Source organism: Streptomyces sp. NPDC000941, assembly GCF_053599555.1.
In genome coordinates this window covers 1-51,989 of record NZ_JBSFMM010000062.1, presented here as the reverse complement: position 1 = coordinate 51,989, position 51,989 = coordinate 1, and the positions used below count along the sequence as shown (strand labels likewise).

The window sequence follows — 51,989 nt, the reverse complement described above, 5'->3', positions numbered from 1 at the left end:
CGGGTGGCGTTGACCTCGTATTTCGCGCGGCGGGGCCTCCCGGTGGGTTTATTACGGTACTGCGACACGCCGTCGTCACGGCGTGTCGCTGTCCCACATCGACCGCAGAATTACTTGGCCTTGCGCATCAGCAGACGCCCGTGGCCGAACCGCTCCCCCTCGCACGGCTCACGCTGCATCCGGGCGGCCTCGACGAACCCGGCCTCGCCGGCCAGCCCCGCCAGCTCGTCGATCGGCCACCGGTAGGCCGTCGTCACTCTGTGGTCGAACTCCGTAAGCGGGTCACCCTCCGACTCGAAGAACGCGAGCAGGAGGTGGCCGTCAGGCGCGAGCACCCGCTGGAACTCCGCGAAGAACGAGGGCACGTTCTCCGGCGGGGTGTGAATGGTCGAGTACCAGGACACGATGCCGTTCAGCTCGCCGTCGGCCAGGTCCAGGGCGTCCATGGAGCCGACCTCGAACCGCAGGTCCGGGTATGCCCCGCGGGCGAGATCGATCATCACGGGCGACAGGTCGACACCGAACACATCCAGCCCCAGGTCCCGCAGATGCGTGGTGATATGTCCGGGGCCGCATCCCAGCTCCGCGACGGGCCCGGCAGCGGCGGTGGTCCGCGCGAGCTCGGCGAACGCGGCGAGCATCGCGCGATCCAGCGGACGAGTGTCCAGCTGGTTGCGGGCGAGTTCGTCGTAGAGGACGGCCACGGCGTCGTAGGCATCCGCTGTCGTACTGAGGTGGGAGGAAAGGTCGGTCACAAGCGAGGACCCTAGGGCCTCCCCTGGCGCACTGGCGAGCGGCAGAAATCAGCCTTGATCACGTTCCAGGCGGGTTCGTCGTCGTTCCAGTTGTCGTTCGTGTTCAGCGACAGCACATGGCTGCCGTCCTCCGTCGAAACGGCGTAGGTGACCGATCCAAAGATGTCTCCGTCATGCCCCCACACCGTCCCGCCGCAGGGCAGGGGGTAGGTCCGCACGCCGAGCCCGTACTCGTATCCGCGCCCGGTGTCGACGCCGGTCAGCAACTCGTCCTGCTGACGCGCGGGAAGGACGCGCCCGCCGAGGAGCGCCCCGAAGAAGCGGTTCAGATCGTGGGTGGTGGAGATGATCTCCCCGGCCGCACCGGCCATGGAGGGGTTGAACTCGGTGACGTCGTAGACCTTCGCCTCCGGCGAGTCGACGAACAGACGGGAGTACGCCCGCGCATGGGGCTCCGGCAGGGTCGGGGAGAACCCCGGTACGACGGTCTCGTCGAGGTGCAGCGGGCGGAGCAGCCGGCTCTCCACCGCGTCGGCGTAGCTCTGCCCGGTGGCCGCCTCGATGACCATCCCCGCGAGGAGATAGTCGGTGTTGGAGTAACGCCACTCGTCCCCCGGCTCGAACACGGGCGGGTGGGAGGTGGCGATCTTGACGAGTTGGTCCGGTGTCCAGCTGTCGTAGCGGTGCTCCAGGAACGCCGCGCCGGTGTAGCGGGAGACGAAGTCCTGGTCCTTGAGTATGTCGAAGACACCGCTGGTGTGGTTGAGGAGTTGGCGAAGGGTGATGCTTCGACCGTCGTAGTCGCTGTGGACGAACACTCCGGGAAGCCACTTCTCGACGCTGTCGTCCAGACTCAGGGTGCCCGCCGCCTCGAGCTTCAATAACGTGACCGCCGTGAAGGTCTTGGTGATGCTGCCGATACGGAAGTGATCCGCCCGCGTCCGTGGCCGGGGCCGCTCCAGATCCGCGACCCCGGCCGTGCCGTACCAGGACCGCCCCCGGCCTGAGTCGACTCCGGCGATGGCGCCGGGGGTGCCGCTTGCGACCAGGTCCTCCAGCGCGGCCCGAGTGGCGGGGCGATCCGGGCCGGCGGGCTGCGGCGGCCGGTGCTGCTCGGCGCTTGCGGTGGACATCGGCGCGAGGGCCAACGCGACGACAACTGCTGCGACAAGGCCGGTGAGCGTGCGGGGTGGGCGTAGATGATGGCGCTTCATGTTCGCGAAATTACGGGCGATTTACGACGCCGCCATCAGGGATCACCCTGGCTCTGCCCTTGGCCTACCCCGAGACCGGCGGGGCTCAGCGGTTGACCTTGACACTGATGTGAGACTTTAGCCTTCCTTCGCCGGGATCTCAGACGACGAGATCTCCGACGACGAAGGAGCAATGATGTCGGGAGCAGTGATCATCGGAGCGGGACCGGGGATCGGCCAGTCGGTCGCCCGCCGCTTCGCACGCGAGGGTCTGCCGATCACCCTCGTGGCACGGTCCGAGAAAACACTGACGGCGGCGGCGGAAGCCCTGTCCGCCACCGGGGTACCGATACGCCCCCTGGTCGCCGACAGCACCGACGAACGCGCCCTGCGCACCGCCCTGGACACCGCGATCGAGGAATTCGGCCTGCCCGACGTCGTGGTGTACAACGCGGCGATCATCCAGGCGGACTCGCTCGGCGAGCTGTCCGTATCCGCGCACCTGGACGCCTGGGCCGTCAACGTGGTCGGGGCGATCAACGCCGCCGCGCGCGTCGTCCCGGCGATGGCGGACCGTGGCAGCGGCACGTTTCTCATCACCGGCGGGATGCCCGAACCGAAGCCGCAGTACCTCAGCCTCTCCCTCGGCAAGGCCGGTGTGCGGTCGTTGGTGGCGCTTCTCGACCAGCAGTACGGCGCCTCCGGTGTGCATGTGGCCACGGTGACCGTTGGCGGCCCGGTCGCCCCCCGGTACGGACTTCGACCCGGATGTCATCGCCGAACACTACTGGCGGCTGCACACCCAACCCCGGCACGAGTGGGAGCGGGAAGTCCTGCACAGCGGGCGCAGCGGCACTGAGCTCTGAGCTCGCGGTGACCGCTTCGCCCCGGCCGCCGCTAGCGTTCCGGCGTGGCCGACTTGCGGAACGCGAACAACTTCTCGGGCTCGATCCGGGCCCATGGCAGCTCCCGCATCCAGCTCTCCCACGCCTGATGCCCGTACACCGAGACCAAGAACGCCTCCAACCCCGGATCTTCCGCTGGACTGACTTCCTGCGCGGTGCCATGCGCCGTGATCTGGAGCCGTTCGCCATCGATGACCGACGCCGACACGGTCGGCCGGGCACGCAGGTGCCGAAAGCGCAGGGAGTCGGCGCCGGAACCGAAATGCAGTCGCCCCTGGTAGAATAACCCGTCGACCGGCCCCACCCGCGGCTCACCTCTGGCGGTCACGGTGGCCAGGGCCATCACACGCATGGCCCCCATCTCCGCCACCACACCCGCCGCATCGAGCCGACGTTCAGGAGTGATGATCGAGCGGAGGTGCGCGCCAGCCAAGACGTACGAATCATCAAGCAGGCGCTGAAGCCGCTCCAGGTCCTCAGGCATCTCGTGCATCTCACGACTCTCTCAGACGGACGCAGTGGCGCTGGCCGCCTCGCCTCCGCAGGCCGCGAATATCAGCCTTGACCGAGGCCGTCGAACCGCCCGGCCTTGACCGCGGCGAGGAAGGGTCCGAGCCGGGCGGGGACAGCGATGAGGACCGCGTGGGGGGCGTCACTCTCGCGGATGAGTATGCGGCCGTCATGCCGGGCGAGCTCGACGCAATTAGCCCCCTCCCCTTCCGAGAACGAGGACTTCTTCCATATAGGTATGGCCGACATGCCGGAAGCCTCACATTTCTTGTGCGATGCCACGGATGGTCTCTCGCGATGCGCGGATGCCCAGTGAAACACCTGCGAGGACATCGTAGATCGCGCGGTATTTGTCGAGTTGAGCCTTGGCGTCGAGGAACGCGCTCCCGTGGGCGGTATCGACCGTCGCGGTGTCCAGGTTCGGGATGACCCCACCCGCGTACAGGAGATTCTGCGCCGATCCGATGAACTTCTCCGAGGCGAACGGAATCACTCGCAACGTCACGGTAGGCCACTCAGACACCTCGAGCAGGTATTCCAACTGGGCCTTCACCACCTTCCGGCCGCCACTGCACATGCGCAATGCTGCCTCGTGGACGATACCGTCGAACGGCGGCGGGGACTCGCGTTCAAAGATCACACGGCGTCTGATCCGGTGCTCCACCCGAGCTTCGGTCTCACCCTCGGGGAGCGGCGGGATGACCGATTCAAAGAGGGAGCGCGCGTAGTCCTCTGTCTGGAAGATACCGGGGATCGTGAGCGCCTGGATCGAGTAGAAGTACGTGGCGTGGTGCTCAAGTTCCGCGAGATCGAGGAATGACAGCGGCAGAACACCTCGGTACTCCTCCCACCAGCCCTTGCCACGCTCTTCGGCCATCGCGCACAGCGCGTCCACCAGCCTCTCGTCCGCAGCGGAGTAAAACGCCGCGAGGCGCCGCACTCGTTCTACGCTGACGCCCCAGCGCCCCGACTCCAGATGACTGATCTTGGCCTGGTTACCTCCGATCATCTCCGCCGCCGCACGGGCGGGCAGCCCGGCCGCCTCGCGGAGTTTCCGCAACTCGGCGCCCAATCGCATCTGTCGGACGGTGGGGCTGCTCCTGGGTGGCATCGATCCCTCTCATTCGGCCCTTCGGTAGGTGCAGTGTGCCGTCTCGCCGTCACGCGCCTCCACTCCGCGTCACCCACAGGTGTGAAGCCTTCCCATCAGGCTTGCGGCGTATCAAGAATCCACCCTACGGTCACGTCACAAACGAACGCGCATCCCCTCCGCACGCACCGGGAGACGCCATGAGCACCGCCGCGTTGGACAGATCCCCACGCCTCGGCCCTCACCCCGCCCAGACCTACTACTTCATCGCGCCGAACTGCTCGACCAGCCCGAAGGTGGTACGCGATCTCCTCGCGTCGCTGCTGCTCGTCACCGGACACCCAGACCTGGTCGACGTCGCGCAGGTGTGCGCCTCCGACGTGGTGACCAACGTGCTGTGGCATACCAAGGTGCCGCACATGTCCGTCGACGTCATCATCGGGGACGACCGGGTGCTGGTCGGCGTACGGGACGACGATCCCCGTGGGCGGCCCGAGGTCCGCCAAGCCTGTATCAAGGATGAGGATGGACGCGGCCTGCAACTCGTGGACCACCTCTCCCATGCCTGGGGCGTGACATGGACGGGCGGACGGCAACCAGACGGAAAGCGGGTGTGGTTCGAGCTCCGCGAGATTGAACGCCCTTGACCGTTGAACGCGAGACGAACACTTCATGAGAGATCAGCCACGTCGGCCCCGTATCCGCCTCCGAGTCATACATTCACCCTCTCAGAGCTCATGACGTAACGGGTTCCCAGCCCTGAAGGGCTGGGCTTTCAGCCGCAATGGTTGAGGGCCGCCGTTACCAGCACTAGCCAACAAAGCACGTTGGAGGTGAGCGAAGTTGGCTACGTTCCGCGTAGGCGAGAAGACCCACCAAGCTGTGCTTCACCAGCAGCTTGCTCTGGAACTCGACCCAGCAGACAACCCCGGGAACAGGGACGAAACGGGGGCCGAGCGCCGTGAGGCAACCGGCGCGGAACATGTGCGAGGTGAGATCCCCACCGCTTCACCTGGCGGCGGGGGCGTCACCCCCAACCAGCCGGTTGGGGAGAAGCCGCGTGAGCGGCACCCCTTCGTATTCGTACTCGACAAACACGGCCAACCATTACAGCCCTGCACACCCGCCAGAGCCCGCAAGCTCCTGAAGAAGGGACGCGCCGTCGTCCACCGGCACACCCCGTTCGCCATCCGTCTCAAGGACCGCACCCTCGCCGAATCCGAAGTCGACGGGGTAGAGCTGGGTATCGACCCCGGCAGCAGACACACCGGTATCGCCGCGTTCACCGCCCAAGGGGGAGAACGCAGAGGGCGGTACGCGGTCCAGCTCGACCACCGGGGCGCGGTCATCCGGAAGAAGATGGCACAGCGCGCCGCCTACCGGCGCCGTCGCCGCACCTCGAACCTGCGCTACCGCGCCCCGCGCTTCAACAACCGCGCCAGACCCAGAGGCTGGCTCGCCCCGTCCCTCCAGCACCGCGTCACCACCACTGTCTCGTGGGTGAGGCGCCTCTCGTGCTGGGCACCGGTCCGCGCCGTGCATGTGGAACGCGTCGTGTTCGACACCCACGCCATCAGCGCAGGCAGGCCACTGGAGGGAGCCGAGTACCAGCACGGCACCCTCCACGGCACCGAGATCCGCGAATACCTCCTGGCCAAGTTCGGCCGAGCCTGCGTCTACTGCGGCATCAGCGGAGTGCCGCTCAACATCGACCACGTCCACCCCCGCAGCCGGGGCGGCAGCGACCGCATCTCCAACCTGGTCACCGCCTGCATCCCCTGCAACGAAACCAAATCCAACCGCCCCGTCGAAGAATTCGTGCGCGACACCACCAAGCTCGCCAAGATGTTGAGCCGGGTCAAAGCCCCGCTGCGGGATGCGGCAGCCGTGCAGTCCACCCGCTGGGCACTGTGGCGCGCACTCGACCAGATGCTGCCCACCCACGTCGCCTCCGGCGGCCGCACGAAGTGGAACCGCACTCGCTGCGGACTCCCGAAGTCCCACACCCTCGACGCCCTCAACGTGGGCAAACTCGACGCAGTCACCGAAACCGTCACCACCATGCTGGTCGCCGGGTGCTCGGGGCGCGGCCAGCATCAGCGCACCAGCCCCGACCGCCACGGCTTCCCCCGCCGCACCAGCCCACGAATCAAGACCGTGCACGGCTACGCCACCGGCGACCTCGTGACCGCTTCCGTACCCAAGGGCAAGTACACCGGTACCCACACCGGTCGCGTCATGGTCCGCACCACCGGCAGGTTCGACATCCGCACTCCTCACGGCCTCGCCGCAGGAATCCGACACACCAACATCCGCCTCCTCCAGCGAGGCGACGGCTACACCTACACCCGCCAACCAGAACCCACCCACGCGTAAACGCACGCCAGAGTAATCCAAAGCCTCGCAAGATCACGCTGACGGGGAAAAGATCATGGGATGGCTGATGGAGCTGTTGGCTCCGGAAAATCTTCTGGCTCTGCTCGGTGTCGTCGTCACGGTCGGGGGGCTGTCGTACGAGCGGCTGATCCCGGGCCGGAAGCGCGTCGGATACCGCGTCCAGATGGACACGCTCATAGACGACAACCCGAACGACGGCCACATCCACCATCGGCTGCGCATGTTGGAGAACACGCCCGATCTCGCCGGGGCCTCGCTGGTGCTGCTGCGCATCGAGAACGACGGCTTCCGCAGCATCGACATCGACGACTACATCACCGCACCCTCGACGGAACACCGCGGGCTCACCGCCATCTTCCCCAATCGCACCGTCATGGACGTGGCCGTCACCGAGCCCAGCCACCCGGATCTGCTCCGCTACCTGCCGCAGCGCGGTACGGAGACGAATCCTGGGCTCATCTGCCGTGACAATGAGATCTCCCTGCCGAGAGTGCCGCTGAACAAAGGCGACCACTTCAAACTGCTGGTATTGCTGACCGGCGCCGGGACCGACAAGGAGCCGCATGTCGTCGGTCGCATCCGGGAGGGCAGGATCCGCAACAACGAGAATTTCCGGCGCCCGAGCAATCGCGTCCTGGGGCTCATCGGCAGCCTGGTGGTCCTCATGCTCCTCCAGCCCATCGGCTTTCAGCTCCTGGAACCGGACCCGCTGCGCCAAGGCTGCGCCGAGGGGACGCTCACCGTCGTGGGCTCCACCGCCTTCGAGCCGGTGATGAACGACCTGGACACGGCGTACGAGGACGACTGCGAAGGCGCCGCCCACATCACCGTCAACGCCCAGGGCAGCGTCCGGGGAACGGACACACTCCGGAACGCCGGGGAGGGAGCGAAGGGCTTCCCCGCGTATCTCTCCTTCTCCGACGGTCTGGAAGTGACCGGGGACCCCAAGCTCAAGGGACATCTGACCGCGCTGTCCGTGTACACCGTGGCGGTGAACAAAGATGTCGGGATCTCGGATCTCTCCCTCGCAGATGTGCGGAAGATCTACTCGGGCGAGATCACCAACTGGAAGCAGCTCCCCGACGGACCCGATCTGCCCATCAGGCTGGTGAGCCGGGACGGGAAGTCAGGAACCCGCGGCGTGTTCGAGAACCGTGTGCTGGGCGGCAAGACCGAGCCCGGGCGCACCTCGGACAACTGCAGGACACCGAAGTTCGACAACACCCACATCATCCGTTGCGAACTCGACAGCACACGAGAGGTGTTGAAGACCGTGGCCCGGACCCCGGGCGCGATCGGTTACGCCGAGCTGAAGGCGGCCAAGGACCGTGCCGAGGGGCAGAAGGACCTTCATCTGCTGCGCCTGAACGGACAGCAGCCGTCCATCGCCACGGTCAGGCACGAGACGTACCCCTTCTGGGAGCCCGAGTACGCCTACACCTACGGGACCCCGCCGCCCAACTCCCTCACATCAAAGTTTCTGGACTTCCTGGCCGGTGACACCGGACGGAACCTCATCGAACACCATGGCCATCTGCCCTGCTCCGCGCCGGAGAACCAGCAGGCGTGCCAGCGGGCGCAACGCCCGTGAAGCGGCCCCGCCGGGTCAGCCGCCGGACAGGTCAGCCTCCGGACGGGGCAGCGGACATCAGCGGATAGTCGGTGTAGCCCTCGGCACCGTACGTGTAAAGGTGCCGCTCGTCGATGGTGTTCAGCGGTGCCCCGGTCGCGAACCGCAGGGGCAGGTCGGGGTTGGCGATGAAGGCACGGCCGTAGGAGACGAGGTCCGCGCGGCCGTCCGCCAGCACCTTCTCTCCGGCCTCCCGGGTCGTCGCCTCACCGTTCTCCCCGACGTTGGCGATGAGCGGGCCCGACCAGCGGGGGCGGAGGTCATCCAGCGCCGGATAGCGGGCGTTGTCCGTGAGGTGGAGGTACACCAATCCCGCACTGTCGATCGCGTCGACCAGAGCCCGGTAGACCGGGGCGGGATCGGACTCGGCCATCCCGAACTGCGGATTGCCCGGCGAGATGCGCAGTGCCGTCCGCTCCGCCCCGATGGCCCCGGCGACCGCCTCGACCGCCTCGACCGCGAACCTGATCCGGCCTGCCACCGAGTCTCCGTAGGCGTCCCGGCGCAGGTTGGTGTTGTCCGCGAGAAACTGGTGAATGAGGTAGCTGTTGGCACCGTGCAGTTCCACACCGTCGAAGCCCGCCTCGATCGCGTGACGAGCGGCCTCGGCGTAGTCGTCGAGGACGGTGCGGATATCGGCGAGGCTCATGGCGCGGGGCACGACCGCATCGGCCTTGCGCCCACCCGGTATGTGTACGGGCCCCGGCTCGGGAACGGCCGAGGGTCCGGCGGGGACCGAGCCGTCGATACGGGCCAGCGGATGTCCCTTGCGGCCGCCGTGCATCAGCTGCGCGAAGATCCTGCCACCCGCGGTGTGCACCGTTTCGGTGACCTTCCGCCAGCCGGCCACATGCGCTTGCGTCTCCAGACCGGGGAGGCGCCAGTCGCTCTGGCCGCCCCGGCTCGGCCAGATTCCCTCGGTGATGAGAAGACCGGCACTCGCGCGCTGCGCGTAGTAGTCGGCGACGAGCGGGAGGGGAGTGCCGTCCTCGTGGGCACGGAACCGGGTCATCGGTGCCATGACGATGCGGTTGGGCAGCTGGAGCGGCCCCAGGGAATGAGAGGTGAGAAGGTCTGCGTTGCTCATGCCGAGACGGTAGAAGCTCACACTGATGTCAGATTCAAGTGGAGGTGGCGACGTGCGCATCGGTGAACTGGCCCGCCGTACGGCAGTCAGCGAGCGCTCGCTGCGCTACTACGAGCAGCAGGGGCTGCTCACCTCATACCGCACATCCGGCGGCCACCGCGCCTACGACGAGGGCGCGGTGGACCGGGTCATCCGCATCCAGGAGCTCTACGCCGCCGGACTGTGCAGCTCGAAGATCGCCGCGTTGCTGCCCTGTCTACGGGACACGGACGGCGGTCCTTCGCCGGAGGCCACCCCGCGGCTGGTCTCCGACTTGTGGGAGCAGCGGGAGCGGCTGGACCGGATGATCGCGGAACTGGCCCGCGCCCGCGAAGTCCTCGACGGAGTGATCGAGGCGGCTTCCGGTGAACCGGTGCCCGGCCCGCTCGCCCAGGTACGCGAGGACCTGACCACATGAGCGCCCGCCCCGCCGCCGGAAGCGACGAGGACCCGGGCGCCGCCGCGGCCCGCCTCACCGGCCGCCCGGTGACCGGCCGTCGCCCCCTGTCGGGAGCGCTCGCCGAAGTCGTACTGGACGGCGGGCAGGTGGTGATGGTCAAGCGCGGCTCCGGCCCCGGCGCCGCCCTGGCCGAGGCCGCGGGGCTGCGCTGGCTGGCCGAGGCCGGTACGGTCCGCGTCCCGGCGGTGCTCGGCCACGACCCGCACTGGCTGGTGACCGAACACATCCCGACCGGCCCACCCAGCGCCCGCGCCGCAACCCGATTCGGCCACGACCTGGCCGCCCTCCACACCGCCGGCGCCCCCACGTTCGGCGCCCCGCCACCCGGCGGACCCGAGGAGGCGTACATCGGGCTCGCCCCGATGCGCAACGTCCCCGGCCCCGACTGGCCCCTTTGGTACGCCGAACACCGCGTACTGCCCTATCTGCGCCGCGCAATCGACGACGGCACGATGCGCTCCGCCGAAGCAGCCACGATCGAGCGCGTCTGCGAACGGCTACCCGAACTGGCGGGCCCCGCCGAGCCCCCCGCCCGGCTCCACGGCGACCTCTGGAACGGCAATGTCCTGTGGGGCGCCGACGGACAGACCTGGCTGATCGACCCGGCCGCGCACGGCGGCCACCGCGAGACCGACCTGGCGATGCTCCACCTCTTCGGCTGCCCGCACCTGGACCACGTACTCGACGGCTACCAGCAGGCCGCCCCACTCGCCGAAGGCTGGCGAGACCGCATCGCCCTGCACCAGCTCTTCCCGCTCCTGGTCCACGCGGTCCTCTTCGGCCGCGGCTACGCCGACCAGGCCCTCGTCACCGCCCGCGCGACTCTGTCGGCCTGACCCGCGCTCAGCTCCCTAGAAGCAACTGCCGTGCCGCCGCCTCCACCGTCTGCGCGAGGAGCACGGCGATGGTCATGGGACCGACCCCGCCCGGGACGGGCGTGATCAGGCTCGCCCGCTCCCGCGCGGACTCGAAGTCGACGTCCCCGACATTGCCCGGGTTGTATCCCGCGTCGATCACCACGGCTCCCGGCTTCACATCGGCCCCGGCGATGAACCGCGGACGGCCGACGGCGGCCACCAGCACATCGGCCTCGCGCACGATCGCCGACAGGTCGGCGGTACGCGAGTGGCAGTACGTCACCGTGGCGTCCCGGCCGAGCAGCAGCATCCCTGCGGGCTTCCCCAGAATGGCGCTGCGCCCCACCACGACAGCGTGCTTGCCCGCGAGGTCGACGTCGTACTCGTCCAGCAGCCGCATGATGCCGCCGGGGGTGCAGGAGGCGAAGCCGGGCAGGCCGAAGGCCATGGCCGCGAAGGAGTGCATGGTGACGCCGTCGACGTCCTTCTCCGGGGCGATCGCCTCGAAGGCGGCGCGCTCGTCGATATGAGGTCCCACGGGATGCTGCAGGAGGATCCCGTGCACCCCGGGGTCCTGGGACAGCGCGGTGATGGTGTCGACCAGGACGCCGGTGCTGACCGACGCCGGCAGGGTCACCTGGCGTGACTCGATCCCCGCCTTCCGACACCTGACACGCTTCATCCGGACATAGGTCACCGAGGCCGGGTCTTCCCCGACCAGGACGGTGGCCAGACAGGGCGCCGTTCCGGTGCGCCGTGCGATGTCCGCGGCGGCCTTCGCGGTGTCCTCGGTGATACGACCGGCCAGGCCGGTGCCGTCCATCAGGCGAGCTGTTCGGGTCCCGTCCATACGCCACTCCTGAGGCACTCATACGAGTCGCCCAGGCGCGCGGCATCGACAACCGGTGTCAGACCGCTCCCCGGTGGTGCTCCACCTCAGCGCCAGTCACGGCCCGCGTCCACCTTAAGGGAGGGACGCCGCTCGGCGGCGGACGATGGCCGCTCCCCGGGGCGGCTAGCATCACCGGCAACCGATCCGAGGAACGGAGTTCACCCGTGCGTAACCCGCGTGTTGGTGTCGCCATCCTGACCATGGGCACTCGGCCCGCCGAACTGACCGCTCTGCTCGCTTCGGTCGCCGAGCAGGACACCCCCGCGGCGCGGGTGGTGGTCGTCGGCAACGGCTCGCCGCTGCCGCTCCTCCCCGACGGGGTGACCGGTGTCGAACTGCCGGAGAACCTGGGCATCGCCGGCGGCCGGAACGCCGCCCTGGCCCGGCTGAAGGAGTTCGGGGATGTCGATGTCGTGGTGGACTTGGACGACGACGGGCTGCTGATCAGCACGGACGTCTTCACGCGGCTGGTGGAGCTGTACGAGTCGGACCCGCGGCTGGGCATCGTCAGCTTCCGCGTCGCCGACGAGCGGGGCCGCACCCAGCGCCGCCACGTCCCCCGACTGCGTGCCTCGGATCCGATGCGCGGCGGGCTGGTGACCACGTTTCTCGGCGGCGGCCACGGCCTGTCCATGCGGATGCTGGAGGAAATCGGCGGCTGGCCCGAGCCGTTCTTCTACGCCCATGAGGAGACCGACCTGTCCTGGCGGGCCCTGGACGCGGATTGGAAGGTTCTCTACGAGCCGGACTTGGTGCTCCAGCATCCGTGGACATCGCCGACCCGCCACGCGGTCTTCTACCGTATGGTCGCCCGCAACCGGGTCTGGCTCGCCAAACGGCACCTTCCCGCCCTCCTCGTCCCCGTCTACCTGGGCACCTGGACCGCGCTGACCATGGCCCGCACCAGGTCGGCGGCCGGATTGCGGGCATGGTTCGGCGGCTTCGTCGAGGGCCTGCGCACCCCGTGCCCACCGCGTCGGCCGATGCGGTGGGCCACCGTATGGCGGATGACCCGGCTGGGCCGACCGCCGGTCATCTGATCAAGCAGCCGCTACAGCACCAGCGTCCGGTAGCGGTCGGCCACCTCCGCCAGCACCTCCGCGCCGTCCCGCGCCCATAGGGCCGGGTTGAAGATCTCCACCTCGATCGGTCCGTCGAAGCCCGTCGCGTCGACGCGCTCGCGGAACCAGCGGAAGTCGACGGCGCCGTCGCCGAGTTGGCCGCGGCCCAGGAGGACGCCCTCCGGGAGGGGGGTGATCCAGTCGGCGAGCTGGAAGGAGGCGATGCGGCCGCCGGCTCCCGCGCGGGCGATCTGGTCGGCCACCGTGTCGTCCCACCACAGGTGGTACGTGTCGACGACGACGCCCACCTGGTCCGCCGGGAAGCGCTCGGCCAGGTCGAGGGCCTGGGCGAGGGTGGAGACGACGCAGCGGTCGGAGGCGTACATGGGGTGCAGGGGCTCGATGGCCAGGCGGACGCCGCGCTCAGCGGCGTAGGGGGCGAGTTCGGCGAGGGCGTCGGCGATGCGCTCGCGGGCCGCGAAGAGGTCGCGGCTGCCGGATGGGAGGCCGCCGGAGACCAGGATGAGGGTGTCGGTGCCGAGGGTGGCTGCCTCGTCGATGGCGGCGCGGTTGTCGGCGAGGGCGGCGGCGCGCTCGGCCGGGTCGATGGCGGTGAAGAAGCCGCCCCGGCACAGGGAGGTGACGGCCAGGCCCGCGTCGCGGATCAGTCTCGCGGCCGCCTCCACGCCGTACTCCTGCACCGGCGCGCGCCACAGGCCGACGCCCGGGACGCCCGCCTTGACGCAGCCCTCCGCCAGTTCGGGCAGCGACCACTGCTTGATCGTTTCCTGGTTGAGGCTCAGGCGGGTCAGATCGCCGCTCACACCGGTCATTGCGTCACTCCGTACACCGTCAGCAGGGCCTTCATCCTCGACTCCGCGAGGCCCGGGTCCGGGAACAGGCCCAACCCGTCCGCCAGTTCGTACGCCCGCGCCAGGTGCGGCAGCGAACGGGACGACTGCTGGCCGCCGACCATCGTGAAGTGCGACTGGTGGCCGGCCAGCCAGGCCAGGAAGACCACGCCCGTCTTGTAGAAGCGGGTCGGGGCCTGGAAGAGGTGGCGGGACAGCTCGACCGTGGGGTCGAGCAGACCGCGGAAGGCCGCCGTATCGCCGGTGTCCAGTCGGCGCACCGCCTCGGCGGCCAGCGGGCCCAGCGGGTCGAAGATGCCGAGCAGCGCGTGGCTGAAGCCGTGATCGTCGCCCGCGATCAGTTCGGGGTAGTTGAAGTCGTCGCCCGTGTAGCAGCGCACGCCGTCCGGGAGGAGGCGGCGCAGCTCGATTTCGCGCTGGGCGTCGAGGAGGGAGACCTTGATGCCGTCGACCTTGTCGGGGTGGGCGGCGATGACGTCGAGGAAGGTGCGGGTGGCGGGGTCCAGGTCGGTGGCGCCCCAGTAGCCTTCGAGCGCCGGGTCGAACATGGGGCCGAGCCAGTGCAGGACGACCGGCTCGGCGGCCTGGCGCAGCAGGTGGCCGTAGACCTCGAGGTAGTCGTCGGGGCCCTTGGCCACGGCGGTCAGGGCGCGGGAGGCCATGAGGATGGCCTGGGCGCCCGCCGTCTCGACGACCTCCAGCTGCTCCTCGTACGCGGCCCTGACCTCGTCGAGGCTGTAGGGGTAGCCGAGCTCGGTGACGGGCAGCTGGTCGGTGCCGACGCCGCAGGCGATGCGGCCGCCGACCGCCTTGGCCTCGGCCGCCGAGCGGCGGATCAGCTCGGCGGCGCCGGCCCAGTCGAGGCCCATGCCGCGCTGGGCGGTGTCCATGGCCTCGGCGACGCCGAGACCGTGGGACCACAGGTGGCGGCGGAAGGCGAGGGTGGCGTCCCAGTCGACGGCGGCGGGGCTGTCGGGGGTGATATCGGCGTACGGGTCGGCGACGACGTGGGCGGCGGAGAAGACCGTACGGGAGGCGAGCGGCGCACCGCCTGGGTCGAAGCCGGTCGTAAGGGCCGCGGGTTCGGTGCGGGGTTCGTACGCGCGGGTGGCGCCGCCCTCGGCGGGGAGGTGAATGGTCACAGGCTCAGCTCCGGTACGTCCAGGCGGCGGCCCTCCGCCGACGACTTGAGGCCCAGCTCGGCGAGTTGTACGCCGCGCGCGCCGGCCAGCAGGTCCCAGTGCCAGGGGTCGTCGAGGGCGACATGGCGCAGGAACAGCTCCCACTGTGCCTTGAAGCCATTGTCGAACTCCTCGTTGTCCGGGACCTCCTGCCACTGGTCGCGGAAGCTCTCGGTGAGCGGGATGTCGGGGTTCCAGACCGGCTTGGGGGTGGCGGAGCGGTGCTGGGCGCGGCAGCGGCGCAGCCCCGCGACGGCCGAGCCCTCGGTGCCGTCGACCTGGAACTCGACCAGCTCGTCGCGGTTGACGCGGACCGCCCAGGAGGAGTTGATCTGCGCGACGGCGCCGCCTTCGAGCTGGAAGATGCCGTAGGCCGCGTCGTCGGCGGTGGCGTCGTACGGCTTGCCCTGCTCGTCCCAGCGGGTGGGGATGTGGGTGGTGACATGTGCCTGGACGGTCCGTACGGCGCCGAAGAGCTCGTGCAGCACGTACTCCCAGTGCGGGAACATGTCGACGACGATGCCGCCGCCGTCCTCGGCGCGGTAGTTCCAGGAGGGCCGCTGGGCGCTCTGCCAGTCGCCCTCGAAGACCCAGTAGCCGAACTCGCCGCGCACCGACAGGATCTTGCCGAAGAAACCGCCGTCGATGAGGCGCTTCAGCTTGAGCAGGCCGGGGAGGAAGATCTTGTCCTGGACCACGCCGTGCTTGACGCCCGCCGCGTCGGCGAGCCTGGCCAGCTCCAGGGCGCCCGCCAGGCCGGTGGCGGTCGGCTTCTCGGTGTAGATGTGCTTGCCGGCCGCGATGGCCTTCTTGATGGCCTCTTCGCGGGCGGCGGTGACCTGGGCGTCGAAGTAGATGTCGATCGAGTCGTCGGCGAGGACGGCGTCGACATCGGTGGACCAGTCGTCCAGGCCGTGGCGCTCGGCCATTGCCTTGAGGGCGTGGTCCCGGCGGCCGACGAGGACCGGCTCGGGCCACAGCACGGTGCCGTCGCCGAGGTCGAGGCCGCCTTGTTCGCGGATGGCGAGGAGCGAGCGGACGAGGTGCTGACGGTAGCCCATACGCCCCGTCACACCGTTCATGGCGATCCGCACTGTCTTGCGTGTCACGGTTTTCTTCTCCTCACCGAGGTCCTCATCAGACGTCGCCAGGGTCATAGCAAGCGCTTTCTATACGCTAACCGCCCCGGCCCGCCCATGTCCACAGAGAGAGCGGGGCCAGAGAGCGGACACGGGGCGGTCGGCGGATCAGCGCAGTGTCAGGCGGTAGCTGAGCGGCGCGCGCCCCGTGATCAGCACGCGGATACCGGAGACATTGAGGCTGCCGGCCATCCAGCTGTAGCGCTCCCCCGCGTCCACGGTGGCCGGCTGACGCGGGCCGCTGCCGTTGCCCGGCCCGAACGTGATCGCGTCATCGCCCACCGTGTACGTCCCGTGCCCCTTCACCAGCTGGTACGTATCCGCCTGGCCGGCGACCGGCTCCACGCCGCCGAGCGTGCCGCCGGGACGGAAGCACAGCTCCAGGGCGAGCGGGACCTCGGAGGGGCCGACCGAGAAGTCCAGGTCCCAGCCGCCGCCGGACTCCCTCAGCCGCACCTCCGTACGCAGGGTGCGCCACTGCTTGGGCCGGTGCGGGAAGTCCATCGCGGACCAGAACCGGCCGTCGTCGGTCAGCGGGTACAGCCCGTCGGCGCGCCGGTGCTGCGGCGGCAGCGGCAGGTGGAACGCGGCCCGGACCTCCGCCGACAGCCGCCAGCCGTCGCCGTCGGCCGTGCGCACCAGGTCCTCGGCCCGGAAGTGGCCGGTGGAGAAGAACTGCGGGGACAGCCGCAGCGAGTCCAGGATCGCCCCGCCCTTGCGCCACTTGAGGAAGGTCGGGTTGGTGGACAGACCGGAGGAGATGGCGTGTACGTCGGGGAAGTCGGTCCCGCCGAAGATCGAGGTGCGGGCGGTGCCCCGGCCGATCCTGACCAGGCCGCACTCCTTGTCGTGGAAGGTGAACTTGCCCGGCGCCTCCGTGGCCTTGGGCAGTGGTGCGGCCAGCTCCGGGTGGTCCAGCACCTCGGCGAGGAAGTCCCCGAGCGGGGTCTCGTCGAAGGTCTGGCCCGCCCCGCGCCGCTGGATGGTCTCGGCGACGGCCGCGAACCGCCCGTCCTTGTCCCGGAGCGCCAGCGCCCGGTACTGGAGCCAGTACTCGGACACATGCTTCGTCGTCTTCTGGTCCTGGCGGCGCGAATGCACCGTCTCCACCTCGCCGTTCGGCTCGATGAGGTGGAGCGTCGCCTCCAGGTTGCGGCGCACGCATGCGTACAGCTCGGGCCGGTCGGTCAGCCGCGCGAGCGTCAGCAGGGAGGGGTTGGTGACGATCGGCGCGTAGGTGGCGCTGCGCTCGCTGTACTGGCCGGCCGGGTACTGGTCGATGCCCTCGGCCAGCCAGGCGTCGATGCGCCGGGTGTAGCTCTCGTCCGGCCAGAAGGAGTTGACGCGGGCGAGGGCGGCGCAGATCTTCCAGCGGTGGTTGGGGGTGTGCACCCCGCCGTCGGCCAGGCCCTTGCCCGCCTTGAGCAGGATCTTCTTGAGGGTGGCCCGGATGGACCGCGTGGAGGTGTCGTCGTCCTCCTCCAGCAGCCCGTACGTCAGCCCCAGGTCGACGATCGAGAAGCCGGTGTCCGGCGGGGAGTGCACCGCGCCCTGGTCGTAGAGGCCGTCGTCGAACTGCGCGGCGGCCAGCGCGTCGGCCAGTTCGGTCAGCGGCGCGATGAGCGCGGCGTCGTGGTGGTGGCCGGCGTCGGCCCATACGTGCACCGAGGCCAGCAGGCGCAGGCTGCGGGCGGCCCAGCGGGCCTTGCCCTGGTCTCTCAGCTCGGCGATGGCGGCGGCGCGGCCGTCCAGGACCTCGGCCACCCGGCCGTCGGCCGCCTCGGTGAGGACGGCCAGGAACTCCTTGTCGACATCTTCGGCCGAGACCGTGGCCCGGCCCGGTGCCGCCGCGGCGGACTCGGGCGCGGCGGCGAGCAGTCCGCCGACTGCGGCGGTCCCGGCGAGGAAGTGGCGGCGGTGCAGGGTCATCTGTGGTGCTCCGTGGTGGTTCGGGGATGCTCAGGGGTGGCCGTGCCGGCTGCGGAGTGCTCGACGGCCCGGGCGGCGAGCGCGAGAGGGCCGGGCACGAGGACGACCAGCGGCGGGTAGGCCCAGGCGCAGACGGCGGCGGTGGCCACGGCCAGCAGCAGGACGGCGCTGCCGCGCGGCGCGCGCACCGTCTCGTACGCCGCCGTACGCACCGCCTCCCGCCAGCTGGTGGCCGACTCCGGGCGGGCGCAGGCGCGCAGCAGGACCACGGCCAGCAGGGCGCCCGCGGCCAGCAGGGCGGGGCGGAAGACCGCCGCGCCCGGCAGCCCGGCCCCGGCCAGCAGCGCGTTGAACAGCAGCAGCGCGCCGCCGGCCACGACGGCCACCCCGGCCAGCAGATCGCCGGTGCGCAGCCGGGCCCGCAGGGCCCGGACGTAGCCCGGGACGGTGATCGTCTCGTCGTGGCGGACCCGCCGGTCGAGGGCGGCGCAGGCGGTGGACATGGCGGCGGGCGCGGTGAGCACCGGCAGAGCGGCGACGGTGGTCAGAAGGCCCAGCAGCAGTACGTCGGAGAAGAGGGCGAAGCGGGGGCCGACCAGCTCCCCCGGTTCCCGGGTGGTGGCATACCGCACGGCGCGTCAGCCCTTCAGTCCGGAGTTGGCCATGCCCTCCACCAGGAAGCGCTGGAAGGCGAGGAAGAACAGCACGATCGGCAGCAGCGCGAAGACCGACATGGCGAACATCGGGCCGAAGGCCGACTGGCTGGAGGCGTCCACGAAGGACCGCAGGGCCAGGGTGAGGGTGAACTTCTCCGGCTCGAAGAGGTAGATGAGCTGGGTGAAGAAGTCGTTCCAGGTCCAGATGAAGGTGAAGATCGCGGTGGTGATCAGGGCGGGCCTGGTCAGCGGCAGGATGACGCTGAAGAACGAGCGGAACGGCCCGCAGCCGTCGATCCGCGCCGCCTCGTCCAGCTCACGCGGCAGCGAGCGCATGAACTGCACGATGAGGAAGACGAAGAAGGCGTCGGTGGCCAGGAACTTCGGCAGGATCATCGGCCAGTAGGTGTTCACCATGCCGAGCTGGTTGAAGACGATGTACTGCGGGATCAGCACCGCGTGGTGCGGCAGCATGATCGTCGCGATCATGAAGGCGAACAGCGGGCCGCGCATCTTGAACCGCAGCCGCGCGAAGGCGTACGCGGCGAGCGAGCAGCTGATGACGTTGCCGAGCACCGCGCCGCCCGCGATGAGCAGCGAGTTCCACAGCAGCCGGCCGACGCTGACCTCGTTCACACCGTCCAGCGCGGTGGAGTAGTTGCTCCACTCCAGATGGCTGGGGAGCAGCTTGAGGCTGGCGATCACCTCGTTGGCCGGTTTGAAGGAGGTCGCGACCAGCCAGGCCAGTGGGTAGAGCATCACCAGCAGCACGGCGATCAGGACGGCGTGCTGGGCGATCCGGGCGGGGCGCGGGCGGCGGCGGGCCGTGGCGCCCGTCGCCACCGGGTGGGTGGTGTCCACGGTGGTCATCGGGCCCCCTCGTTGTCGTCGTTGGCGTAGAAGACCCAGGAGCGGGAGGTGCGGAAGAGCACCGCGGTGATAATGCCGATGGCCACCAGCAGCACCCAGGCCATGGCCGAGGCGTAGCCCATGTGGGAGGCGGTGAAGCCGCGGTCGTAGAGGTAGAGCGTGTAGAAGAGCGTGGAGTCCGCGGGTCCGCCCTTGCCGCCGCTGACCGCGAAGGCCGGGGTGAAGACCTGGAACGCCTGGATGGTCTGCAGCACCAGGTTGAAGAAGAGCACCGGGGAAAGCATCGGGAGCGTGATGGAGCGGAACTGCCGCCACCATCCGGCCCCGTCCATGGCCGCCGCCTCGTACAGCTCGCCGGGTATCTGCTGCAGCCCGGCCAGGAAGATCACCATGGGGGCGCCGAATTGCCAGACGGTCAGCAGCGCGACCGCCAGCAACGCCCAGCCCGGCTTGTTGATCCAGCCGCCGATGTCCAGGCCGAACCAGGACAGCAGGTTGTCCACGGTGCCGCCGTCGTTGAAGATCGCCCGCCAGACCAGGGCGATGCTCATGGACGCGCCGAGCAGCGAGGGGGCGTAGAAGGCGGAGCGGTAGAAGCCCTTGCCGCGCTTGACGGACTTCAGCGCCAGCGCGACCGCGAGGGCCAGCGCGAGCTGCAGCGGCACCGCGATCACGACATAGGTGAGGGTCGAGGTGACCGACCGCCAGTAGCGGGGGTCCTCGGTGAACATCTGGACGTAGTTGCGGAAGCCGACCCAGCTGGGATCGTTGAACATGTCGTAGTTGGTGAACGACAGATACAGCGACACCGCCATGGGCAGCAGCGTCAGCACACTGGCGCCGAGCACCCACGGGGACAGGAACACCCAGGCGGCGCCCTGGCGTTCGCGCTTCGGGGGGCGCTTGCCGGCCCGGCCGGCGCCTGCCGCGGCCGGCTGGGGGCGCGTTGCGGTCGCGGTCATTGCCTCAGCTCCGCCTTCGCCTCGGTGATGTAGTTCTCGGCCGCCTCACGCGGCGACATCCGCTCGAACGACACCTGGTCGTAGTCGCGTGTGAAGGTGGTCTGCAGGGACGCGTCGCCCTTGGGCGGCGCGGGCGGCGGATCCTTGAGCTTGCCCTCGAACTGCTTCTGGTAGGCGGAGACCACCAGGTCGAAGCCCTCCAGCTTGGGCGCCACGACCTTGCGGATGGTGTCGTTGGCCGGAATGCCGCGGGAGTTGCCGAGGATGGCGCCCGCCTCGGCGTCGTTCAGCAGGAAGTCGACGAACTGGGCCGCCTCCTTGGGGTGGCCGGTCTTCGACGACGCCCCGAAGAACATCGACGGCTTGAAGTACTGGCCGGGCGTGCCGTCCTCGCCCACCGGCATCGGCGCGAGCTTCACGCCCTCCCCGGCGATCGGCACGTAGCCGCTGGAGGGGGCGTCCCAGTTGAAGTCCGAGACGGCCTTGAGCCGGCCGAACGGGGTGTTCTCCACCGAGCCGTCGATCTGGGTGGTCTGCTCGGCGGGGCTCACCGCGCCCTGCTTGCGGAGCTTGGTGCACCACTCCCAGAAGCGCGCCAGGTCGTCCGCCGTGAAGCCGAGCTTGTAGTCGTCGGTGTAGAGGACCTTGCCCTGGCCGCGCAGCCAGATCTCGAAGACGTCCTCACTCTGGCCCGGGTCGATGCTGCCCACCCGGCCTCCGGTCGCCTTGGATCGGGACAGCTTGAGCATGGCGTCCGCCCAGTCGTCCCAGGTCCAGCCGACCTTGGGCTCGGGCACCCCCGCCTTGCGCCACAGGACCGAGTCGTACACCACGGTCTCCGAGCCGCGCGCCACCGGGATCGCATACTGCTTGTCGTTGACGACGCCGGTGGCCAGCAGCCCCTTGTCCATCTCGGAGGTGCGCAGCTCGTTGTGGGGGCCCAGGTCGAGCAGCACCCCGCCGTCCGCGTACTGGTTGATCATCCGGTAGTCGAGCTGCATCACATCGGGGGCGTCGCCGCCCGCCGCCTGCGTGGCGAGCTTCTGCTTGTACGCGTCGAAGCCCGCGAACGAGGTGACGATGTCGATCCTGGGGTTCTTCTTCTCGAAGAGTTTGACGGCCTCTTCCGTGCGGGCCGCCCGGTCCGGGTTGCCCCACCAGGTGAAACGCAGGGTGACCTTGCCGCCCGAGCCGCCGCCTTCACCTCCGCCGCAACCGGTGAGGGTCGCGCAGAGGGTGAAGGTGAGGGCCAGGGCGCAGGACACCTTTGTCCTGATTCGAAGCATGCTGTGGCCAGCCTCCCTTCTGATCTTTCCGAAATGTGGTGGCCAGCGATTATGGGGCTGTTCGCCGTGGTGGGGGCAGGGGTCGGATCACTCGCCGTAGTACGGCAGCGTGACGCCGGGGAGTTCGTACTCGTCTCGGCGGCCGCACATGCCGTAGCCGCCCTGCCGGGTGGGCCCGGACGCGCGGACGCGAGCGCGGGCCAGATGCGCCGGGTCGCCCGCCGCGAGAGCGGCCAGCTGGTCGCCGGTGCGCTGCGCGGCGGCGAGCGCGCCGTCGCGCCAACGGGGCTCCCAGGCCGCCACCTTGGGCCCGACCAGCCGCACCGCGGCCTGGTGGAAGGCGCGCAGCGGACCGTCGTCGCCCTTCTCCAGGGCCTCGCGCAGCTCCAGATAGCCGGTGACCGCCAGATCGCGGCGGCGCCGGGCCGCGGCGTCGGCCTCGGGCCCCTCCTTGGCGGGCAGCGTGGCGGCCGCGGTGTACGCCTCGGCGTCGGCCAGGACCTCGGAAGGGAAGGTGAACACGGCGTCGCCCGCCTCGGGCAGCCCGCTGTTCTGCATCAGCACGGTCACCTTCAGCCCGCCGCCCTGCACCATGCGGTGCACCGTGCCGGGCGAGAACCACACCACCGCGCCCGGCTCCAGCGGCGTCTCGACGTAACCGTCCTCGACGGTCAGGGTCTGGACGGCGCCGCGCCCGCCGGTGACCACATACGCCTCGGTGCACGCCAGATGGAGGTGCGGGCTGCCGCCGCACACCCCGTCGGCGGCCTCCCATTCGTACGCGCTGATGTGGGAAAGACCCACCCCGCCCGGCAGCGGATCGGTGATCCCGCTCATCTTCCGCTCACCACCCGTGGGACTTGAGGTAGGTCTCGGCACGGTCCCGGTCCCAGGCACCGTCCGCGATCACCACGCGGTAGCGGTACGCGAAGCTCTCGCCCGGGGGCAGCGCGAACTCCTCGAAGAACGCCCAGGAGAAGGCGACCGAGGGGATGGGCTCGGAGCGTACGAACCAGTGGGAGGCGTGCACGGCTTCGGTGTTCTCCGGCGCGTGGGAGAAGAGCAGTGTGGAGTGGCCGTCCACATCGTCGTGCTCGGCGGTGATGGCGATCCAGGGCGCCTCGGCGGCCGGGGTGCCCATCAGATCGGACGCGCCCTGCTCGCCCTCGCCGCCGCGCCCGCCGGGGCCGAACACATCGCCGCCGGTGAAGTCGCGGGGGCCGCGCCAGTTCAGCCCGGTGTAGCCGGCCATCTCACGGCCCGCGGTGGTCGGGGAGCCGAAGCGCAGCTCCTCACCGCGGACGTTGGTGAGCCGGATCGACCAGTCGATGGCCCAGGTGCCCTCGGCGGGCTCCACGGAGTGGACCTCGACGGTGCGCAGCTCCTTCGCCCACTCCTGGCCACCGCTGTGTTGTTCAGAAGGATGGGCGACCCAGGTGAGCTTCTCGGCGAAGCGCAGCCGGTCGTCGGTGACGGTGAACTCCTCGAAGCCGTCATGGCGCATCGAGCCGACGCGTTCATCGACCCGCTGGTAGCCCTGCTCGGGGCCGAGGTAGCTGTTGCCGCCCCAGAAGTTCTGCTCGGACAGATGGCTCGCGGTCATCTGCAGGCCCTTGTGCCAGCGGTGGTCGTTGGGCCGGTAGCCGGAGACCACATTGCCGGCCAGGGTGCGCAGCGGGTGGGTGTAGGGCTTCAGCGATTCGAACGGGTCGGCGTCCGGCTTGTAGACGTAGGCCAGCAGCTCGACGCCCCCGGAGGCGACCGTGACGCTCTCGCCGTGGGTATGCGTGACGGTGATCGGCTCGGTCATGCTCAGTTCTCCTTGGCGGGTGCCCAGTCGGGGTGGTTGCCGTGCATGGCGTCGTAGTACGGGTCGCCGGGGGCGATCTCGCCGGCGTGAACGGGCCGCCCGGTGAAGGCCGACTTGTAGAGCGCGGCCAGGAACTCCATGGTGCGGCGGGCGTCCGGGCCGCTGCCCGGGGGCCGTACCCCGTCCCGCATCGCGTCGAGCACCACGGCCAGCTGGGCGGTGTGCGAGCTGGGCAGATCGGCGGCCGGGGTGCGCCAGTGGGCGATGCGGTCGGCGGCGTCGCGGGTGTGCGGGGCGGGGGTGTAGACCCAGTCGTCGTTGCTGTGCCCGTACAGGTGGGTGAGTTCGACGGTGGCGTCGGCGCAGTCGATACGGATCCGGCTGACCTCGTCCGGCGACACCACGCTGTTGACGACGGTGGCCACGGCGCCGTTCGCGAAGCGGACCAGCGCGGTGGAGACGTCCTCGCTCTCCACGTCGTGGACCAGCCGCCCGGCCATGGCCCGTATCTCGGTCCAGTCGCCGAGGAGGTAGAGCAGCAGGTCCATCTGGTGGATGCCGTGGCCCATCGAGGGGCCGCCGCCCTCGCTGTCCCAGCGGCCGCGCCAGGGCACCGCGTAGTACTCGGTGTTGCGGTACCAGGTGGTCTGACAGTGGGCGACCAGCGGTTTGCCAAGCTCGCCGCTGGTCAGCAGCTCGCGGGCGTGGACGGCGCCCGAGCCGTAACGGTGCTGGAAGACCACGGACGCGTACGGGCCGCCGTCGGCCTTATCTGCCGCCTCGGCCGCCGCGATCTCGTCGTACTCGGCGAGGGTGAGGCACAGCGGCTTCTCGCACAGCACCCAGGCCCCGGCGCGCAGGGCCGCCACGGTCTGCTCGCGGTGGAGGGAGGGCGGGGTGCCGATGAGAACCAGGTCGGGGCGCTCGGCCTCCAGCATGGCGGCCAGGTCGGTGTAGCCGGTCACGGTGAATCCGGGGCCCGTCTCACCGGGCTCGGCGGCCTGGGCGCGGAATGCCTCCAGGCGGCTCTCGTCCACGTCCACCCCCGCGACGAGGTCGACGCGGTCGGCCTGCGCGCGGAGCGCGGGCAGATGGCTGCCGGAGACAATGCCTCCGGTGCCGACGACTGCGGCACGGATACGGGTGGTGGCTGCGGCCATGAACAGGGCTCCTCGCCGAGGGAAAGCGCTTGCTGGGGAGGACCCTAGACATGGTCCGGATGACCGGACAAGACCTTGGCGAGCACAATCGGGCCCCTGTTGAAACTTTCGAAGGGGAGGGGAACGGGAGGGGAACGGGAAGGGCGGAGCGGGTGCGCGGGTGGTGCCTCTCCATGGGCGATGCGCCCGGACATCCCTCTCCGGCACCCACCCTGACCAGTGAGAGCATGGGCGTGCGCGAAGCCGCCGCGTCCCGGGGCGCACGCGGCGCACCACCAGGTGACCATCCAACGGAGGAATCATGGCAGTGACCCTGGCCGATGTGGCCGCACGGGCGCGGGTCTCGGCGGCCACCGTGTCCCGCGTCCTGAGCGGCAACTACCCGGTCGCCGAGTCGACCCGGGCCCGGGTGCTGCGCGCGGTGGACGAGCTCGAGTACGTGGTCAACGGCCCGGCGAGTGCGCTTGCCGCCGCCACCTCGGATCTGGTGGGCGTGCTCGTCAACGACATCGCGGACCCCTTCTTCGGGATCATCGCCGGTGCCGTGCAGTCCGAGATGGGGTCGGCCATGGGCGCGGAGTCCGGCCGCCACGGTGAAAAGCTCGCCGTGATCTGCAATACCGGCGGCTCCCCGGAGCGCGAACTCAACTACCTGACCCTCCTCCAGCGGCAGCGCGCCGCCGCCGTCGTGCTCACCGGTGGCGCCGTCGAGCACCCCGACCACATGGCCGCGGTCGCCGCCAAGGCGTCCCGCCTTGCCTCCTCCGGCACCCGCGTGGTGCTGTGCGGCCGCCCCCCGATCGAGGACGCGGTCACCCTCACCTTCGACAACCGCGGCGGCGCCCGGCGGCTCACCGAGCATCTGCTGACCCTCGGCCACCGCCGGATCGGCTATGTGGCAGGCCCCGCCGAGCGCACCACGACCCGCGACCGGCTCGAGGGGCATCGCGCGGCCATGTCGGCGGCGGGCCTCGGCAGCCTGAGCGAGGGGGTGGACCGGTTGACCGTCCACGGGCTGTACGACCGCTCCTCCGGCTATGACGCCACGCTCGAACTGCTCCGCCGCGACGAGGCGTTGACTGCCATCGTGGCCGCCAACGACACCATCGCGCTCGGCGTCTGCGCGGCGCTGCGCGACCAGGGGCTGCGGATCCCCGACGACGTGTCGGTGGCCGGCTTCGACGACCTGCCCTTCAGCGCGGACGCGGTCCCGGCCCTCACCACGGTCCGGCTGCCCCTCCACGAAGCGGGTGCCCGCGCCGGGCGCCTGGCGCTGGGCCGCGAGCCGCAGCCGCCGGGTGGGGTGGCGATGGTGCGCTCCGAGCTGATGGCTCGGGCGTCCACGGCTCCGCCGCGAGCTGCCAAGTAGGCGCCGGGTAGGCCCGTCCGAAGCCGGCCTGACCTCGGCGCGTTGCCGGGCGGCGGGCGGTGGCTGGGAACAGCCGGTCGAGAGCCCCGGGACACCGGTGGTGTTTTAGAAGTGCTTGATCTGGAGCAAGTATTGGGTCAAGCGACTTTTTTGGGGGACCCATGTCCGACGACCTCGACACCGCCATCGACGAGGTGCGCGCCTTCAACCGGTTGTACACCCGAGTCATCGGCGTCCTCGACTATCCGGGCCGGCTGCACACCCCGTACACCCTCAGCGAGGCCCGCATCCTGTACGAGCTCGCCCAGCGCGAGCGCGCCCATGTGTCGGCGCTCCGTGGTGACCTGGGGCTGACCGCCGCCCATATGAGCCGGACGCTCGGCCGCTTCGAGGAGCAGGGCCTGATCACCCGCGAGCGCAACGTCCGCGACGCCCGCCACCAGCAGGTCTCGCTCACCGCCGAGGGCCGGGCCGCCGCGGCCGAACTGGACCGCAAGTCACGGGAGTCGGTCGCGCGGCTGCTGGCCCGGCTGGATCAGCCGCAGCTGCGTCGGCTGCGCGAGGCACTGGCGACCGCGCGCGGTGTGTTCTCCGGCGAGCCGGAGCGGGTGCGGCTGCGCGGTCCGGGCCCCGGCGATCTCGGCTGGATCGTGCAGCGGCACGGCGCGCTGTACGCCAAGGAGTTCGGCTGGAATGCCGAGTTCGAGGCTCACGTGGCGCGGATCGTGGGTGAGTTCGGCACGGATCCGGCGCACGAGCGCGCTTGGATCGCCGAGCTCGGCGGGCGTCCGGTCGGATCGGTGCTGTGCGTACGGGACGAGGCGCCCGAAACGGCGCGATTGCGGCTGCTGCTCGTCGAGCCGGACGCCCGGGGGTTCGGGATCGGTGACCGGCTGGTGGGGGCGTGCGTGAAATTCGCCCGCAAGGCGGGCTACCGCGAACTGGTGCTGTGGACCAACGACGTCCTGACCGCCGCCCGCCGGATCTACCAGCGGGCGGGGTTCGAGCTGATCGCCGAGCGGCGGCACCAGAGTTACGGGGCCGATCTCGTCGGCCAGGACTGGCGGCTCACCCTCCGGGGAAGATGACGTCGCTGCACGAGTAGAACGACTGGTCCAGGTGGCTGGCCTGCCAGATCATGAAGACGACATGGCGGCCGGTGCGCCCTGGGGCGTTGACCGGGATCGAGACGGTGACCCCGTTGAGCGAGGGGTCGGTGGAGGGCTCGCCGACTCCGGGAGCGATCTTGCCCGTCTGGGCGACCAGTTCGAGATCGCTCCAGCGCAGCGGCTGGGTGGTGGCGTCGTACCCCTGCTTGGTGACGTAGATGCGGTAGTAGTCGGCGCCGTGCTTGGCCTGGTCGTGGTTCTTGAAGGTGAAGCTGTTGCTGACGGCCGTGGCCTCCCACTTGCCGGGCACGTCCATCGCGTTGTAGCGGCCCGAGGAGGTGTGCCCGCCGCTGCAGAGCTGGCCGTCGGGGAGGGCGGCCTGGTGGTTGCCCGCGACGCCTTCCCGGTAGAGGCCGTTCCAGTTCCACATGGCGTTGACATCGGCCTGCCAGGCCTGCCAGCACATGGGGTCCTTGGTCTTCATCTCCGGGTTCTGGAAGTCGCCGCCCCAGCGCTTCCAGCAGCCGTAGTTGCGCGAGGCCGGGCCGATGGCCGAGCCGTGGGCGGCGGCGGTGTCCGCCAGCGGGATCGCGATCATCAGGACGGCGGCGGACGCGGCGGCCGACGCCCGCGCCACCCACCGTCTCCGGTTGTGCTCATGACAAATCATGGTGGCTCCAGATGTCCCTTGTTCTCCTCTGATACGGGGTGTGCACGATGTACGGGAGCGCTCCCATCGTAGGACCGGGCCCCGTGAGCGGCCAGGGAGCTGAGGGGCGTCATCCGGCCGAAAATCGCTCGCGTCGAGGAGACTTCGCGGGATAAGGAGTGAGTAGTTGGAACTGGATCAGAGCATGAGGTACACCCGCTGAGTACGCATCAGGTCATCGAATGGACCGAAGCCGGGCGGGCCCGCGACGCCCGATGGCGCTCCGAGAACGGGGCGCCCCCGCCCCGCCGGGTGGCGACCGCCGACGACCGTATGACGGCCGACACCGCCTACCGCCTGGCCTGCGAGGGCACCGCGCTGCTGTGGTGCGGCGACTACCAGGGCGCCCGCCAACTGCTGAGCGCCATGGCCCGCCGCGCCGACCGCGGCCCGCGCCGCCCGCGCCGGCGGCGCGCCCCCGCGGCCTCCCCCGCCGAGGCCTTCCACCAGCACCGGCAGGCCCAGTCCCGGCGAGCCCGGGTGCTGGGCATGCTGCTCGTCCCGCTGGACGGCGACTACGGCGTGCCGCTGCGCCGCGCGCCCGACGTACGGCAGGCGTGCGCGGAGGCGTACGGACCGGCCGGAGGGCCCTCGGTGACCTCCCTGAGGGAGCTGCTGGGCCTGATCGGCGCGCATGAGTGGCGTACGAAGGGCGTCGCGGTGCCGGCCCTGGGCGGCGACCGGATCCATCCGCACTACGGTGTCTTCTCGCCGGTGCGCGGGGAGTACGTGGACCTGGTGGCCGAGGCGCCGCTGCCCGCCGACGCATCCCTGGCGTACGACATCGGCACGGGGACCGGCGTCCTGGCCGCCGTGCTCGCCCGCCGGGGTGTGGGACGCGTCGTGGCCACGGACCAGGACCCGCGCGCGCTGGCGTGCGCGGGCGAGAACATCGCACGGCTTGGTCTGGCCGGGCGGGTGGACGTTGTGAGAGAAGATCTCTTCCCGGGCGGCCGGGCACCGCTTGTCGTCTGCAATCCGCCCTGGGTGCCCGCCCGCCCCACCTCGCCGGTCGAGTACGCGGTGTACGACCCGGACGGCCGGATGCTGCACGGCTTCCTCGACGGCCTGGCCGGCCATCTCGCCCCGGGCGGCGAGGGCTGGCTGATCCTCTCCGACCTCGCCGAACACCTGGGGCTGCGCCCGCGCGACGAGCTACAGGCCGCGTTCGAAGCGGCGGGCCTGAAGGTCGTGGGCCGACTGGACACCCGTCCCGGCCACCGCCGCGCCACCGATCCGGACGATCCGCTGCACGAGGCCCGCGCGGCGGAGGTGACCTCGCTGTGGCGCCTCGCCGCCGGGTAGGTGGCACAGTGGAGACCTGATCCATTCGAAGAACCGGAGCCCGTATGCAGCTCGCCTTCTCGACCCTCGGCGTCCCCGGCCTGCCGATCAAGGACGTGGTGCGGCTCGCCGCCGACACCGGCTACCACGGCGTCGAGCTGCGGGCACACCCCGAGGAGCCGGTGCACCCGGGGATCGGGGCCGCCGAGCGGGCGCGGGCGGTGGCGGAGTTCAAGGCCGCCGGGGTGGCGGTGCTGACGGTCGCGGGGTATGTACGGTCCGCCGCGGCGGGGCCGGACGAACCGGCGCTGGAGGAGCTGCGGGAGCTGCTGCGGCTCGCCCATGACCTGGGCGCGGCCCATGTCCGGGTCTTCCCCGGCGGCGGTGACCTCGACGCCGCCGAGGCCGACGCGAACGCCGCCCGGCGGCTGACGGCCGCCGCGCCGTACGCCGCCGACCTGGGCGTACAACTGCTGCTCGAGACACATGACTCGCACCGAACCGGGGCCGATGTGGCCCGCGTCCTCGGCCGGGTCGGGCGGCCGGACGTGGGCGCTATCTGGGATGTGATGCACCCCTGGCTGGGCGGCGAGGATCCGTCCGCGACCCATGCGGCGCTCGCCCCGTACCTGGGCTATGTGCAGGTCAAGGACATCGCCTCGGCCGACGACACCACTCCGCTGCCGCTGGGCGCGGGTGTGCTGCCGCTGGCCGAGTGCGTGGAGCTGCTCAGCCGCGCGGGCTGGGACGGCTGGCTGTGCTGGGAGTACGAGAAGCGCTGGTACCCGCAAGCGGCGGAGCTTCCGGGGCTGCTTCCCGCGGCCCGGGACCATCTGCTGCGGCTGCTCGCCGAGGCGGCCTGAGCGACAGCGAGGTCAGGGCCACGCCGCCGACCAGCAGCGCGGCCGCCAGCCAGCGCAGCGGGCTGATGCCCTCGCCCAGTACGAGCGCGGCCGAGGACATGCCGAAGACCGGCACCAGCAGGGTGAAGGGCGCGACCACCGAGGCGTCATAGGTCCGCAGCAGGAAGTTCCAGGCGCCGAAGCCGGCGAGGGTCACGATCCAGGCGACGTAGACGATCACGCCCACCCCGGTCCAGTCGAGCGAGCGCAGCGCCTTCAGGTCGGGGTCCGCGCCCTCGAACATCAGCGAAAGCCCGAGCAGCGGCAGCACGGGCACCATGCTCACCCAGACCATGAAGCTGAGCGGTTCCGGCGGCGCGGCCTTGCGGGTCAGGACGTTCGACACCCCCCAGAACACGGCGGCGGCGATCACCAGCACAAAGGCGAGCAGCGGCCCGGACGTGCCCTCGTCGACGGCGGCCACCGCGATTCCGGCGAGCGCCACGGCCATGCCCGCCAGCCGGGTCCGGTTCGGCCGCTCGCCGAGCACCACGGCCGCGAACAGCGCCGTGAACACCGCCTGGACCTGCAGCACCAGCGAGGAGAGACCGGCGGGCATCCCCTCGTGCATCCCGATGAACAGCAGCCCGAACTTCGCCACGCCCAGCGCGAGACCGACGCCGAGGACCCACTTCCACGCGACCTTCGGCCGGCCCACCAGGAAGACGGCGGGCACCGCCGCGACGAGGAAGCGCAGCGCGCAGAACAGCAGCGGCGGGAAGTGGTCGAACCCGATGTCGATGACGACGAAGTTGACGCCCCATACGGCGGTGACGAGGACGGCCAAGAGAATGTGTGCTGGTCGCATGGGTCGAGGATCACCGCTGCCGACCTTGTAGCACCAGCGCGGATTCCTTCATGGTTGGATTCAGCATTGCTGAAAGCCCGCTGGAGAGAAGGGCTGCGGAGAGGGAGTGCGTCATGTTGGATCTGGCCCGGCTGCGGGCGCTGCACGCGGTCTCCGTACACGGCTCGGTCAGCGCGGCGGCCACCGCGCTCGGCTACACCCCGTCCGCCGTCTCCCAGCAGATCGCCAAGCTGGAGCGGGAGACCCGTACCACGTTGCTGGAGCGCCAGGGCCGCGGTATCGCGCTGACCGACGAGGCCCGGCACCTGGCCGCCACCGCCCAGCAGTTGCTGGCGATCGTGGAGCGGGCCGAGACCACCCTGGAGGAGCGGCGCGGGCTGCCCAGCGGGCGGCTGATGATCGGCGCCTTCGCCACGGCGGCGCGCGGGCTGCTGCCCTCGGTGCTGGCCGAACTCGCCGCGCGGCACGAGTCCCTGGACACCCGGCTCGTCGAGGTCGACCCGCATCTTTCCGTCGACCTGGCGGCGCAAGGGGTCGTCGACCTCGCGGTCGCGCACGACTGGGACATCGCGCCGCTGCCCGCCCCCGAGGGCCTGGAGCGGGCGGTCATCGGCGACGACCTGTGCGACGTCCTCGTACCGGCCGGGCATCCGCTGGCCGGGCGCGGTCCGCTGCGCCGTGAGGACCTGCCGGGGCAGCGGTGGATCTGCCAGCCGCCGGGGACGGTGTGCCACGACTGGCTGATCCGGACCCTGCGCGCCTCGGGCCACGAGCCGGACCTGGCGTATCAGGCGGCGGAGAACCACACCCAGATCGCCCTGGTCGCGGCGGGCCTCGGCATCGCCCTGATGCCCCGTCTGGGCCGCGGCCCGCTGCCCGACGGCGTGCTGGCCCTCCCCCTCGAACCGGTGCCGGTACGCCGTCTGTACGCCCTGTGGCGCACGGGCGCGGCCCGCCGCCCGGCGATCACGGAGACCGTACGGCTGCTGCGCGCCCACTGGCCGCAGCGCGCGGTCGCTCGACCAGGCGGCGTCGGCCCGGCCGGGCGTGGCGGCGCAGGGCGGTCCCGGCCCCGTGGGGCGGCGATTCCTGGCTGATCTGCGCACCACCCATCCGGTGCACCGGCGACGCACCCACTCGGCGCACCCCACGGCGTGCCCGCCCCGGAGCCGCGGCGACCGCTGCCACCATGGCCGTATGCGTCCCGCCCCGCACCCTCTGTGTCCGGCCACGGCTGCAGCCTCGCTCGGTTCGCCCGCGGAACCGGTCCGCGGCGCGGGCCGTCCAAGCCGTGTGCTGCTGGTGAGTCTCCGCAGAGCGGTATCGGCCGCGCTGCTGGCTGCGTCGCTGACCACCCTCTCCGCCGCCTGCGGCCAGCAGCACGCCGCCGTCAGTGCGCCCCCCAACCACCGCGCTGACGGCGGCACCCCGAGCTCCCCGCCCGGTACGCCGTACCGCCAGGGCCGCGTCGACTCCGGGCTCGCCTACTTCACGAGCGCGCCCGGCTCGGTCCGGCAGGTGCGGGCGGTGCTGCGCGGGCCGGACGAGCTGAAGGCCTTCGCCCGGCTGTTCCGGGGGCGGGAGCAGGAGATCATCGATCGGGCCGGGGCCACCGACTTCAGCCGCACCACCCTGGTCGGCTGGTCCGCGACCACGGGCTGCGCCCAGTGGCCGTCGGCGACCCTCCACCGCGCCGGTGACACCCTGAAGCCCATCCCGGGCCCGCATCCCGAGCCGCCGCCGGAGTGTTACGCGCCCTTCCATGTGATCGCCGTCTTCGAGGTGCCGAGGAACCGGCTGCCGGTGCAGCCGCGCTTCGCCGACTGACCGTCGCGCGTCACCCAGTCACTCCCGGACATCGTTCGGGCATCGCGCGATCGGTGTCATATGCCGATTGAACGAGACAGTACCGAGGCTGTTCCCCTTGGCGACTTCGTTCTACTCAGATTGACGCAGCCTCACTTCCCCCATATTTTCCGGATGTTCGTGCCATGCGGACCACAGCCACCCCCTCCTCGAACCGACGGAAGGAGTGCGGGTGCACGACCCGGCATTCCCCAAGGCGGCCTCCCGCCGCACCCTGCTGACCGCCGCCCTCGCGGCCGCGGCCGCCGCCTGTTCCCCACAGCGGACCTCCGCCACCCGGGAGTCCTCGCCGACCCACCGCGCCGCCGGCCAAGCCGGCGGTGGCGCCGAACGCCGGGACCGGGACCGGGACCGCAAGCGGGCCGAGGCGCTGCTGGGCCGGATGACGCTCGACGAGAAGATAGGCCAGCTCTTCGTGGTGCGGGTCTACGGCCATTCGGCCACCTCCCCCACCCCCGCCGACGCCGCGCAGAACCGCAGGGAGACCGGTGTCGCCACCGCCGCCGAGCTGATCGCGAAGTATCACGCCGGCGGCGTCATGTACGCGGGGTGGGCGCACAACATCCGCGACCCCCACCAGCTCGCCGCCCTCTCCAACGGCATCCAGAAGGCCGCGCTCGCGGGCCGCACCCCCGTCCCCGCGCTGCTGTCCATCGACCAGGAGCACGGCATCGTCGCCCGCATCGGCGCGCCCGCCACCCTCCTCCCGGGCGCGATGGCGCTCGGCGCCGGGGGCAGCGCCGCGGACGCCCGCTCCGCCGCCCGGATAGCCGGGGCCGAGCTCGCCGCGCTCGGCATCCGGCAGGACTACGCGCCCGTCGCGGACGTCAACGTCGACCCGGCCAACCCCGTCATCGGCGTACGCTCCTTCGGCGCCGATCCGAAGGCCGTGGCCCGGCTGGTCACGGCCCAGATCGAGGGCTATCAGAGCGCCGGGGTCGCGGCCACCGCCAAGCACTTCCCCGGGCACGGCGACACGTCCGTGGACAGCCATCTCGACCTCCCGCTCATCACCCACTCCCGCGCGCAGTGGGAGCGGCTGGACGCGCCGCCGTTCCGGGCCGCCATCGCGGCGGGCGTGGACGTGATCATGACGGCGCATCTGCGGTTCCCCGCCCTCGACCCCGACGACGGCCCCGCCACGCTCTCCAAGCCCATCCTCACCGGTCTGCTGCGCGGCGAACTCGGCTTCGGCGGCGTGGTGGTGACGGACTCGCTCGGCATGGCCGGGGTGCGGAAGAAGTACGGCGACGACCGGGTGCCCGTGCTGGCCCTGAAGGCGGGCGCGGACCAGCTGCTGAACCCGCCGGATCTGCCGGCCGCCTGGGCGGGCGTCCACCGGGCCGTACGGGGCGGCGAGCTCAGCGAGGCCCGTATCGAGGAATCCGTGCTGCGCATCCTGGAACTCAAGGCGCGCCGTGGCCTGTTGGACCATCCGTACACCGGCGACGGCCAGGTCGCCCGTACGGTCGGCAGCCGTGGGCACCGCGCCGCCGCCGACCGGATCGCCGAGCGCACCACCACGCTGCTCGTCAACGACGGCCACCTGCTGCCGCTGTCCCCCCGCCGCCACCGCAGGCTGCTGGTCGTGGGCCCGGACCCGGCCGCGCCCTCCGGCACGGGCGGCCCGCCGACGGCGGTCCTCGCCCGCGCCCTGACCGCCCTCGGCTTCACCGCCGAGGCCCTGTCCATTTCCATTGGGTCCAATGGCTCCGACGCCGGGCTCGACCCGACGACGGAGCGGATCAAGGCCGCGGTCGCGGCGGCGCGGGGACGGGACGCGGTGATCGTGGCGACGTACAACGTCGGCAAGGACTCCCGGCAGCGCGCCCTCGTCTCGGGGCTCGCCGCCACGGGCGTTCCGCTGGTCCATGTGGCGCTCCGGAACCCCTATGACATCGCGTACATCGCGCGGCCGACCGGCGCCCGGGGCAAGGCCCCCGCGGCCTCCCTGGCCACCTACTCCTGGACGGATGTCGAACTGCGCGCCGCCGCCCGGGTCATCGCGGGCCGGACCGACCCGCGCGGCAGGCTGCCCGTCCCGGTGCGGCGCGCGGACGCCCCGCACCGGGTGCTGTACCCGGTGGGCCACGGGCTGTCGTACTGAGCCCGGTCGGGCGGATGGGTGAAGGTCAGGACAGCAGAGGGTCAGGACAGCAGCAAGGGCATGTCCCAGCCGGACGGGGTGGCTCCCGCCGCGTAGGAGTCGAGGGCCAGGGCGACGCCCGCAGCGCCGTCCAGGTAGCCCGAGATGTCGGAGCCGTAGGGCACCGCTGTCATGGTGAAGCGGAGCCCGAACGGCAGGTCCGGGTCGAAGGACTGGGTCAACTCGGTGGCCAGCTGGTCCCGGAGGACGTCGATCCGCGGGTCGTCGAGGTGTTCGTTGAGCCGGCCGAGTTGGTGCAGGGCGCCTGCCCAGCCGTGGCACAGGGCGTGATCGTGGATGCCCCAGTCGTGCATGGGCACGGTCAGCAGCCGCTCCACCGACGCTTGCGACAGGGCCGCCCAGTCCTGTCGGTCCAGTGCCAGTCCGGCCAGTTGGAGGGCGCGCGAGACACCGGGGGCGCCGTAGCACCACGACGGCCATCCGGCGGGCTCGCCGTACTCCTCCGGGCCGGCCAGCCACTGGGCGAGGCTGAGATGAGGGGGCCAGAAGGGGCCGTGCCCGTCTTTGACCGCCCACCGCGTCAGGAGGTCCGCAGTGGACTCGATGGCCTCCCGCTGACCCGGGCGCCTGACACCCTGCTGCCAGGCGAGCGACATCAGCGCGAGAGGGCCCGCGACGCCGTGTGAGATACCGAGGTTGAGGTGGCCGCCGGGAAACGCGGCCTCGGAACCGATACGTGGCGCGTCCAGAGCCCACCACCGGGGCACCCGGTGCCCACGGTGCCCGACGGTCCCGCGCGACAGGCAGATCAGGTAGTCGAGGACGCTGTCGAGCGCCTGGCCGCAGCTCTCGACGCGGGCGAGAAGGTAGCGGCCGACTCCGGTCAGACCGCGGACCACCTCGTAGTGGCCGATGGTGGGAAGTGGGGCGTCGTCCTCGCCCGCGGGCAGTACGGTGCCCACCAGATCGCGCTGATACGCGTCGAGACGCTGGAGCGCGGAGACATAGCCGCCGGTGCTGCGATGGGCGAGCAGCACCGCGAAGGCCAGTGCTCCCGGCCCCTTGAAGATGCCGCTCGGGGCGACGGTCCCGGAGGCCACGGCCCGGGTCGCCACTCCCAGGTAGGCATGCGCCCGGGGCACCTGTTCGGCCGCGCGGTGGCTCACTCCGCTGAACGCGATGGACAGGCCGGGGCTTCCGCTGCCGAGGGTCAACTCGGCCCAGACGCTCTCGGGGACGCCGTCGTCCGCCGCCTCGGCGGGGATGCGGGTGGCGGCCATGGTGGCGGGCGGGTCGGCCAGCCGGTCGAGGATCTGGGCGGAGACGGCCAGCGCACGGTCACGTACGGCGGCGCGGTCAGGTACGGGTCGCATGAGCCCTCCTGCCGATCTGGGCGCGGGCCACGCCGCGCAGTACGGCGTAGCCACGGGCCTCCGCCGCCCGGCCGATGCCGAACAGGCGGTTGTGCCGCATATGGAGGAGGGAGAGCACCGCCTCGTCACGGTCGGCGGGCGAAGCGGCCAGGATCAGACGGCCGTAGTCGCGCGGCTCCGGTGTCCCGGTCCACAGTCGCGCGAGCTCCGGGGACGACAGTTCCTGGGCGGCCAGCCGGGCGGTCTCGCCGGTCTCGCCGGGGCGGATCAGTCGGTGGGCCGACGACCGATGCCGTTGGTAGGCGTCGTGTTCCGGTCCTTTGGTGAACATACGGTCCACCCAGGCGCACCAGTCCCAGTCCCCCAGGGAGTCCAGCAGGACGGCGTGCCCCAGGGCGGCCAGCACATCGTCGGGCACGGCCGACGCTCCCGCCCCGCGCGCACGCAGCTGCAGCAGCGCGGAGAGGCTGTCGGTCCGGAACAGCCGCTCGGCCGCCTCCTGGGAGGAGTCGCCGCCATAACGGTCGGTCTCGGGCCGGTACACGTCCAGGGCCATGGTGCGCAGCGCGCCGGAACCGATCGCGGCGCGGATGTGGCGGCTGAGAACGGGCAGGACACGACCGTTCAACACGTCCGGATCTCCGTGGAACCGCAGCCGCAGATGCGGCTCGGGGTCCCGGTAGCGCAGGAAGAACCACCGGTCGACGTCCTTCTCGACGTCCGAGAGCCACTGCGGCAGGTGGCCGGTCAACAGCGCGTCGTGGGCGGCCGGTTCGGCGTACAGCTTGACGAACAGCCAGTCCTCGCCGGGCAGGTGGACCCGGGTCGGGGCACGCCGGATCGGCGTCGGGGCGGACGGTGCGGAGGAGCGGCGGGGCTCATGGGCGCGCGCCAAAGGCACCACGATCTCGGTGCTGTGTCCCGCGTTCCAGCCCAGGTGCGCACCGTCGGCGGTGATGTCCTCGTACAGGACGAAGCGGGGCCGCTCCGCGGTCAGTTCGGAGCGCAGCAGGTCCTGGTCCCAGGGGTCGCGCAGGTCGATCGGGTACATCTGGTCGTTCTTGGCGATCTGCACACGGTCGGGCACCACAAGGCGCCGCCGCCACTCGCGCAGCCCCTCCTGCCACGCGGTTCCGCCCTGCACGCGGGCGGCGTCGCGCAGCCGTCGGCCCGGCAGCCAGCGGCGGGGGGCCGCCAGGACCCGGCCGTAGCGCACCCGGGGCAGGTAGGGAAGGACGTCCAGGCCGGCCCAGTCCCAGCCGGACCATACGCGGGGACGGGCCGCGGCCAGATCCGACAGGAAGCGGGCCACCGGGGGCGCCTGGGCGTCGAGCGCCAGCATGTGCGGGAACACCGGTTCGACCGGGCGGCCGGTGGGTTCGTGCAGCACTCTCAGCCCGTCCGCGCCGGCCGCCACCAGCAAGGTGCGCCAGTCCAGGCAGTGGGGGTCACCGCGGTCGTCGGCGACGCCGATGGGGATGCGGTACGGGAGCAGGCGCGGCACCTGGACGATGTTGAGCGAACGAGGGTCGGTGGGCGCCACGTCCACCTGCGCCCGCAGGCTGTCGGAGCCGGCGGAGTACGAGACGAGGTGGGCCAGTTCGTCGGTGAGGCCGGTGGTGGCGGCGAACCGGCCCGCGGTGGCGCCGGCCGTCCAGGAGCCGATGTGCGGGCTGCCGAGGAGCTGGAAGTCTCCCCGGTCCAGGGCGTCCAGGCTGTCCGCGAGAATCTGGAAGCACAGTTCAAGGGTGCGCGGCGGCCTGGTGTCGGGGTCGTGTCCCACGGCAGTGGCCAGACGTGCCACGTCGTCGTCGGTGAGCTCGATGTCGGTTCCGGCGAGGACGGCCTGCTGGACGAGGTCCGCGATCACACCACGGCGCGGGCCGTCGGCCTCCTCACCCGGTCCGGTGCGCGGATGGACGGGCGGCTCCGCGTACTCGGGCGGCAGACCGAGACCGCGGTGCGGGTCGACGAGATCCGCGAGGGGCACGGCCGACGCGGTTCCGTACCGCTCGATGAAGCGGTCCCGGTAGTCCCGCATGTACTCGAGCGTCGTCCACTCAGGCGTCATCGCCCAGATCGCGGCGGCGTAGCGGCGCACCTCCTCACCGACCGGGTGCGGGACGACGAAGTCGGCGGGCATCCGCAGATCGACGTGGACCGGTGGCCGCTGGTGCCCGTCGCCGCTCTCCCCGGATGCGTCGAGGCGGCGGACCCGGTCGAGAAGCGTCTGCCAGGAGGCGAGTCCCGCACCGGGAGGGTCCTGTTCATGAACGGCGGCGGCCGAGCGGACCGAGCGCAGTCCCGCGGCCGCGTCGGGAAGGGTGTCCTGGAGCGCGGCCTCGATCCGGTCGAGGAGTTCGTCGTCGATACGGTGCGGGGTCAGCGAGGTGAGCAGGAGGCCGTGCTGGACGAGACCGCCGAGTTGGGCGTCCAGTCGCTCCAGGCCGAGTGTGGGGAAGCGGCGGGACAGCTCGTCGGACAGCACGGCGTAGGGGACGGGGGTGGCGGTGAGTTCGCGCACCGCGGCGACCAGCGCGTTGTCGCGGACCGAGGTCTGCCGTTCGCCGGTGCGCAGCGTCAGCCGGCCGTCCCGGAGGACACACAGGTCGTTGAGGACGACATCCACCCGGCGGCGCACCCGGGGGTCGGCCAGCCAGGCCAGCACGCGGCGGTGCAGCCAGGCGCCGTCAAGACGGACCGACACCTCGCCAAGGCCGGCGGGCCCCGCCTTGGCAGCGGGGCCGAAGCGGGCCCTGCCCACTCCCGCGAAGAGCCCGAAGGGGGTGGGGCGTCCACCGGACCGCCGTGCGTACCGGGTGAGGGTCCGGGCGGCGCTCAGGGTGCGCTTGCGGCCGTAAGCCGCCGCCTCCTCGTCGTCGCCGAGGCGTCGGAGGCTGAGGGCCAGACTGCCGCTTGCGACGTGGACGGCCTGCTGGAGCAGGGGGTCGGCGGCCAGGCTGCGGATGCCGGGCACGGGGTCATCGGCGTCGATCACGGACTCGGCGCGGGCTGCTATGTGGCGGGGTCGGCTCGCGATCCGCACCAGCACCGGTTCACGTACCTCGAAGATGTCTGACTCCGGTCGCACGTTGCTGTTTCCTCGCCTCACCTGGGATACAGAACAGCTGGGATACAGAACAGCGGGGCAGGCACCGCCTGCCCCGCTCGATCGTCCGGCCCCTGCTAGCAACAAACGGGGCAGCGGGTACCGATCGCGTAGCTGCTCGGCGAGGTGAACGTACCCTGCCCGAACTGCTCCGTCCCCTCCGGAAGGTCGGAGACGCGCAGGTCGAGGTCGAGGTCGTCGTTCTGAAGAACAATCTCAGTACGCATGCTTCTCCCTGTATGTCAAGGTGCACCGACTGGAACTCGCCGAAGCACTGGTTCTCCTCGGCAGGCACTACTTTCACCCTGGAATCACCAGTCAGGGAGCCGATTTTCAGCCATGATCTGCGGGGCTGACGCGGCTGCCACTAAGGCCGCAGGGCCGGTTCGCGCTCCACGTCCCGGCGGTCGAGCCGCGCGTCGTACGGGGCGAGCGGCTTCGCCGCGGGCTCGACGCCCGCCCAGCGCTGCACCGCGGCCGTGGCCTTGGCCTTCTCGTCGGCCGCGAGCTGTCCGATGTTCGAGCCGTGGTTGCCGCCCGCGACGGTGTAGACGTAGGAGTCCCGGGAGCCCTTGCCGAGCTGGAACCGCTCCGCGCCCCACGGGTCGTTCTGCCCGTACACGAACAGCATCCGCCGCGCGCCGTGCCGCACCCAGCTGTCGATGTCCCGCATCGCGGATGGCCGGAACCGCATGGGGATCTCCCTGGGAACGTAGCTGCGCGGGGTGTAGATGCCCGGGTAGCGCAGCAACCCGTCCAGGTGCGGGGTGTCGAAGGTGGGCGAGCCGAGTTCCGTGCCCGCCTGGTAGTAGTACGGCGTGTAGGTCTCCAGGCCCTGGTCGGTGTAGGCGGCGAAGCCGGAGATGTCGTCGATGAAGGCGTACAGCTCGTCGGTCGAGGCGGTCGGCGCGGGCACGTCGGCGCACTCGCTCACCAGGTGGTACTGCCAGAAGGCCCACACCAGGTCGAGGACGACGTTCTCGTACGCCTTGTCCGCGCTGCCGACGACGGTGAAGGTCTGGCCCTCGCCGTCCGCCCACTTCTGGTAGCGGGCGACGATCTCGTCGCGCCGGACCAGGGCCTCGCGCTGCACCGCGTTCAGCTTGGTGCGGCACTCGGGCGTGCCGACGGAGGCGAAGAAGCGGTCGTAGGCCGAATCCTCCTTGTTCACCACGTCGTTGGGCGCGACGTAGGCGACGGTGGCGTCCATGTCGCCCGGGTAGAAGCGGCGGTAGTACGTCGCCGTCATACCGCCCTTGCTGCCGCCCGTGGCCAGCCACCGCTTGCCGTACACCGGCTTCAGCGCCCGGTAGAGGCGGTGCTGGTCGCTGGCCGCCTGCCAGATGTCGAGCTTGGACCAGTCGGCGGGCTGGGGCCGGGACGGGGTGAAGAAGCGGTACTCCAACGACACCTGGTTGCCGTCGACGATCTGGGTCGGCTCGCTGCGCCGCGGGCTGGTGTTGACGTTGTAGCCGGAGGTGAAGAACACCGTGGGCCGGTCGGTGGACTTGTGCAGCAGGGTGAACCGCTGCTTGAAGGTGCCCTTGGACGGGTGCCGGTGGTCGATCGGCTGGGTGTAGGTCAGCACGAGGAAGCGATAGCCGTCATAGGGCTTCTCCTCGACGAAGCTCATCCCCGGTATCGCGAGTATTCGGTCCTTGATGTCCGGCTCCGCGGTGGCCGGTTTCGCGGTGGTCGGTGCCGTGGTGGTCGGTGCCGCGGTCGCGCTGCCGACGCCCGCGCCGACCGCCCCGACGAGCATCACGAGCGCCAGCAGCCATCTGAGTGCCTTGGCCATTCGCCCTCCCCTTCGGTTCGTACAGATTCAGTTCGCGCGGAATCAGTTCGTGCAATTCCGTTCGCGCAGATCGCCGAGAACCTATCGGGGCACAGGTGAGGCCACCAGACCGGCCAACTGGGGCTCGAATACGGAGAGTTATGGGCTCCGCCCTCTTTCGTAGCGGGCTGTGATGGCTCATCCTGCCTACATGGACCGAGACGAACGGCACGACCGGAGCGAACGGGCCGAGCGGCTGACGCAGTATCTGACCGAATTGCAGGAACGAATCGATCCGCGCTCGCTGGAGTTGCTGATGCGGCTGCTGCGCGAGCTGAGCACCTCACCGGCCGTCCGCGGGGGGACGTACGAACTCGGCATGGGACCCGAGGAAAAGGAGCTGTTCACCCCCGCTCTGCAGGCGGAACTGCTGGTGCTGTTCGGCCTGCTCACCTCCCAGGACGAACGGGTGGTCGTGGACCTCGGCGACAGCCCGCACGCCAAGGGCATGAAGGTCCTGGTCCCCCAGGACCGGGCGGACGACCCCGACTTCCTGCAGCGCCACAAAAAGCGGGTCGCCGCCGACGCGGAGCAGCGGGAACGGGACAGGCGCGAGGTGGAGGGGATAGCCAGGGCAAGCGGCATGGAACCGTGATGTAACGATGGGTAACATCAGTTGAGTGCCGAGAGTCACCACGGGGGTCACGGGCGCAGGCACAAGGCCCGGCCGGACCGGTGCGCAGCACGGCACACCCTCCCGGCCGGACGACGCATCCGGCGCCCGCCCGCCGTCAGCCGACGGCCGTCGGCGCCGTCTCCCCCGTGTAGGCGTGCCCTGTGAAGGCGCGCCACAGCTCGGCGTACCGCCCCTCGCGGGCCACCAACTCCTCATGCGTACCGTCCTCGACGACCCGCCCGTGGTCCAGGACCACCACCCGGTCCGCACGGGCCGCGGTCGTCAGCCGGTGCGCCACGACCAGTGTGGTGCGCCTGCCCGCCAGGCGGTCCGTGGCCTGGTTCACCAGGGCCTCGGTGGCCAGGTCGAGCGCGGCCGTGGCCTCGTCGAGCAGCAGGATGTCCGGGCCGACCAGTTCGGCGCGGGCCAGCGCGATGAGCTGCCGCTGCCCGGCGGACAGATTGCGTCCGCGTTCGGTGACCTCGTGCAGATAGCCGCCGTCGAGGGAGGCCACCATGGCGTGGGCGCCGACCGCCCGGGCCGCCGCCTCCACCTCGGCGTCGCTCGCGTCCGGGCGCCCGTACGCGATGGCGTCGCGCACCGTCCCGGGGAACAGATACGGCTCCTGCGGCACCACGCCCAGGCGGTTGCGGTACGCGGTGAGGTCGAGCTCGCGCACATCCGTGCCGTCCACCCGCACGGCCCCCGAGGAGGGGTCGTAGAACCGTGCGACCAGCTTGACGAGCGTGGACTTGCCCGCGCCCGTCTCGCCGACGAAGGCGACGGTCTGCCCGGCGGGGATCGTCAGGTCGACGCCCGCCAGCGCCTCCACAGCGTCCTCACTGTTCTCACCGGCTTTCCCGTACCCGAAGCGCACCCCGTCGAAGGCCACCTCCCCGCGCAGCGACCGCACCTCGCGCGGCGCCTTCGCGAGCGGGGTCTTCGTCGGCTCGCGCAGCAGCTCCTGGATGCGGCGCAGCGAGACGGTCGCCTGCTGATAGCCGTCGAAGACCTGGGAGAGCTGCTGGACGGGGGCGAAGAACAGGTCGATGTAGAGGAGGTAGGCGACCAGCGCGCCCGCCGTCAGCGTGTTCTCGCCGACCCGCCCGGCGCCGACGATCAGCACCAGCGCGGCCGCGACGGAGGACAGCAGCTGGACGAAGGGGAAGTACACCGAGATCAGCCACTGGCCGCGCACCCGCGCCTGGCGGTACGAGTCGCTGCGCCCCGCGAACCGCTCCCGGCCCGCCCGCTCACGCCGGAATGCCTGCACGATACGCAGCCCGGCCACGCTCTCCTGCAGATCGGCGTTGACCACGCTGACCCGCTCGCGCGCCAGCTCGTACGCCTTGACGCTCTGCCGCCGGAAGAAGAACGTCCCGATGATCAGCAGCGGGAGCGAGGCGAAGACCACCAGCGCCAGCTGGACGTCGATGATCAGCAGCGCGACCAGGATGCCGAAGAAGGTCAGCACGCTGACGACGGCGGTGACCAGACCGGTCTGCAGGAAGGTCGACAGCGCGTCCACGTCCGTGGTCATCCGGGTCATGATCTTGCCGGTCAGTTCGCGCTCGTAGTAGTCGAGCCCGAGCCGCTGCAGCTGAGCGAAGATCTTCACGCGCAGCGCGTACAGCACGCGCTCACCGGTCCGCCCGGTCATCCGCGTCTCGCCGATCTGCGCCGCCCACTGCGCGAGGACGATCACGAGCGCCAGCGCGGAGGCGGCCCACACCGCGCCCAGCGCCATCCGCTGGACGCCCTGGTCGATGCCGTGCCGGATGAGCACCGGCAGCAGCAGCCCGGCCAGCGCGTCGACCGTCACCAGCGCCAGGCTGACCGCGAGCGGCGCCCCGAACCCGCGCAGCAGCTGCCGCAGCCCGTACGTCCGCTCGGGGCGCGCGGCCCGCTTCTCGTCCACGTCGGGGGTGTCGGTGGCGGGCGGCAGGGCGGCGACCTTGGCCAGCAGATCGGGAGTGGCGGGCATCCCGGCGAGCGCCCCGGCCATGCCGGGGCCGGGGGCGGCGGGGGCTCCGCCCCCGACCCGGTCGCGGTCCGCGCCGTTGCCATCTGTCGGCTCGCGCCGCACCCACAGCTCGGGGGTCACGCCGTCGACGACGCGCGGGGGCTTCGCGTCGTGCGGCGGCTTCGCTTCGTGCGGCCGGGCCTCGCCGTCGGGCGTGTCCCCGTCCGGGGCCTGGGCGACAGCGGGCGCCGGATGCGATCCCCCCGGCTCGGCCGCGGAGCTGTGCTCCGCGCCGGGCCGGCCGTCCCTCCGCGCCAGGCTGCTGCTGATGACCGCGCGGGCCACAGCGCGGTCCGCTCCGGCGGCCCGGCTGTCGGCCTCGGCCGCTCGGTCGCCGTCGCGGAGCGATGCGTCGGGCGCGCCGTCCAGCCCCGGCACGGCGAGCCCGGAGGCTGAAGCCTCCCCGCCGAAGGCCCCGGCGAGCGCGCCCGCGCCGACGAGGCCGGCCGCGGGGCCACCCACCACGTCCTCCGCATCCACCGCGGAGCGGCCCGCGCCGTCGCCACCCGCCACACTGCCCGCCGGATCGCGGGTGATGCCGCTCAGCTCGTCCGGGTCGGTCAGCAGCCGCCGGTACAGGGCGCTGCGCTCGCTCAGCTCCTCGTGGGTGCCGACGTCCGCGAGCCGGCCGCGGTCGAGTACGGCGATGCGGTCGGCGAGGGCGAGGGTGGACAGGCGGTGGGCGATGAGCAGGGTCGTACGCCCCGCCATGACACTGCGCAGCGCCTCATGGATCTCGTGCTCGACGCGCGCGTCCACCGCCGAGGTGGCGTCGTCCAGGACGAGCAGCCGCGGGTCGGTGAGGATGGCGCGGGCCAGGGCGACACGCTGGCGCTGGCCGCCGGAGAGGGTCAGGCCCTGCTCGCCGACCTCGGTGTCGTAGCCGTCGGGGAGCGCGGAGATGAAGCCGTCGGCCTGGGCGGCGCGGGCCGCGGCGCGGATCTGCTCGTCGGTGGCGTCCGGCGCCCCGTACGCGATGTTGGCGCGCACCGTGTCGGAGAACAGGAAGCTGTCCTCCGGCACCAGCCCGATCGCGGCGCGCAGCGAGTCGTACGTCAGCTCGCGCACATCGTGGCCGCCGATCCGCACCGCGCCCGCCGACACGTCGTAGAAGCGGGGCAGCAGCAGCGAGAGCGTCGACTTGCCGCTGCCGGAGGCGCCGACGACCGCGAGCGTCTCGCCAGGCTCGATCCGCAGGGACAGATCGTCGAGGACGGGGCGGTCGGGGTCGTAGCCGAAGGTGACATGGTCGAACTCGACGGTCGCGGGCGCGTCGGCCGGCAGTTCCCGGGCGTCGGCGCGCTCCTCGATGGCGGGCTCGGTGTCGATCAGCTCGAAGACCCGCTCCACACCGGCCCGCGCCTGCTGCCCGACCGTGAGCACCATCGTGAGCATCCGGACCGGCCCGACCAGCTGCGCGAGGTAGGTGGAGAAGGCGACGAAGGTGCCGAGCGTGACCTGGCCGCGGGTGGCCATCCAGCCGCCCAGCGCCAGCATGGCGACCTGGCCGAGGGCGGGTACGGCCTGGAGGGCGGGGGTGTAGCGGGAGTTCAGACGCACGGTCCGCAGCCGGGCGGCGAACAGCCGGCGGCTGACCTCGCGCAGCTTCCCGGTCTCCTGCTCCTCCTGCCCGAACCCCTTGACCACCCGCACCCCGGTGACCGCCCCGTCCACGACCCCGGCGACGGCCGCCGCCTCCCCCTGGGCGTACCAGGTGGCGGGGAACAGGCGGGTGCGACTGCGCGAGGCGATGATCCACAGGGCGGGGGCGAGGGCGAGCGCGATGACGGTGAGCAGCGGCGAGAGCGTCGCCATCACGATCAGCGAGATCACAAAGAGCAGAACGTTGCCGATCATCATCGGCACCATGAACAGCAGCCCCTGGATGAGCTGGAGATCGCTGGTGGCGCGGCCGACGACCTGCCCGGTGCTCAGCTCGTCCTGCCGCTTGCCGTCGAACCGGGAGATCGCCGCGAACATCTCGGTGCGCAGATCGTGCTGTACGTCCAGCGCGAGCCGGCCGCCGTAGTAGCGCCTGATGAAGGTGAGGCCGTAGACGACGACCGCCCCGACGACCAGCAGGGTGGCCCACGGGGCGAGCGAGCGGTCGTGCTTGACGATCACATCGTCGATGATCAGCTTCGTGACGAGCGGCACCAGCGCCGTCACGGCCATCCCACCGAGCGAGGCGCCGAGGGCCAGCAGCACGTCACGGCGGTACCGCCAGCAGTAGCGGATCAGCCGCCGCGCCCAGCCGTCCTGCCGTGTCTCGGCCTGACGCCCATCGCCCTGACGTATACCTGCCTCGTCCGCCATCGCGTCCGCCACCCGTGACCTCCCGGTCTGCCTTTGCTACCGGAAGGCACCAACGCTCTGGTGTGCGGATTTCATCCTGCCGCAACAAAACGGGGCCAGGGGCTCGGCCCCTGGACCCCGCCGTGACCTGTGGATTCCGCCCTTCAGGAGCCGCTGCTCGGCAGCCGGACCGTCAGCGCGTAGAGGCGGGTGACCTGATTCACGTTCGCGTTGTCGTCGCTGACGAGCAGAAGGGTCAGCTCGTCAGCGGAGGGGTGGCCGATGATGGTCATGCCCTCGATGTTGTCGAGCAGCTTGTTGTGCTGGGGCTGCTTGGCGGGCGCGCCGAGGTCGGGGCACTTGACGAGATCGGCGAGCAGGGTCTTCTTCACGAGGTGGGCCGACCCGGGCAGGTTCTCGACGTCGGTGGCGTCGCTCGCCTGGTTCAGGTCGGCGAGGTAGAGGCGGACGGTGTTGCCGCTCGGAGAATGGCCGCGTTCGAGGACGAGGAGACGGCCGTCGGGGGTCGCGGCGATCTCGGAGATGCCGAGGTCCTTGTTCGCGTTGTCGGGATTCTTGTCGACCGCGTAGCCGTACTGCTTGCTGATCTTGAAGTCCTTCGCGGCCTGACCCTGCTCCCGATGCCAGCTCTGCAGCCGCACCAGCGTATGCCCCGCGGTGTCCTTGCCGTCCCCTTCCAGCGGCCCCTCCATGGAGGCGATGAGGGTGTGGCCCCCGGTCTTGAGGGTCAGCCCTTCGAGGGTCAGGTTCCTGTCGGGGGCCCGCCCGGCCGGCTTGACCAGCAGCCTCTTGGGCATGTCCAGCTTGACGGGATTCTTGCCGGACTCGTCGTAGAGCCGGATGGACGGCTCGATCTCGGAGGTGACCAGGCGGGTCTTGTCGCTGTCGATCACCAGGGCCTCGGAGTCGAGCGAGGGATATCCCTGCTCGTCCCTGAGATCGGTCACCGCGCCCGGCTTCAGTTCGGGCTCCATGTCCAGGCGGAACAGCACGGACCGGTCGGAGAGCGCGGCGATGGAGCCGTCGGTGTCGACGGCGAGGCCGGAGAGATTTCCGACGTACCTCTTCCGGAAGAGAGTCGCGTCGAGGTCGTCGGAGAAGGCATCGACATCCACGTTGTCCGAGCACTTGTGGTCGTCGTTCCGGTCACGGGCGGTGGCGCTACCACCACCCGCGACGCCCAGGGAGCTGCACAGCGCGAGGGCGGCGGTGGCGGTGGCGAGTGCGATACGGAGATGGCGGCGCATGGGCGTTCCTCTTCGGTGGAAAGCGGCCTGAACCGCGCGGCTGAGTTTGCCGACGCGGCTCGGGACGCTAATTCGCCCACCTGGAGCCCGAGTTGAGCGCCGTACTAGGCCGCCGCCCCCTCCTCCTCGGATGTGAGAGTGACCTCCGCGCACTGCTGGGCCAGCTTGTCCATGGGCAATCCGAGGGCGCCGGCCAGGGCGGCGACGGTGAAGAAGGCGGGGGTCGGGGCCCGGCCGGTCTCGATCTTGCGGAGGGTTTCGGCGGAGATCCCGGCCTCGGCGGCGACCTCGGCCATGCTGCGTTCGCCGCGGGCCTGGCGGAGGAGGAGGCCGAGGTACCGGCCGCGTTCGCGTTCCAGTGGGGTGAGAGGGGTGCGCACCATGACCGTGATACTAATACCGGTATAAGAATTGTGTCGAGGCACCTGTCGCATCCCCAGGAGGCCACCATGGTGGAGATCAAGACCGACGCGTCGCTGGACGCCATGCGCGAGGCGGGGCGCGTCGTCGCCGCCGCGCTCGCCGCCACGCAGGAGGCCGCCGCGGTCGGCGTGTCGCTGCGCGAGCTGGACGAGGTGGCGCGCGCGGTGCTCGCGGAGGCGGGGGCCGAGTCGCCCTTCCTCGGCTACCGGCCGCACTTCGCGCCCACCCCTTTCCCGGCCGTGATCTGCGCCTCCGTGAACGACGCGATCGTCCACGGCATCCCCAACGGCTACCGGCTGCGCGACGGGGACCTGGTCAGCATCGACTGCGGCGCGATCGTCGACGGCTGGGCCGGCGACGCCGCCGTCAGCTTCATCGTCGGCACCCCGCGCCCCGCCGACCAGCGCCTCGTCGAGGCCACCCAGCAGGCCCTGGCTGCGGGCATCGAGGCGGCCGTGGTCGGGGCCCGCATGGGGGACATCGCACACGCCATCGGCACGGTCGGGCGCGCCGCGGGGTACGGCATCCCCGAGGACTTCGGCGGCCACGGCATCGGCCGCCGGATGCACGAGGACCCGCCGGTGCCCAACGAGGGCCGCCCCGGCCGCGGCTACCCGCTCCGGCACGGGCTGGTGCTGGCCATCGAGCCGATGTTCATGGCCGGCGGCCTCGACGCGTACACGACCGACGCCGACGGCTGGACGCTGCGCACCCCGGACGGCAGCCGCGCGGCGCACAGCGAGCACACGGTGGCCATCACGGAGGACGGCCCGCGCGTGCTGACGGCGCTGTGACCCGCACCGTTCCGTCGGTTACGATCCCCGCGTGGACACCTACTGGCACGCCGTAACACCGCCGCCGTGCGCCTGATCGGGCGCACGCGCTGAAAGCTTGATCCCACTGCCGCTCCCGGCCGCCGCCACGCGCTGATCGCGCGGGCCGCCTCCCGGGGCCGCTGTCGTGCGCCCGTTCTCGAATCCAGCCCACTTGATGGTTTCGACAACGGAGTTCACGACTGTGGCTCAGCACACCCCTGCTTCATCCGGCGTGTCCCCTTCATCCGCGGCTTCCCCCGCGCCTTCACCCGCGTCACGCCCAGCGCCGCTCCCTACGTCCCCGGGCACCCGCCCCAACCGCCTCATCGACGGCCCGCTGCCCATCCTCGCGGCGGCGGTGCTCTGGGGCACCACCGGAACCGCCGCCTCCATGGCCCCCGCGGGCACCTCCGCGCTCGCCATCGGCGCCGCGAGCCTGGCCCTGGGCGGGCTGCTGCTGTTCCTCAGCACCCGTGGCCGGTGGACGCTCTTCACCGCGTCCACCGGCGCGGAGCGGCGGCTCCTCGCCCTCGGCGCGCTCGCCGTGGCCGGAAATCCGCTCAGCTTCTACCCGGCCGTGGCACGTACGGGCGTGGCCGTGGCCGCCGTGATCGCGCTGGGCAGCGCGCCCGTCTTCACCGGCCTGCTGGCCTGGGCCACGGGCCAGGCCAGGCCGACCAAGCGCTGGGCCGTCGCCACCCTGGCCGCGGTGGCCGGCTGCGCCGTCCTGACCCTCGGCCCCCAGCTCACCGGGGACCCGGCACACATGGACGCCACCGGAATCGGCCTCGCCACCCTCGCGGGGCTTTCGTACGCCACGTACTCGGTCATCGGCGGGCGCCTCATCGACCGGGGACACCCGTCCGCCGCGGTCATGGGCGCGATGTTCGGCGCTGCGGGGCTGCTGGCGCTGCCCGTCCTGCTCGCCACCGGTACGGCGTGGCTCGCCACCGTCCGCGGCGCCGCGGTGGTACTCCACCTCGGCGTGTTCCCCGTCTTCCTCGCCTACCGCCTCTTCGGCCACGGCCTGCGCCACACCCCGGCGTCGGTGGCCACCACCCTCAGCCTGGCCGAGTCCGCGGTGGCGGCGGTGCTGGGCGTCACGGTCGTGGGCGAGCGGCTGCCGATGGTGTCCTGGTGCGGGCTGGTGATCCTGGCCCTCGGCCTGGCGCTGCTGGCCGCACCGAGGCGGGCAGGTCGCCGCGGCCCCGGCTGACCCAACTGCCCCAACTGCCCCGGCCGGCCCGGTCCGGTGTTGCGGTGGGGGGCTACCCCCACCGCAACGTGGTGGCCAGCCGGATGGGCGGTGGCCTGCGCGTGCGGCGATCGTGTGTCCATCGGGAATCGGCCCGGAAGACCACGTGAACGATCAGGCAGGGGAGACAGTGACTCGTCCCAAGAAACACACCCTCGCACGCCGTACGCTGCTCACCGCCGGCGCGACCGCGGCCGCCGCCGGAATCGGGTGGGGAGCCGCGGGGACGGCCGTCGCCGGTGGGCGGGGGCGGCCGGTGGCGCAAGAGGCGGTGGACGCCGAGGTGGCGCGTCTGGAGCCCGGGTTGATCGAGCTGCGGCGCGATATCCACCAACACCCGGAAGCGCCGGGCCAGGAGGAGCGGACCGCCGGCGTGGTGGCCCGAGAGCTGCGGGCCGCCGGGCTGGCCGTCGCCACCGGGGTGGGCGGCCACGGCGTCGTCGGCGTGCTGCGGGGCGCACGGCCCGGCCGCACCGTCGCGTACCGGGCGGACATGGACGCGGTGCCGCCCGGGGACATCGTCGGGGGCGGCCCGGCGGCGGCCCACCTCTGCGGCCACGACATCCACACCACGGTGGCCCTCGGCGCAGCGCAGGTCCTGGCCCGGCTGCGCCAACACCTCTCCGGAACGGTGGTGTTCCTCTTCCAACCCGCCGAGGAGGCCCTGGCCGGGGCCCGCGCGATGATCGACGCGGGTGTGCTGGAGAGCGCCCGCGTCGAGGAGATCCACGCGCTGCACTGCGGTCCGTTCCCGGTGGGCCGGTTCGCCGTGACCCCGGGCTACGGCCTGCCGGGCCAGGACCGCGCGGAGGTGACCCTCTCCGGTCCTGACGCCCCCGACGCCGCACGGCGCCTGGCCGCCGAGATCGGCGCGCTCGCCACGGTGACACCGCCGCAGACCCCCGCGGACCTGGAGCGGATGGTCGCCGACCTCCAGACGCCCGACGGACCGCTGGCCCGGTTCGTGGCCGTCCGTGCCAGAGCGCAGGAGGCCAAGGTGAGCGTGTCCTACCGCTGCTGGCCGGAGGAACGGTACGCGGAGGTCCGCGCGGACATCCGCCGGCTGGCCGGATCGTACGGGGCGGCGGCCGGGGTGAGCTTCCCCGCCGAGCCGTTCCCCGCCATGGTCTGCCCCGAACCGGACGCCCGCGCCCTCGCCCGCCACCTGAGCCGCACCCTCGGCGGGGACGCGGTCACCGAGCTCCACGCCGCCATCCCCTTCAGCGGCGAGGACTTCGCCCTCTACCTGGACCGCGTCCCGGGCACCTTCACCTTCCTCGGCGTCCGCGCCCCCGGCGCGCCCATCACCGCCTGCTACCCGCACTACCCCGACTTCGCCCCGGACGAGCGCGCGATCGGCATCGGCGTACGGGCGATGGCGGGCTGGGTCGCACACCGGACTCAGGGACCCGTCAACCGGTAGCAGGGTGGGCAACTCGGTCGACGGCCTCGTGTGGTGGCGGTGGCGTGTGATCGCGCCGCGGGAGCAGGAGCGGGGTCGCCAGCATGAGCAGCCCGGCGATCGCGATCGCCGGGCGAGGGCCGGTGATGGCGGCCAGCAGACCCCATACGGCGGTCAGGGCCGCGGTGGTAGCGCTGCCGCTGACCGACCAGGCGGTCAGGGTACGGGCGACCCGGCCGGGGTCGGTGTGGTCGAGCCGGTAGGTGGACAGCACCGGGTTGAACACGCCGCAGCAGGTCACCAGGCCGAGCTGGACGGCGATGATGAGCACGATCCCGGGGACACCGGGTTGGACGAACACCAACCCGATGGACCAGCACGCACGCAGCACCCCGGCGGTGAGCAACACCCTGTGCTGCCCGAACCGCGCCACGAGCCGGGGTGCCAGCCGTGAGCCGACGAGGCCGCCGACACAAGGGGCCGCGAACGCGAGACCGTACTGCCAGGGCGCGAACCCGAGGCGGTCAAGCAGGAGTACGGCGAGCAGCGGCTGCGTCGCCATGATCAGGCCGTTGACCAGGATCGTGTTGAAGAACAGCGGGCGCAGCACCCGATGGCCCAGGATGTGGCGCCAGCCTTCGAGCAGATCGCCGGCGCGCGGCCGCGGCGCTCCGGCCC

At 71.2% G+C, this 51,989-nt stretch carries 45 protein-coding genes, 1 pseudogene and 1 riboswitch; of the genes and pseudogenes, 18 read left to right on the top strand and 28 right to left on the bottom strand.

The window, feature by feature from the left end; genetic code table 11:
• Positions 1 to 110: 110 nt before the first annotated feature.
• Together ACWDSL_RS21315 and ACWDSL_RS21310 are read right to left on the bottom strand one after the other, a co-directional pair.
• Positions 111 to 755, bottom strand: a complete 645-nt coding sequence (locus tag ACWDSL_RS21315) for a class I SAM-dependent DNA methyltransferase (RefSeq protein WP_450487597.1) — start codon at positions 753 to 755, stop codon at positions 111 to 113.
• Positions 756 to 766: 11 nt separating this feature from the next.
• On the bottom strand, positions 767 to 1,888 hold the full coding sequence (locus ACWDSL_RS21310) for a serine hydrolase domain-containing protein (RefSeq protein WP_450487595.1): 1,122 nt from the start codon (positions 1,886 to 1,888) through the stop codon (positions 767 to 769).
• Between the two features lie 256 nt (positions 1,889 to 2,144).
• Between ACWDSL_RS21310 and ACWDSL_RS21305 the strand changes: the two genes are divergently transcribed.
• A complete protein-coding gene (locus ACWDSL_RS21305) occupies positions 2,145 to 2,807 on the top strand; it encodes an SDR family oxidoreductase (protein ID WP_450487593.1) in 663 nt (220 codons plus the stop codon).
• A 38-nt stretch (positions 2,808 to 2,845) separates the two neighbouring features.
• On the opposite strand, the gene ACWDSL_RS21300 is transcribed toward ACWDSL_RS21305, so the two are convergent.
• From ACWDSL_RS21300 to ACWDSL_RS21290, 3 genes are all read right to left on the bottom strand, one after another.
• Positions 2,846 to 3,337 carry a pyridoxamine 5'-phosphate oxidase family protein gene (locus ACWDSL_RS21300; RefSeq protein WP_450487591.1) on the bottom strand — a complete coding sequence of 164 codons (492 nt, stop codon included), beginning with the start codon at positions 3,335 to 3,337 and terminating at the stop codon, positions 2,846 to 2,848.
• A 71-nt stretch (positions 3,338 to 3,408) separates the two neighbouring features.
• Complete coding sequence (locus ACWDSL_RS21295) at positions 3,409 to 3,612, bottom strand: DUF397 domain-containing protein (protein ID WP_450487589.1); 204 nt, start codon at positions 3,610 to 3,612, stop codon at positions 3,409 to 3,411.
• A 10-nt stretch (positions 3,613 to 3,622) separates the two neighbouring features.
• On the bottom strand, positions 3,623 to 4,474 hold the full coding sequence (locus ACWDSL_RS21290) for a helix-turn-helix domain-containing protein (RefSeq protein ID WP_450487587.1): 852 nt from the start codon (positions 4,472 to 4,474) through the stop codon (positions 3,623 to 3,625).
• Between the two features lie 179 nt (positions 4,475 to 4,653).
• Between ACWDSL_RS21290 and ACWDSL_RS21285 the strand changes: the two genes are divergently transcribed.
• The 3 genes from ACWDSL_RS21285 (at position 4,654) to ACWDSL_RS21275 (ending at position 8,441) form a co-directional block, all read left to right on the top strand.
• Positions 4,654 to 5,100, top strand: a complete 447-nt coding sequence (locus ACWDSL_RS21285; protein WP_450487585.1) for an ATP-binding protein — start codon at positions 4,654 to 4,656, stop codon at positions 5,098 to 5,100.
• 196 nt (positions 5,101 to 5,296) lie between these two features.
• The gene (gene iscB / locus ACWDSL_RS21280) at positions 5,297 to 6,829 is read left to right on the top strand and encodes an RNA-guided endonuclease IscB (RefSeq protein WP_450487583.1); all 1,533 of its coding nucleotides are present in this window, start codon (positions 5,297 to 5,299) and stop codon (positions 6,827 to 6,829) included.
• A gap of 55 nt (positions 6,830 to 6,884) precedes the next feature.
• Positions 6,885 to 8,441 (top strand): substrate-binding domain-containing protein, encoded by a 1,557-nt coding sequence (locus tag ACWDSL_RS21275; RefSeq protein ID WP_450487581.1) that lies wholly within the window; start codon positions 6,885 to 6,887, stop codon positions 8,439 to 8,441.
• 31 nt (positions 8,442 to 8,472) lie between these two features.
• Here the strand turns inward: ACWDSL_RS21275 and ACWDSL_RS21270 are convergent, their stop codons facing one another.
• Positions 8,473 to 9,567, bottom strand: coding sequence for an alkene reductase (locus tag ACWDSL_RS21270; RefSeq protein ID WP_450487579.1), 1,095 nt, complete (start codon positions 9,565 to 9,567; stop codon positions 8,473 to 8,475).
• Between the two features lie 52 nt (positions 9,568 to 9,619).
• On the opposite strand from ACWDSL_RS21270, the gene ACWDSL_RS21265 reads away from it, so the two are divergent.
• Together ACWDSL_RS21265 and ACWDSL_RS21260 are read left to right on the top strand one after the other, a co-directional pair.
• Complete coding sequence (locus ACWDSL_RS21265) at positions 9,620 to 10,024, top strand: MerR family transcriptional regulator (RefSeq protein WP_450487577.1); 405 nt, start codon at positions 9,620 to 9,622, stop codon at positions 10,022 to 10,024.
• On the top strand, positions 10,021 to 10,902 hold the full coding sequence (locus ACWDSL_RS21260; RefSeq protein WP_450487575.1) for a fructosamine kinase family protein: 882 nt from the start codon (positions 10,021 to 10,023) through the stop codon (positions 10,900 to 10,902). Before ACWDSL_RS21265 ends, ACWDSL_RS21260 begins: the two co-directional genes overlap by 4 nt.
• A 7-nt stretch (positions 10,903 to 10,909) precedes the next feature.
• Here ACWDSL_RS21260 and ACWDSL_RS21255 read toward each other — a convergent pair whose 3' ends face one another.
• Entirely contained in the window at positions 10,910 to 11,773 is an 864-nt protein-coding gene (locus ACWDSL_RS21255; protein WP_450487574.1) for a bifunctional 5,10-methylenetetrahydrofolate dehydrogenase/5,10-methenyltetrahydrofolate cyclohydrolase, read from the bottom strand.
• A 22-nt stretch (positions 11,774 to 11,795) separates the two neighbouring features.
• Positions 11,796 to 11,883: riboswitch (ZMP/ZTP riboswitch) on the bottom strand.
• A 96-nt stretch (positions 11,884 to 11,979) separates the two neighbouring features.
• On the opposite strand from ACWDSL_RS21255, the gene ACWDSL_RS21250 reads away from it, so the two are divergent.
• Positions 11,980 to 12,855, top strand: a complete 876-nt coding sequence (locus tag ACWDSL_RS21250) for a glycosyltransferase family 2 protein (RefSeq protein WP_450487572.1) — start codon at positions 11,980 to 11,982, stop codon at positions 12,853 to 12,855.
• A gap of 11 nt (positions 12,856 to 12,866) precedes the next feature.
• Here ACWDSL_RS21250 and ACWDSL_RS21245 read toward each other — a convergent pair whose 3' ends face one another.
• From ACWDSL_RS21245 to ACWDSL_RS21195, 11 genes are all read right to left on the bottom strand, one after another.
• Positions 12,867 to 13,709: a sugar phosphate isomerase/epimerase family protein gene (locus ACWDSL_RS21245; RefSeq protein WP_450487570.1), complete on the bottom strand. Its 843-nt coding sequence runs from the start codon at positions 13,707 to 13,709 to the stop codon at positions 12,867 to 12,869.
• A complete protein-coding gene (locus ACWDSL_RS21240; RefSeq protein ID WP_450487568.1) occupies positions 13,706 to 14,890 on the bottom strand; it encodes a dihydrodipicolinate synthase family protein in 1,185 nt (394 codons plus the stop codon). The genes ACWDSL_RS21245 and ACWDSL_RS21240 overlap by 4 nt, the downstream gene beginning before the upstream one ends.
• On the bottom strand, positions 14,887 to 16,038 hold the full coding sequence (locus tag ACWDSL_RS21235; protein WP_450487567.1) for a Gfo/Idh/MocA family protein: 1,152 nt from the start codon (positions 16,036 to 16,038) through the stop codon (positions 14,887 to 14,889). The genes ACWDSL_RS21240 and ACWDSL_RS21235 overlap by 4 nt, the downstream gene beginning before the upstream one ends.
• A gap of 138 nt (positions 16,039 to 16,176) precedes the next feature.
• Positions 16,177 to 17,997 (bottom strand): hypothetical protein, encoded by a 1,821-nt coding sequence (locus tag ACWDSL_RS21230; RefSeq protein ID WP_450487565.1) that lies wholly within the window; start codon positions 17,995 to 17,997, stop codon positions 16,177 to 16,179.
• Complete coding sequence (locus ACWDSL_RS21225; RefSeq protein ID WP_450487563.1) at positions 17,994 to 18,629, bottom strand: hypothetical protein; 636 nt, start codon at positions 18,627 to 18,629, stop codon at positions 17,994 to 17,996. The genes ACWDSL_RS21230 and ACWDSL_RS21225 overlap by 4 nt, the downstream gene beginning before the upstream one ends.
• A gap of 6 nt (positions 18,630 to 18,635) precedes the next feature.
• Positions 18,636 to 19,523, bottom strand: a complete 888-nt coding sequence (locus tag ACWDSL_RS21220) for a carbohydrate ABC transporter permease (RefSeq protein WP_450487561.1) — start codon at positions 19,521 to 19,523, stop codon at positions 18,636 to 18,638.
• Positions 19,520 to 20,485 carry a carbohydrate ABC transporter permease gene (locus tag ACWDSL_RS21215; protein WP_450487559.1) on the bottom strand — a complete coding sequence of 322 codons (966 nt, stop codon included), beginning with the start codon at positions 20,483 to 20,485 and terminating at the stop codon, positions 19,520 to 19,522. Before ACWDSL_RS21215 ends, ACWDSL_RS21220 begins: the two co-directional genes overlap by 4 nt.
• On the bottom strand, positions 20,482 to 21,771 hold the full coding sequence (locus ACWDSL_RS21210) for an ABC transporter substrate-binding protein (RefSeq protein WP_450487557.1): 1,290 nt from the start codon (positions 21,769 to 21,771) through the stop codon (positions 20,482 to 20,484). Before ACWDSL_RS21210 ends, ACWDSL_RS21215 begins: the two co-directional genes overlap by 4 nt.
• Positions 21,772 to 21,858: 87 nt before the next feature.
• Positions 21,859 to 22,608 (bottom strand): cupin, encoded by a 750-nt coding sequence (locus tag ACWDSL_RS21205; protein ID WP_450487555.1) that lies wholly within the window; start codon positions 22,606 to 22,608, stop codon positions 21,859 to 21,861.
• 7 nt (positions 22,609 to 22,615) lie between these two features.
• Positions 22,616 to 23,581 carry a DUF6807 domain-containing protein gene (locus ACWDSL_RS21200; RefSeq protein WP_450487553.1) on the bottom strand — a complete coding sequence of 322 codons (966 nt, stop codon included), beginning with the start codon at positions 23,579 to 23,581 and terminating at the stop codon, positions 22,616 to 22,618.
• Positions 23,582 to 23,583: 2 nt separating this feature from the next.
• Positions 23,584 to 24,741 carry a Gfo/Idh/MocA family protein gene (locus ACWDSL_RS21195; protein ID WP_450487551.1) on the bottom strand — a complete coding sequence of 386 codons (1,158 nt, stop codon included), beginning with the start codon at positions 24,739 to 24,741 and terminating at the stop codon, positions 23,584 to 23,586.
• A gap of 301 nt (positions 24,742 to 25,042) precedes the next feature.
• Between ACWDSL_RS21195 and ACWDSL_RS21190 the strand changes: the two genes are divergently transcribed.
• Together ACWDSL_RS21190 and ACWDSL_RS21185 are read left to right on the top strand one after the other, a co-directional pair.
• Positions 25,043 to 26,110: a LacI family DNA-binding transcriptional regulator gene (locus ACWDSL_RS21190; RefSeq protein ID WP_450487549.1), complete on the top strand. Its 1,068-nt coding sequence runs from the start codon at positions 25,043 to 25,045 to the stop codon at positions 26,108 to 26,110.
• Between the two features lie 161 nt (positions 26,111 to 26,271).
• Complete coding sequence (locus ACWDSL_RS21185; RefSeq protein WP_450487548.1) at positions 26,272 to 27,198, top strand: bifunctional helix-turn-helix transcriptional regulator/GNAT family N-acetyltransferase; 927 nt, start codon at positions 26,272 to 26,274, stop codon at positions 27,196 to 27,198.
• Here the strand turns inward: ACWDSL_RS21185 and ACWDSL_RS21180 are convergent.
• Positions 27,179 to 27,889, bottom strand: a complete 711-nt coding sequence (locus ACWDSL_RS21180) for a lytic polysaccharide monooxygenase auxiliary activity family 9 protein (protein ID WP_398529236.1) — start codon at positions 27,887 to 27,889, stop codon at positions 27,179 to 27,181. The two genes, ACWDSL_RS21185 and ACWDSL_RS21180, sit on opposite strands and share 20 nt — an antisense overlap.
• A 198-nt stretch (positions 27,890 to 28,087) precedes the next feature.
• Between ACWDSL_RS21180 and ACWDSL_RS21175 the strand changes: the two genes are divergently transcribed.
• Both ACWDSL_RS21175 and ACWDSL_RS21170 read left to right on the top strand, forming a co-directional pair.
• Positions 28,088 to 29,233: a methyltransferase gene (locus tag ACWDSL_RS21175; RefSeq protein ID WP_450487601.1), complete on the top strand. Its 1,146-nt coding sequence runs from the start codon at positions 28,088 to 28,090 to the stop codon at positions 29,231 to 29,233.
• Between the two features lie 44 nt (positions 29,234 to 29,277).
• Positions 29,278 to 29,952 (top strand): annotated as a pseudogene (locus ACWDSL_RS21170) (sugar phosphate isomerase/epimerase family protein); the annotation flags it as partial.
• On the opposite strand, the gene ACWDSL_RS21165 reads toward ACWDSL_RS21170, so the two are convergent.
• Positions 29,942 to 30,922: an EamA family transporter gene (locus ACWDSL_RS21165; RefSeq protein WP_450487545.1), complete on the bottom strand. Its 981-nt coding sequence runs from the start codon at positions 30,920 to 30,922 to the stop codon at positions 29,942 to 29,944. The pseudogene ACWDSL_RS21170 and the gene ACWDSL_RS21165 overlap by 11 nt on opposite strands.
• Positions 30,923 to 31,035: 113 nt before the next feature.
• Here ACWDSL_RS21165 and ACWDSL_RS21160 point away from each other — a divergent pair, with 113 nt between their 5' ends.
• The 3 genes from ACWDSL_RS21160 (at position 31,036) to ACWDSL_RS21150 (ending at position 34,895) form a co-directional block, all read left to right on the top strand.
• Entirely contained in the window at positions 31,036 to 32,019 is a 984-nt protein-coding gene (locus tag ACWDSL_RS21160; RefSeq protein ID WP_450487543.1) for a LysR family transcriptional regulator, read from the top strand.
• A 205-nt stretch (positions 32,020 to 32,224) separates the two neighbouring features.
• Positions 32,225 to 32,749: a hypothetical protein gene (locus ACWDSL_RS21155; RefSeq protein ID WP_450487541.1), complete on the top strand. Its 525-nt coding sequence runs from the start codon at positions 32,225 to 32,227 to the stop codon at positions 32,747 to 32,749.
• Positions 32,750 to 32,960: 211 nt separating this feature from the next.
• A complete protein-coding gene (locus ACWDSL_RS21150) occupies positions 32,961 to 34,895 on the top strand; it encodes a glycoside hydrolase family 3 protein (RefSeq protein ID WP_450487539.1) in 1,935 nt (644 codons plus the stop codon).
• Between the two features lie 41 nt (positions 34,896 to 34,936).
• On the opposite strand, the gene ACWDSL_RS21145 is transcribed toward ACWDSL_RS21150, so the two are convergent.
• From ACWDSL_RS21145 to ACWDSL_RS21130, 4 genes are all read right to left on the bottom strand, one after another.
• Entirely contained in the window at positions 34,937 to 36,268 is a 1,332-nt protein-coding gene (locus ACWDSL_RS21145; RefSeq protein WP_450487537.1) for a lanthionine synthetase C family protein, read from the bottom strand.
• Complete coding sequence (locus tag ACWDSL_RS21140; RefSeq protein WP_450487535.1) at positions 36,252 to 39,359, bottom strand: lantibiotic dehydratase; 3,108 nt, start codon at positions 39,357 to 39,359, stop codon at positions 36,252 to 36,254. Before ACWDSL_RS21140 ends, ACWDSL_RS21145 begins: the two co-directional genes overlap by 17 nt.
• A gap of 95 nt (positions 39,360 to 39,454) precedes the next feature.
• Positions 39,455 to 39,604, bottom strand: a complete 150-nt coding sequence (gene lanA, locus ACWDSL_RS21135; protein WP_450487533.1) for an SCO0268 family class II lanthipeptide — start codon at positions 39,602 to 39,604, stop codon at positions 39,455 to 39,457.
• Between the two features lie 140 nt (positions 39,605 to 39,744).
• On the bottom strand, positions 39,745 to 41,175 hold the full coding sequence (locus tag ACWDSL_RS21130; protein ID WP_450487531.1) for a S28 family serine protease: 1,431 nt from the start codon (positions 41,173 to 41,175) through the stop codon (positions 39,745 to 39,747).
• A gap of 190 nt (positions 41,176 to 41,365) precedes the next feature.
• Here ACWDSL_RS21130 and ACWDSL_RS21125 point away from each other — a divergent pair, with 190 nt between their 5' ends.
• Positions 41,366 to 41,809, top strand: coding sequence for a hypothetical protein (locus ACWDSL_RS21125; RefSeq protein WP_089507053.1), 444 nt, complete (start codon positions 41,366 to 41,368; stop codon positions 41,807 to 41,809).
• Between the two features lie 136 nt (positions 41,810 to 41,945).
• On the opposite strand, the gene ACWDSL_RS21120 is transcribed toward ACWDSL_RS21125, so the two are convergent.
• The 3 genes from ACWDSL_RS21120 to ACWDSL_RS21110 form a co-directional block, all read right to left on the bottom strand.
• Positions 41,946 to 46,169, bottom strand: coding sequence for an ABC transporter ATP-binding protein (locus tag ACWDSL_RS21120; protein WP_450487599.1), 4,224 nt, complete (start codon positions 46,167 to 46,169; stop codon positions 41,946 to 41,948).
• A 143-nt stretch (positions 46,170 to 46,312) separates the two neighbouring features.
• Complete coding sequence (locus ACWDSL_RS21115; RefSeq protein WP_450487528.1) at positions 46,313 to 47,416, bottom strand: esterase-like activity of phytase family protein; 1,104 nt, start codon at positions 47,414 to 47,416, stop codon at positions 46,313 to 46,315.
• Between the two features lie 104 nt (positions 47,417 to 47,520).
• On the bottom strand, positions 47,521 to 47,799 hold the full coding sequence (locus ACWDSL_RS21110) for a helix-turn-helix domain-containing protein (RefSeq protein WP_450487526.1): 279 nt from the start codon (positions 47,797 to 47,799) through the stop codon (positions 47,521 to 47,523).
• Positions 47,800 to 47,865: 66 nt separating this feature from the next.
• Between ACWDSL_RS21110 and map the strand changes: the two genes are divergently transcribed.
• The 3 genes from map (at position 47,866) to ACWDSL_RS21095 (ending at position 51,332) form a co-directional block, all read left to right on the top strand.
• Positions 47,866 to 48,633 (top strand): type I methionyl aminopeptidase, encoded by a 768-nt coding sequence (gene map, locus ACWDSL_RS21105; RefSeq protein WP_450487524.1) that lies wholly within the window; start codon positions 47,866 to 47,868, stop codon positions 48,631 to 48,633.
• Positions 48,634 to 48,829: 196 nt separating this feature from the next.
• Positions 48,830 to 49,870 (top strand): DMT family transporter, encoded by a 1,041-nt coding sequence (locus tag ACWDSL_RS21100; protein WP_450487522.1) that lies wholly within the window; start codon positions 48,830 to 48,832, stop codon positions 49,868 to 49,870.
• Positions 49,871 to 50,039: 169 nt separating this feature from the next.
• Positions 50,040 to 51,332 (top strand): M20 metallopeptidase family protein, encoded by a 1,293-nt coding sequence (locus tag ACWDSL_RS21095; protein ID WP_450487520.1) that lies wholly within the window; start codon positions 50,040 to 50,042, stop codon positions 51,330 to 51,332.
• Here the strand turns inward: ACWDSL_RS21095 and ACWDSL_RS21090 are convergent.
• Positions 51,322 to 51,989: MFS transporter (locus tag ACWDSL_RS21090; protein WP_450487518.1), on the bottom strand; the 668-nt coding region annotated here is incomplete at its 5' end. The genes ACWDSL_RS21095 and ACWDSL_RS21090 overlap by 11 nt on opposite strands.

Excerpts from the sequence above, each read along its gene's own strand:
- ACWDSL_RS21310 (WP_450487595.1), bottom strand. The coding sequence starts at position 1,888 with ATGTCCACCGCAAGCGCCGAGCAGCACCGGCCGCCGCAGCCCGCCGGC.
- ACWDSL_RS21305 (WP_450487593.1), top strand. The coding sequence starts at position 2,145 with ATGTCGGGAGCAGTGATCATCGGAGCGGGACCGGGGATCGGCCAGTCG.
- ACWDSL_RS21300 (WP_450487591.1), bottom strand. The coding sequence starts at position 3,337 with ATGCCTGAGGACCTGGAGCGGCTTCAGCGCCTGCTTGATGATTCGTAC.
- ACWDSL_RS21295 (WP_450487589.1), bottom strand. The coding sequence starts at position 3,612 with ATGTCGGCCATACCTATATGGAAGAAGTCCTCGTTCTCGGAAGGGGAG.
- ACWDSL_RS21290 (WP_450487587.1), bottom strand. The coding sequence starts at position 4,474 with ATGCCACCCAGGAGCAGCCCCACCGTCCGACAGATGCGATTGGGCGCC.
- ACWDSL_RS21285 (WP_450487585.1), top strand. The coding sequence starts at position 4,654 with ATGAGCACCGCCGCGTTGGACAGATCCCCACGCCTCGGCCCTCACCCC.
- ACWDSL_RS21275 (WP_450487581.1), top strand. The coding sequence starts at position 6,885 with ATGGGATGGCTGATGGAGCTGTTGGCTCCGGAAAATCTTCTGGCTCTG.
- ACWDSL_RS21270 (WP_450487579.1), bottom strand. The coding sequence starts at position 9,567 with ATGAGCAACGCAGACCTTCTCACCTCTCATTCCCTGGGGCCGCTCCAG.
- ACWDSL_RS21260 (WP_450487575.1), top strand. The coding sequence starts at position 10,021 with ATGAGCGCCCGCCCCGCCGCCGGAAGCGACGAGGACCCGGGCGCCGCC.
- ACWDSL_RS21255 (WP_450487574.1), bottom strand. The coding sequence starts at position 11,773 with ATGGACGGGACCCGAACAGCTCGCCTGATGGACGGCACCGGCCTGGCC.
- ACWDSL_RS21245 (WP_450487570.1), bottom strand. The coding sequence starts at position 13,709 with ATGACCGGTGTGAGCGGCGATCTGACCCGCCTGAGCCTCAACCAGGAA.
- ACWDSL_RS21230 (WP_450487565.1), bottom strand. The coding sequence starts at position 17,997 with ATGACCCTGCACCGCCGCCACTTCCTCGCCGGGACCGCCGCAGTCGGC.
- ACWDSL_RS21220 (WP_450487561.1), bottom strand. The coding sequence starts at position 19,523 with ATGACCACCGTGGACACCACCCACCCGGTGGCGACGGGCGCCACGGCC.
- ACWDSL_RS21215 (WP_450487559.1), bottom strand. The coding sequence starts at position 20,485 with ATGACCGCGACCGCAACGCGCCCCCAGCCGGCCGCGGCAGGCGCCGGC.
- ACWDSL_RS21210 (WP_450487557.1), bottom strand. The coding sequence starts at position 21,771 with ATGCTTCGAATCAGGACAAAGGTGTCCTGCGCCCTGGCCCTCACCTTC.
- ACWDSL_RS21205 (WP_450487555.1), bottom strand. The coding sequence starts at position 22,608 with ATGAGCGGGATCACCGATCCGCTGCCGGGCGGGGTGGGTCTTTCCCAC.
- ACWDSL_RS21200 (WP_450487553.1), bottom strand. The coding sequence starts at position 23,581 with ATGACCGAGCCGATCACCGTCACGCATACCCACGGCGAGAGCGTCACG.
- ACWDSL_RS21195 (WP_450487551.1), bottom strand. The coding sequence starts at position 24,741 with ATGGCCGCAGCCACCACCCGTATCCGTGCCGCAGTCGTCGGCACCGGA.
- ACWDSL_RS21190 (WP_450487549.1), top strand. The coding sequence starts at position 25,043 with ATGGCAGTGACCCTGGCCGATGTGGCCGCACGGGCGCGGGTCTCGGCG.
- ACWDSL_RS21185 (WP_450487548.1), top strand. The coding sequence starts at position 26,272 with ATGTCCGACGACCTCGACACCGCCATCGACGAGGTGCGCGCCTTCAAC.
- ACWDSL_RS21180 (WP_398529236.1), bottom strand. The coding sequence starts at position 27,889 with ATGATTTGTCATGAGCACAACCGGAGACGGTGGGTGGCGCGGGCGTCG.
- ACWDSL_RS21165 (WP_450487545.1), bottom strand. The coding sequence starts at position 30,922 with ATGCGACCAGCACACATTCTCTTGGCCGTCCTCGTCACCGCCGTATGG.
- ACWDSL_RS21160 (WP_450487543.1), top strand. The coding sequence starts at position 31,036 with ATGTTGGATCTGGCCCGGCTGCGGGCGCTGCACGCGGTCTCCGTACAC.
- ACWDSL_RS21145 (WP_450487537.1), bottom strand. The coding sequence starts at position 36,268 with ATGCGACCCGTACCTGACCGCGCCGCCGTACGTGACCGTGCGCTGGCC.
- lanA (WP_450487533.1), bottom strand. The coding sequence starts at position 39,604 with ATGCGTACTGAGATTGTTCTTCAGAACGACGACCTCGACCTCGACCTG.
- ACWDSL_RS21130 (WP_450487531.1), bottom strand. The coding sequence starts at position 41,175 with ATGGCCAAGGCACTCAGATGGCTGCTGGCGCTCGTGATGCTCGTCGGG.
- ACWDSL_RS21125 (WP_089507053.1), top strand. The coding sequence starts at position 41,366 with ATGGACCGAGACGAACGGCACGACCGGAGCGAACGGGCCGAGCGGCTG.
- ACWDSL_RS21120 (WP_450487599.1), bottom strand. The coding sequence starts at position 46,169 with ATGGCGGACGAGGCAGGTATACGTCAGGGCGATGGGCGTCAGGCCGAG.
- ACWDSL_RS21115 (WP_450487528.1), bottom strand. The coding sequence starts at position 47,416 with ATGCGCCGCCATCTCCGTATCGCACTCGCCACCGCCACCGCCGCCCTC.
- ACWDSL_RS21110 (WP_450487526.1), bottom strand. The coding sequence starts at position 47,799 with ATGGTGCGCACCCCTCTCACCCCACTGGAACGCGAACGCGGCCGGTAC.
- map (WP_450487524.1), top strand. The coding sequence starts at position 47,866 with ATGGTGGAGATCAAGACCGACGCGTCGCTGGACGCCATGCGCGAGGCG.
- ACWDSL_RS21100 (WP_450487522.1), top strand. The coding sequence starts at position 48,830 with ATGGTTTCGACAACGGAGTTCACGACTGTGGCTCAGCACACCCCTGCT.